We start from the raw sequence: 55,765 nt of genomic DNA, 5'->3' as shown, positions 1-55,765 counted from the left end.
ACCGAGACATGGACCGCGCATTCGATCTCGCGGCTGGCGCAGCTGCCGCATTGCGTCGCGCAAACGGCACGGGCCTCGGCCAGGATAGCCCGAACCTCGCGCGCGCAACGGCCGCAATCCGGGCTGCAGCCCAGGCAATCATAGACCTCGCCGGCCGTCCGGGGGCCGCTGCCGTCAGCAGCGACGGTCCCCTTGATCTGGCCGCAGGACAGGACGTTGCAGGAGCAGACGATCACGCGTGGTGGCCCACCACCCGCTTGCTCTCGATTTCCTCGCCATCGGCGCTGCGCAGGCGGACGATGACCTCGACCGAGGAGATCACCATGCCTTCCGGCGCGTCCGGCAGGCCGGCCACCTGGATCATCGAGCCCGGGATATCGGTGACGGTCTCGTCGTCCTCGTTGTAGAAATGATGGTGCTCGGACACGTTGGTGTCGAAGAAGGTCTTCGGACCGGAGACCGAGACCTGGCGCAGCAGGCCGGCTTCCGAGAACTGGCGCAGCGTGTTGTAGACGGTCGCGAGCGAAAGCGGCTCGCGCGCCCGCAGCGCTTCCTCATAGAGCATCTCGGCGCTGACATGCCGGTCGCCCTTGGCGAAGAGCAGCCAGCCCAGCGCCATGCGCTGGCGCGTCGGCCTCAGGCCCGCCGTCCGCAGCCGCGCCTTCACGGCGCTGATCGGGCAGCTCGTCGGGTTTTTCTGCGGCCACGGGATATGATCGGCCGCCACAGGCCTGTGATCGTGATCCTTGCTCGCCAGAACGCTCATCGTAACGCCTTCCACTACGCCGGTCGCCGGCCATGCAGTTTAGAAATCATCTAAACTACTGATATTACTATCATATTTGGCAAAGCATCGGCCGAATGTCAATCAGCACGCCTGCGACATCGGGCAGCGCCCGCAGCACATCGACGTGATCGCCCCGGGCCTGATGCGCGGTGAGCGCATGAGGGCAAAGGCAGCTCCGGCGAAAGCCGCAGCGGATCGCAGGGCCGGTCTAGTGCCCGCCGCCTCCGGCGCCCGCAACAGGCTTCGGCGGCTTGCTCAGGAACAGCGACATCAGGACGAGGCTCCCGAAGATCGCAGTCAGCCCGAGAAAGACGTCGCCGAAGGCCATGACCAGCGCCTGCTTGTGGACGCGCTGGTTGATCAGGGCCAGCGCCATGGTCTGCGCGGCGTCGCCGTAGTCGATGAAGCGCTGCGCGGTATTGGCGATCGCTTCCTCCGCCACCCCACGCCCGGCGACCACCATTTCGTGCAGCCGGGTGATGTGCAGGTCGGTGCGGGTATTCAGCATGGTGTTGATGACCGCGAGCCCGACCGCGCCGCCGAGGTTCCGGGTGAGATTGTAGAGCCCGGATGCATTCTTGAGCTGCTGCGGGGGCAGCGAGCCCAGCGCGACGTTGTTGATCGGCACCATGCACAGCATCAACGAGCAGCCGCGCAGGATCTGCGGCACCAGGAGCTCGTAGAAATCCCAGTCCGACGTGATGAAGGACGCCCACCAGGTGCCGACCGCGAAGCCGCCGAAGCCGATCATCATCATGATGCGCGGGTCGAGCTTGGCGGAAAGCCGCCCGGCGATCGGCGCCGTGAAGAACATGGCGAGGCCGGTGACGAACATGGTCTCGCCGATCATCAGCGCATCATAGCCGCGGATGCGTCCGAGATAGACCGGGTAGAGATAGGTCAGCCCGTAGAGGCCGATGCCCATGGTGAAGGAGAACAGCGAGCCGAACGCAAAGTTGCGGTTTCGGAAGGCGTAGAGATCGACCAGTGGGTCGTCCCGCGTCAGCGCCCGCCAGAAGAACAGCACCGCGCCTGTGACCATGACGATCGAGAAGAACACGATCTCGTGGCTCTGGAACCAGTCGAGCCGCGTCCCCTCCTCCAGCACATATTCGAGGCTGCCGAGAAAGGCGGCCATGGCGGCGAGCCCCAGCCAGTCGAAGCGCTTGATCAGGCTGTGATCGGGCTTGTCGAAATCGATCAGCGTCCAGGCTGCGATCGTCACGCCGATGCCGGGCACAACATTGACCAGGAAGAGCCAATGCCAGGAGAAGGCATGGCTGAGATAGCCGCCGACCGTCGGGCCGATCGTCGGCGCCAAGGTCGCGACGAGCCCGATCAGCGGCGAGATGATCGGCCGCTTCGACGGCGGGAAGATGGTGAAGGCGGCGGCGAAGACGCCGGGAATCATGCCGCCGCCGATGAAGCCCTGCACCGCCCGCCACAGGATCATCTCGTTGATCGAGGTGGCCTGGGCGCAGAGCACGCTGGCGATGGTGAAACCCGCCGCCGCGATCGAGAAGAACACCCGCGTCGACAGCGCCCGGCTGAGATAGCCGGAGAGCGGGATCATGATCACCTCGGCGATCAGATAGGCGGTCTGGACCCAGGCGACCTCGTCGGACGAGGCGGACAGGCCGGCCTGGATCTCCGCCAGCGAGGCCGAGACGATCTGGATGTCGAGGATCGCCATGAACATGCCGAAGACCATCGCCATGAAGGCGAAGATCCGGCGCAGCGGAATGGCATCCGAAGCCGGCGGCGCTCCCGCCGGCGCAGTCAGGGTCGCGGTGGCCATGTCGGCCTACCTTTCCTCGGGGTTGTCTTCCCGTGCGCGCTGCATCAGCGCTGGGCGGCCGGCCGCGGATCGATCGAGACCACGACCGACATGCCGGGCCGCAGCACATGCTTCGCGGTCGAGTCCTTGTCGAGCGCGATGCGCACCGGCACGCGCTGCACGATCTTGGTGAAGTTGCCGGTCGCGTTGTCGGGCGGCAGCAGCGTGAAGACCGAGCCCGTGCCACCGGCGATGCCGCTGACCGTGCCGTGGAAGATCTGCCCCGGCAGCGCATCGACGGTGATGCTCGCCTTGTCGCCGGTCTTGAGCGGCCCGACCTGGGTCTCCTTGAAATTGGCGTCGACATAGACCTGGTCGAGCGGGACGATCGACATCAGGCGCTTGCCGGCCCCGACGAGGTCGCCGATCTGGACATTGGTATTGGCGACGACGCCGTCGATCGGCGCGGCGATCTTCATGAAGGAAAGATCGCGCTCGGCCTTCTGCTCGGCGACCTTCAGCTCGTCGATCTGGCGGGCGGCCTCGATGCGCTGTGCTTCCAGAACCTTGATGTTCGCCTGCGCCTGCAGGACACCGGCCTTGGCGCTCGCAAGCGCGGCGACGGCTTGATCACGACCTGCCGTCGCGGCATCGAGCGTCGCCTGCGAGCCGTAGGACTTGGCGGCGAGACTGCTGGCGCGTTCGAAATCGGCGGCCGTGCGCGTCACCGCCGCCTCGGCCGAATTCTGCTGCGCCTGCGCCTGCGTCTGGGCGGCGCGCGCCGCTTCGACCTGGCTGTCGATGCGCGCCAGCGTCGCCTGCGCCGTTGCGGTCTTGGCGCGCGCACTGTCGAGCGCGATCCGCCAGTCGCCCTCATCGAGCGCGACGAGCGGCTGCCCGGCCTTGACCTCCTGATTCTGCTGCACGGAGACGGAGGCGATATTGGCGGAAAGCTTGGCCGAGACCGTCGCCATCTCCGCACCGACATAGGCGTCATCGGTCGAGACGATGAAGCGGCCATTGCGCCACCAGTCGATGCCGTACCAGAGCCCGGCTCCCACGACGGCCGCAGCCACGACGAGCAATGCGCCGCGCTTCAACGGGTTCTTTCCGGATTTTGCCTTGCCGTCGGCGGGTTCGGCCGGCGTGCTCTTCGCCTGCGCCTCGCGGGCGGTGGCGGGCTCGGCCGGCTGGGCGGTCTCAGCTGTGGCGTCGACCAGCTTCAGCCGGTCGCGGCGGTGTTCGGTAGCGGTTTCAGCAGACATTGGGCGTCCTGCATGTCAATTCGAACCAATCGGTTCGATTGCGCTTGAAATAGCGCGGGCTATGATGCATATCAAGTCAAATCGAACCAATCGGTTCGATTCTTTTTTGCAGCATGCGCGGAGCGCCCCTTCCGCCAGGGAATGATGACCAAGACCTCCGAAGCCATCGTTAAGACCGTCGCGCGCAATCACCGCGTCGCCGGCGCCGACCCTGACAAGCGGCGGCAGATTCTCGACGGGGCTCACCAGGTCTTCATCGCCCGCGGCTTCGACGCGGCCAGCATGAGCGACATCGCCGCCGCCGCGAACGTCTCGAAAAGCACGCTCTATGTCTATTTCGAGGACAAGGAGCATCTCTTCGTGGCGTTGATCGAGCGCGAGCGCGAAGCGCAGAAGCGCGGCGCCTTCGAAGCCCTCGCCGAGGATTCCGATCCGGTCCGGGCGCTCGGTAATTTCGGCCAGTGTCTCGTGCGCATGATCAATTGTGAATTCGCGGTCAGCGCCCATCGCGTCGTCATCGGCGTCGCCGAGCGGATGCCCGATCTCGGCCGCGGCTTTTACGAGAACGGTCCGATGCAGGGCGCCAAGCTGATCGCGACCTATCTCGACCGGATGGTGGCCGAGGGCAGGCTCGCGATCGAGGACACCAATCTCGCCGCCGTGCAGTTCATCGATCTCTGCCAGTCGACCCTGACCCGCCCGCGCCTGTTCAATGCCGTCCGCACGCCCCCGAGCGAGGACGAGATCCGCCGCGTCGTCGGCGAGGCGATCGCGATGTTCATGGCGCGCTATGGCGCAAAGCAGCGAGGCTGACGCCGACGCCCTCAGCCCGCGACCTGCCGGGCGCGGATGCGCTCGCGATGGGCGGTATAGAGCCCCGACGCCGCGATGATCGCAGCGCCGACATAGGTCCAGAGATCCGGGATCGCTGCGAAAACCAGATAGCCGAAGATCGAAGCCCAGAGCAGTTGCGAATAGGCGAAGGGTGCCAGCAGCGAAGCATCCGCATAGCGGAAGGCCTGGATCAGGAAGATATGCCCGATCGTCGAGATGCCGCCGACGAAGACGCCGATCAGGATCGCGTTGAGATCGAGCGCCTGCCAGCTGAACGGCACAGCCAACGACAGCAGGATGAAGCCGATCGTGGCGGAATAGGCCAGCGTCACCACCGGCGTCTCGGTGCGGCTCATCATCCGGGTCACGATCAGCGAAAACGCCCAGAAGAACGACGAGCCGAGAACGAAGAACGACGCGCCGTGAAAGCCGTCACCGCCGGGACGCACCACGACGATCACGCCGACCAGCCCGACGATCGTGGCGAGCCAGCGTCGCCAGCCGACGATTTCGCCCAGGATGGGAATCGACAGCGCCGTCACGAAGAGTGGCGAGACAAAGGAGGTGGCGGTCGCGTCCGCCATCGGCAGGTCGTGCAGCCCGGCCACGAACAGGATCGAGGAGATCGTCACGCCCAGAGCCCGCAGCACCTGCAGGCCGGGCCGGCGTGTGCTCATCCGGCGGAAGCCGCCGGTGAAGCAGACGGTGACGAGCATGATCGCGGCAAAGGTGCCGTAGCGCATCCAGGTGATCTGGAGCGCGGGCAAGCTGATCGCGAGATATTTGGAGGCGATGTCGCCGCTGCACATGAAAATCGACGAGAGCAGCACAAGCGCGATGCCGCGCGCGGAATTGTCGATGCGCAGCGGCTTGCCTTCCTGCGGAGGCATGACCGGCGGTTCTGGAAGGGGGGCGTTGGGCAAGGGCTGGGTTCGCACGCAGGGTTGCCCAAGCCTTACCCTGTTTGCCTTGCATAGCCACCACGCAAAGACGGTCGCCCGCCCATGCGCGTGGACATTGCCGGTGACCCTGCCCGGGTTTCGGACAGGGTCGGGCAGCGCTTCTGTTTTCAGGCAGCCTGCTTGCGCGGCTGGATCAGCTTGCGGTTGACCAGAACCTCGGCGATCTGCACCGCGTTCAGCGCGGCGCCCTTGCGCAGGTTGTCGGAGACGCACCAGAAGGCGAGGCCGTTCTCGACGGTCGCGTCCTCGCGGATGCGCGAGATATAGGTCGCGTCCTCGCCGGCCGCCTCATGCGGAGTGATGTAGCCGCCCGGCTCGTGCTTATCGATCACCAGGATGCCCGGAGCGGTACGCAGCACCTCGCGCGCCTCGTCGGCGGTGATCGGCTTCTCGCACTCGATGTTGACGCTCTCGGAATGGCCGATGAAGACCGGCACGCGCACGCAGGTCGCGGTCAGCTTGATCTTCTTGTCGAGGATCTTCTTGGTCTCGACCACCATCTTCCACTCTTCCTTGGTGAAGCCGTCCTCCATGAAGACGTCGATATGCGGGATGAGGTTGAAGGAGATGCGCTTCGGGAACTTCTTGGTGGTGACCTCGCCGGCCGAGAACACGGCGCGGGTCTGGTTGAAGAGCTCATCCATGCCCTCCTTGCCGGCGCCGGAAACCGATTGATAGGTCGAGACGACGACGCGCTTGATGCCGAACTTGTCGTGCAGCGGCTTCAGCGCGACGACGAGCTGCGCGGTCGAGCAGTTCGGGTTGGCGATGATGTTCATCTTGGTGAAGCCGGCGGCGGCGGCGGCGTTCACCTCCGGCACGATCAGCGGCACATCCGGGTGCATGCGGAAGGCTGAGGAATTGTCGATGACGACGGCGCCCTGCGCGCCGATCTTCGGCGACCAGGCCTTCGAGACATCGCCGCCCGCCGACATCAGGCAGATATCGGTGTCGGAGAAGTCGTAATGCTCCAGCGCCCGACACTTCAGCGTCCTGTCGCCGAACGAAACCTCGGTGCCGACCGAGCGCGAGGAGGCAAGCGCCACGACCTCGCCGACGGGGAAGGCACGCTCGGCGAGAATGTCCAGCATCTCGCGGCCTACATTGCCGGTTGCGCCGACCACTGCGACCTTGAAGCTCATGATGTGATCCTTTGCGGATAAGACGGTTCGGGTCTCCCTTTGGGGGCCGCCCCGCGCCGGTTTCGGGCGGGTTCGGCGATCTCTCCCCGCCGGGGGGAGATGGACCCGGAACCGAGGCGAAGCGTCAGCGCGACGGACCGGTTTTCCCGGTCGTCGTTTTGGTCGTGAGTTTCGTCGTCGTCGGACGGACAGTCACAGAGCCAATCCCGAAGGGCTGAAAACTTCGCAAGGCGGCGCAACCTTGCACCGCGCCCTGTCAGAACACCCGCGGCGACGAAAAGTCAATCTCCCCCGTGCGGGGAGCTCCGCTCCGCCCGTTAACCCTGCCCGTTGACCTCTTGTTCACGCTGCCGGCCGATCGCCCCTTTTCGGTAACCCGACGGCGACTCTCGGCGTCCAGCCTGCCCGCCAGACTGAGGATTGCGTGGCCATAGCGCCCTGCGGGAGTAACCGGTTGCATTTGCGTTCGGACGAATTGATGTCACGGCTTCAGCCCCTGCTGCGGCAGCTCCGGCCCGGGTTGTCCCGCGCCGGCACGCTGTCTCGCGCTGCATGGGCGCGGGCTGCGAAGGTCGACCTCGTCCCGCTTCTCATTACGTCTGCCGATCGCATCGAAGCCGGTTTCCGTGCCGTCTGCCGCCTGGGCAGCCGCCTCGCGCCGCGCCGCGGCTTCGGCCTGCCGGGCGCTCTCGCCTGGCGCATCGCGGCGGCACTCGGCGGCATCAGCCTGACGGCCGCGCTCGTCACAGGCCTCTCGGCAAACGGTGAGGGCCCTCCCCAGCTCGCCAGCCTGACCTCGCCGGTGGCAGCCGCCACGACCCGGAATGCAGCTCTCGGCAGCAAACCGCTGCACGCAGCAACGGAAGCCGACTGGCTCGCGATCTCCCGCCCGATCGCGATCTTCAATCTCGAAGCCCCTGAACTCGGGCGAGAGCCGCCCGCGATCGAAGCGCGCCGCAGCCGCGACGGTGGCCAGCGCGAGGACCTGCTGAGCTTCGGCAGCTTCGCCGGGGCCGGATCGCATCTCTCGCTGCGCCTGAAGACGGGAGACGGCATCGTCGCCAGCCCCGGCTCCTTCACGATCGCGCTCGTTCACGCCGCGGCGCTCCGCAGCCTCGCCGTCGAGCGCAGCAGTGCGCCTGCCACGATCGAGACCCGCTTTGGCGCGCTCGAAACCGCAGATGTCGTTCTCGGCGACGGCACCGAGAGCCGCACCTGCCTCGCCTTCCGAACGGTCGGATCCGAGGCTCCCTTCACGATGAGCGGCTGGTGGTGCGCCGGTTCCAGGCCCAGCGACCGCCGCCAGCTCGCCTGCCTGATCGACCGCCTCGACCTCGCCAATGCCGGCGCCGAGCCCGAACTGCGCGCGGCCTTCGCCCGCAGCGAGCTTCAGCGCCAGGCGGGTTGCGCTCCCCAGCGGCTGTCGGCGACCGGGCGAAAGCTTTCCTGGCTCGATCCGAACGGCACGCTGCCGGCCTTGCGGATGAAGACCACGACCGGAGAAGCGGCAAAGCCCGCGGCTGAACCTCGCCCGCGTCGCGCCAAAAAGCCCCGGCGTTCCCGCTAACAAAGTTGTTAACGACGCGGTGCTAGTCTTTGCGCCGGATTTGCGATGCTTACATCGAGTGGATCAGCCCACTCCCGGAGATTGCCGTCATGATGTCGTTCAAGCGCGTTGCCGCCCTCCTCGCCGTCGCTGTCACGGCCTCTACCGTGATGGCGAGCATCGCCGAAGCGCAGAACCGCCGCGGCCCGCTGCGCGTCACCGTGCAGAAGCGCAGCTATCTCGACGCGGGCAACGTCGTGCCGGTCGGCTCGATGAACCGCTATGCCAGCCAGCACATGTCGGCCTCACCGATCTATGTGAACACCGGCGACCTCTACGGCGAGGGCACCCTGCCTGGCCGCGTCGGCGCGGGCTCGAACCCGTTCGCGAATACATTCGCGACGCCGCGTTTCTGATACGCGTTTTTTTGAACGGCATCAGTCATCCCGTGCACGCGCGGGATGACACATTTCATTCAGTCGCGCCCTACTCCGGCAACACCTTGAGATAGCGGACCGGCCGCCCGGGCGCCGCCGCATTGGCCGCATGAACGATCGCGTTCGCGTCGATGCCGAAATGGCGGTAGAGATCAGCCACCGTGCCGGTCTGGCCGAAATGCTCGACGCCGAGTGCCTTCTGCTTGTGGCCATGGACGCTGCCGAGCCAGGCCAGCGTCGCCGGATGCCCGTCCAGCACCGAGACGATGCCGCAATCGCGCTGGAGATCGCCGAGCAATCGCTCGACATGGCTCGTCGCCGCGTGATTGCCGCGCTGGCGCGCCCGCTCGGCCGCCTGCCAGCCGGCATTGAGCCGGTCCGCCGAAGTGATCGCCAGCAGGCCGACATCACGCCGGTCCTCGGAAAGCAACCCCACCGCCTCGATCGCCTCCGGCGCGACGGCGCCGGTATAGGCAATCACGACGGAAGCGTTCGGCCCCGGCTTCCTGAGCCAATAGGCGCCGTCGATGATGGCGCGCTCCAGCTCCGGCGTCATCGCGCGGCTCGGCTGCTCGACCTGCCGGGTCGAGAGACGCAGATAGACCGAACCGCCGGTCTCGTCGCGCAGCCAGGTGCGCTCGTCGGGATCGCCCTCGCCGTCGCGCTGCATGTAGTCGAAGGACCAGCACATCATCACGGCAAGCTCGTCGACGAAGGCCGGCTCGAACGAGCAGAGCCCGTCCTGGCTCATGCCGATGAGCGGCGTCGCGATCGATTGATGCGCCCCGCCCTCCGGCGCCAGCGTCACGCCGGACGGAGTCGCCACCACCATGAAGCGCGCATCCTGGTAGCAGGCATAATTCAGCGCATCGAGCCCGCGCGAGATGAAGGGATCGTAGAGCGTGCCGATCGGGATCAGGCGTTCGCCGAAGATCGAATGCGACAGCCCGAGCGCCGAGAGGTTGATGAACAGGTTCATCTCGGCAATGCCGAGCTCGACATGCTGGCCCTTCGGCGAGAATTCCCATTTCTGCATCGAGGGGATGCGCTCGTCCTTGAAGGTGTCGGCCATCGACGCCTTGGCGAAAAGCCCGCGCCGGTTCACCCACGGCCCGAGATTGGTCGAGACCGTGACGTCCGGGGCCGTGGTGACGATCCGGTCGGCCAGCGGTCCGCCGGTCTTGGCGAGGTCGTCCAACACCTTGCCGAAGCCCATCTGGGTGGACATCGACGGCTGGATACCGGCCTCCAGCTTCGCCGGAACCGGCAATTTGGGGGCCGAAAAACGCCGCCGCCCCTGCGAGAAGAACGGCACTTTGTCGAGGAAGGCGCGGACCTCCCCCCCGGGCAGATCAAGTCCCTCGAACAGGTCCCATTCATGGCCGGGGCGGACGCCGTTCGCCTTGCGGAAGCCGTCGAGCTGCTCCTTGGTCATCAGCCCGGCATGGTTGTCCTTGTGCCCGGCGATCGGCAGCCCGAAGCCCTTGACGGTATAGGCGAGGAAGCAGACCGGCCGGTCGTGATCGATCGCCTCGAAGGCTTCGAGGATCGACGGCAGGTCGTGACCGCCGAGATTGCACATCAGCTTCGAGAGCTCGGCATCGGAGCGCTTCTCGATCAGCCGGGTCACCGGCCCCTGGTCGCCGAGATCGTCCATCAGGCGCTTGCGCCAGGCCGCACCGCCCTGGAAGGTCAAAGCCGAATAGAGCTGGTTGGGGCAGGAATCGATCCAGGCCTTCAGCCGCTCGCCGCCCTTTTCCTTGAAGGCCGCCTGCTGCAGCGAGCCGTATTTCAGCGTCACGACATCCCAGCCGAAATTGCGGAACATCTGCTCGAAACGGTCGTAGAGCCCCTCGCGAATGACGGCGTCGAGCGACTGGCGGTTATAGTCGATGATCCACCAGGTATTGCGCAGACCGTGTTTCCAGCCCTCCATCAGGGCCTCGAAGATATTGCCCTCGTCGAGTTCGGCATCGCCAATCAGCGAGACCATGCGGCCTTCGGGACGGTCCTTCGCCCAGCCATGCGCCTTCACGTAATCCTGCGTCAGCGAGGAGAACAGCGTCTGCGCGACGCCCAAGCCCACCGAGCCGGTCGAGAAATCGACGTCGTCGATATCCTTGGTGCGCGAGGGATAGCTCTGCGCGCCCTTGTAGCCGCGGAAATTCTCGAGCTTCTCGCGGGTCTGCAGGCCCATCAGATAATTGATGGCGTGGAAGATCGGCGAGGCATGCGGCTTCACCGCGACGCGATCCTGCGGCTTCAGCGCGGCCATGTAGAGCGCCGTCATGATCGTCGCGAGCGAGGCCGAGGAGGCCTGGTGCCCACCAACCTTCATCCCGTCATCGTTCTGGCGGATATGGTTGGCGTTGTGGATCGTCCACGAGGCCAGCCAGAGGATCTTCTTTTCCAGCTCGGCGAGAAACGGCAGGCGCGGATCTGTTGTCATGGATTTCGGCTCGAACTCCCCAGTGCAACCGATCATGCACGGAAGCACTGGCAGAACGAGCCAAATTTCTGTGTCGCCACGGGAGGATTTGGTGATTTCCGCTACGGCGCCGCAGAAAGGCGCCGGAAATCACCAATCATGCGCCTGGTCCGATTGCCGGCTACTTGTCGATCTGCGCGATGCGATCCAGTGCCGCGCCGAAGCCGCCCAGCGACACATTGAACGAGACCGGCTCGTTGTTCGAGAGGTTCAGCGCCGCGACCGTCAGCGCCTTGCCGGCCTTCATCGCGTCGGTCGCGACGGTCGGGAACGAGATCGGCAGCAGGCAGCCCTGCGCCAGGCAGGTCGAGAAACGCAGGCCCTGGCCGAGATCCTTGTCGTCGAGCCGCAGCACCGCGCCGTTCTCCAGCTTCATCCCGAACGGGAACAGGATCGTGCCCTCGGCGCGACCGTCCTTTGGCGCGCGCAATTCGATGGCGAAGACGCGCTGGCCGGTCTGACTGTTGCCCTGCGATTGCAGGAGCACGCAGAGCCGCTGCCCGTTGGCGATCCGGCAGTCGACGGTCCAGTCGCCATAGGTCTCGTTGATCGCGCTGGCGCCGTTCGGCAGCGTCGCTGCGCCAGCGGCCGGCTGGCTGACGCTCGGGGCGGCCGGAGCTTGCGCGACAGGTTGGGTCGGCTTCGCGGCGGGCTTGGGAGTCGGCTTGGAGGCCGGACGCGGCGCAGGCCTTTGCGGGGCAGCAGCGGCTGGCCGCTCCGCCGGTTCTTCCTGCGCCCACAGGGCAGACGAGGCGAAGGAACCGACCGCGAGAACCGCAGCGACCGAGGCGATCCTGAGTGAATGATGTTTCATGTCAGCACTGTCATATGAAGATGTCGCTCGCCCTATCGCAGAAACCTCTTCCGAGAGAAAGCACGAAAACGAACTAACCGGCGAATATGCGGACCAGAGCTTCAAATTTGAAAGAAGGATCACAATTGAATGATTTCAATCTGCAAGTATTCGCCCCTGCACAATCTTTTCGGGACAACCCGCTTCGTCCGCCCGCGCCGGCTCTTCGGGCCCCCGGCATCCGCACGCCCCTGCCCCCAACGCAGGTGAACCCCGCCGCCAGGCCGCTTGTGAGCCCTCCGCGCACCATGCCAGAAACTGGCACGGAATCGGGCCGAACGGCCCGCGCAGAAGGAGCCTTCCCATGAGCAACAGCAAGGATGTCTGGCGTCGGATCGACGACAAGGCCCCGGCTTATTTCGGGCTCTCCGACCGGATCTGGCACATGCCGGAGCTGAACTATCAGGAGGTCCGCTCGGCCGCCGAGCACGGCGCCATGCTGGAGAGCGAGGGCTTCCGCGTGACGACCGGCGTCGCAGGCCTGCCGACCGCGGTCGTCGGCGAAGCAGGCGAAGGCGGCCCGGTCATCGCGATCATGGGCGAGTTCGATGCCTTGCCGGGCCTGAGCCAGGAGGCCGGCAACGCGACCGAGACCCCGGTCGAGACCGGCGGCAATGGCCATGGCTGCGGTCACAACATGCTGGGCTCGGCCTCCCTGCTCGCCGCCGCCGCGGTGAAGGATTATCTCGCCGCCAACGGCCTCAAGGGCCGCGTGCGCTATTACGGCTGCCCGGCGGAAGAAGGCGGCTCGGCCAAGGGCTTCATGGTGCGCGCCGGCGCCTTCGACGATGTCGATATCGCCTTGTGCTGGCACCCGGCCTCGTTCAACGGCGTCAACCGCGCCTTCTCGCTGGCCTGCGTCGAGATCGAGTTCACCTTCTCGGGCCGCGCCTCGCATGCCGCCGCGGCGCCGCATCTCGGCCGCTCGGCGCTCGATGCGGTCGAGCTGATGCATATCGGCGTCAACTACATGCGCGAGCACATGCCCTCGACCGCGCGCGTGCACTACGCGATCATCAATGCCGGCGGCATCGCGCCGAACGTCGTGCAGGCCACGGCGACGACGCGCCAGCTCATCCGCGCCGCCACCCTGGCCGAGATGTGGGAACTCGTAGCCCGCGTGAAGAAGATCGCCGAGGGCGCCGCCCTGATGAGCGAGACCACGGTCGCGATCAAGCAGCTCTCGGGCGATGCCAACCTCGTCGGCAACCGCCCGCTGGAAGAGACGATGCAGGCGAACCTGCTGGCGCTGGGCGGCCCCGGCTTCGACGCCGTCGACCATGCCTTCGCTGCCAAATTCCAGAAGACGCTGAGCCCGCAGGACATCGCCGCCGCCTATGGCCGCCTCGACCTGAAGCCGAAGGACGGCGAGGCGCTGAGCGACGAGATCTATCCGCTCGGCGCCGGCAACGACACCTCCGTCGGCTCGACCGACGTCGGCACGGTGAGCTGGGTCGTCCCGACGGTGCAGTGCCGCACCGCCTGCTACGCCATCGGCACACCCGGCCATTCCTGGCAGCTCGTCGCGCAGGGTCTCGCTCCTGCCGCGCACAAGGGCCTCGCGCTCGCGGCCAAGGCCATGGCCGGCGTCGCCACGGACGTGCTGAACGACCCTGCCCTGCTCAAGGCGGCGAAGGACGAGTTCTCGGCCTTCCGCGCCAAAAACCCCTTCGCCAACCCGATCACAGATGATGTCGAGCCGCCGCTCGACATGGCCGCGCACTAAGCCGAACGCGCGTCATCCCGGACCCAGCGAAGCGGAAATCCGGGATCCATCGTAGAGCGCGGCGCCCTTCGATGGATCCCGGGTCAAACCCGGGATGACGGCTTGTTTCCGTGAAAATCTACGCGCGCTAGCCGCCCTGCGGCCCGGACAGCTCGACGCGGATCGTCGGGCGCGTCGCCTTGAATTCGATGACGGCGGCCGAGGTGAGATCCGAAACCGAATCGGATGCGTTCGACATCAATCGCAGGATGATTCGACCGAGCCGGTCGCGGGCCTCGCTTTCCAGCTCGGCATCGAGCCTGCTGTCATGCCCGATCGCGGCCCAGGCCCTGGCCTGGACGGCTTCTGCGACGAGCAATTCCTGGGAGTTCAGGACACCGGGAAAGCGGAAATTCGAGCTAGGCATGGGCGATTCAAACATGGCTGGGCAACGGATATAGGACGGCAGCGGTTCCCGGCAAGGCAGGGCTAAGATCCGGAGTCGGGTTGGCCGCCCTCTCCGCTTTGGAATGTCCTCGTGACGAGTGCGCTACGGAGCCGGCTCCTTCGGTCGCGTAAACAATCAGTCCAAATTGGACAGATTGTCTAAATTTACCTTGACCTGCCTCTCGCCCGCCTTCACAGATGCCGTGAAAGCCCAGCCGCTCTGGCGGCAGTCGATAGGCCCCAAGGCGGGAGGCGCGCGTGAAGTTCGACATTTTCCAGATGGAGCGGAACCAGACGCTCTTCGAGAACGACGTCGAGATCAACCTGACCGAAAGCGGCGTCCATCCCTGGTCGATCGAGGACATCCTGGGCGAAGAGGCCACGCGCGACCTGCTGAAGCAGCCCCTCGGCTATGGCTGGACCGATGGCCGGCCGGACCTGCGCGCCAACATCGCCTCCTGGTATCCCGGTGCGACCGCGGAGAACGTGCTCGTCACCAACGGCTCCTCCGAGGCGACGATGATCGCGCTGATGGCGCTGTTCGAGCCCGGCGACGCGCTGGTCTTCGCCCTGCCGAACTTCATGCAGATCGACGGGCTCGGCCGTGCGCTCGGCTTCGACATCCGCCGCCTGGAACTCTCTGGCGAGACCGACTGGCAGATCGATCCTGCCGACCTCGCGAAGGCCGCCGCTGGCGCCAAAGCGATCGCCGTGACCAACCCGGCCAATCCCACCGGCAGCGTCCTCTCGGCCGCCAGCCGCGCCGCCCTCGTCGAGGCCGCGAAGCGCAACGACGCCTGGCTGATGGTCGACGAGATCTATCGCGGCGGCGAGATCGACGGCGGCGAGACCGAGACGCTCTGGGGCAGCTATCCCAAGGTCGTCGTCACCTCGAGCCTGTCGAAATCCTTCGCCTGCCCTGGCCTGCGCCTCGGCTGGATCGTCGCGCCCGCCGAGGTCGTGGCATCAGCCGCCGAGCGGCAGGACTACACCACGATCGGCAGCGGCATCCTCAGCCAGATCCTAGCCGAAGAGGTAATGCGCCCGGAAACGCGCGGCCGCCTGCTCGCCCGTGGCCGCGATTTGCTGCGCAGCAATGCCGATCTCGTCGCGCAATGGATGGCGCAGCATAACGACTGGTCGTGGCGACGCCCGCAGGCCGGCGGCATGGCCTTCCTGCGCTATCCGCTCGACATATCGTCGGAGGTCTTCTCGCAGAAGTTGCGCGAGGAGGAGAGCGTCTTCGTCGTCGCCGGCAGCTGGTTCGGCATCGAGAACCACATCCGCATCGGCATCGGCGTCCCGACCGAAGTGCTGCGGGACGGGCTGGCACGGATGGATAGGTTTCTGGCAAGGCACAAGGGCTGAAGCGCGCCCCGAAGGGCGGCGCTACGCGTCGCCCTGGCGCCCAATCCCGTCCAGCACCACTCGCGCGATCGCAATGTCCTGCACTGCGATCCCCGTGAGGTCGGCGATGGTGATGTCGTCGTCCGAGCGACGCGCCGGCGCATCCCCGGCCAGAACCGCTCCCAGCTCGACGCAGTCGCCGGCGTCGATCAGCCCGACCTTGGCAGCGGCGGCGAACTCGCCATGGTCGAGGCTCTGCTCCAGCGAATCCGCGATCCGCGTATCGGCGAGCGCCACCAGTGCACTGTCCAGCTCCTGCTTGCCCGGCGCATCGGCCCCGAGCGCGGTGATATGCGTGCCCGGCTTGATCCAGTCGTCGCGGATGATCGGCTGGACCGCCGGTGTCACCGTGATCAGCGCATCGGACCGCGCGCAGAGCCCTTCCAGCTCCGCCACAGGTTCGATAGCAATCCCCTCCCCTTCGAGATCGCGCCGCAGCGCCTCCAGCTTCTCCGGCGAGCGTGCCCAGCATGCGAACACCGGCTCGCGCTCGCGCAGCAGATGCGCAGCGGCCCGGATCTGGAACCGCGCCTGGGTGCCGGCGCCGACGATCCCGATCCGGCGCGCGTCGGCCCGCATCCCGGCCCGCGTCGCGATGGCGCCGGCCAGCGCCGTCCTGAGATCGGTCAGCCAGCCCTCGTCGCGCAGCATCGCGACGACAGCGCCGGTCTCGGCCGAAAGCGCGATCATCATGCCGCTCGTCGTCGGCAGACCCTTGGCGGGATTGTCATAGAACCCCGTCGCGATCTTCACGACGAAGATCGGATCACCCGCGATATGGCCGAACTTGATATGGCAATCGCCATTATGCGTAGGGAAGCCGAGATAACCGACCGGCGGCATCTGCACCTGCCCGGCCGCAGCCGCCTTGAACCCCTCCTCCAGCGCAACGAAAGCCCGGTCGAGATCGATGGCGGCCTCGATCTCCGCACGCGACAGGTCAAGCATCCGGGGTCTCGTTGGCCTGGTTGAGGTAGTTGTAGACGGTCGCGCGGGCGAGCCCGAGGATGCGCGAGATATAGGCGGCAGCATTGCGGCCACCGAAGGCGCCGTTGGCGGCGAGGTCCGCCACCAGCTCACGCTTCTCGGCGCGGCTGAGGCTGGTGACAGTGAGCCCGCGACTCTGCGTCCATTGCTGCACGAACTCGTTGATGCGCTCGTGCCAGTCTTCCTTGAACAGGGCCTGCGGCTTCTCGACGCCGGCCGGCACCGTCGCCAGCGCAGACAGCGTCTGCATCAGCGCGTGAAACTGCGAAACATCGACATTGATGCAGAGCACGCCGATCGCCTTGGCTCCAGCCGAGAGCACGATGCTGATCGATTTCAGCCGCCGCCCGTCCCAGTTCACCTTCTCATAGGGGCCGATGATCGTCTCGTTCGGATCGAAGCCGATCTCGTCGAGCAGGGAGGGCTCACCGAGCACGCGCTGCGAGAAATTGCCGGCGATATGCACGACGCTCTGCGAGCCGAGATCGTGCAACACGACCTCGGCATGCGGCCGGAACAGCAGCGCCACCGCATCGCAGACCGGCAGGTAGGGAGCGAGTTCCGGCGTCATGCGAGAGCCTCTAGCGCGGCTGCGACTTGAGATAGTCGCTCAGGCGCTCAAGCCCGGCGGAGAGGTGATCGCCCGGCGCGCCGATCCCGATGCGGATATAGCCGTCCATCCCGTAGACATCGCCCGGTAGCAGCATGATCCCGCGCTCCTCGCGCAAACGGTGCACGAGCTCGGTCGAGTTCATCGAGTGGCTGTACCTGATGAAGGCCATGCCGCCGGCCTTGGGCGGCACGAAGGAGAAGAACTCCTCATTCGCCTTCACCCAGTTCGTCAGCAGCGCGAGGTTTTCCCGCAGGATCGTCTTGCTCCGCTGCAGGATTTCAGCGCGCTTCGCCGGCTGGATAACGATGCGAGCAATATGCTCGCTCAGCGCGCTCGTGGTGATCGAGGTGTAGTCCTTGTTCTGCCAGGCCGTGTAGATGTCCTTGGCCGGACCGACCAGCCAGCCGATGCGCAGGCCGGGCAGCGCCATCGCCTTGGAGAGACCGCTGGTGATGATCGCCTTCTCGTAGAGATCGGCGAAGCTGGGCGGCTCGTCGGTTTCGAGCTCCGCGCCCTTGTAGACCTCGTCGGCATGGAGATAGCAGCCCTGCGCCCGGGCGATCTCGACCAGCGCATCCATCGTCTCGCGCGAGAGCAGGCTGCCGGTCGGGTTGTTCGGGTTGCAGATCGTCATCAGCTTGGTGCGCGGCGTGATCGCCTGGCGGACCTCGTCGAGATCGGGCGTCCAGCCCAGTTCCTCGCGCAGCTTCACTTCCTTGACGGTGGCGCCGATCGCCCGCGCCCAGCCCCAGATCTGCAGGTAGTTCGGGACGAAGACGACGATCTCGTCGCCCGGCTCGATCAGCGACATCACCATCAGGAAATTGGCTTCGGCCGAGCCGTTGGTGACGATCACCTCGTCCGAGGTCCGGTTGCGGTAGAGCTTGGCGATGTCCTCGCGCAGTTCGACCGCACCATTGGTCCAGCCATAGCCGAGCTCGACTTCCATCAGCTTCGCGCGCTGCTCGGCGCTCAGCAATTCGTTCAGCGAATAGGGATGGACGCCGCTATCGGAGAGATTGAACTCGACAGTGTTCTCGTAGAGCGACTGGATCCGCTCCAGTGTGAATTCTTCGATCTTCATGCTGCCCATCCCGCGCCGGCCGATCCGCCGCATCTCCCGCGAGTATGATGGGCATGATTTAGACGTCAAGGTCGATTTTGGAATTTACAGTCCAAATCTCGATTGCTATCCCTTTTGACGACCACGTCGCAGCCGCTCCCGGAGAGCCCATCATGTCCGACCAGAACCCCGGTGCCAACAAGATGTGGGGCGGCCGCTTCACCACAGCGCCGGCCGACGTGATGCGCAAGATCAATCCCTCGATCGGCTTCGACTACCGTCTTTACCGGCAGGATATCGCAGCGTCCAAGACCCATGCCGCGATGCTCGCCCGCCAGGGCATCATCGCTGGCGCCGACAACGAGCGCATCCAGGCCGGGCTCGACCAGATCCGCGGCGAGATCGACCGCGGCGAGCTGCAATTCAGCATCGACCTCGAGGACATCCACATGAACGTGGAATCGCGCCTCAAGGAGATCATCGGCGAACCGGCCGGACGCCTCCACACCGCCCGCAGCCGCAACGACCAGGCCGTCACCGACGTCCGCCTCTGGATGCGCGACGCCATCGATGCCCTCGATGGCGCCATCCGCGACATGCAACAGGCTCTGATCGAGCGCGCCAGCGAGCATGCCGAGACGATCATGCCGGGCTTCACCCATATGCAGGTCGCTCAGCCCGTGACCTTCGGCCACCATCTGATGGCCTATGTCGAGATGTTCGGCCGCGACCGCGAGCGGCTGGCCGGCGCCCGCCAGCGCACCAATGTCTCGCCGCTTGGCGCCGCCGCGCTCGCCGGCACCGCCTTCCCGATCGACCGGCAGTTCACGGCGGCCGAGCTCGGCTTCGCCCGGCCGACCGAGAACTCGATGGATTCGGTCGGTGCGCGCGACCATATCTGCGAACTGCTGTTCTGCTGCTCGATGCTGGCCGTGCATCTCTCGCGCCTCAACGAGGAGATCACGCTCTGGTGCAGCGACGGCTTCCGCTTCATCGCGCTGTCGGACGCCTTTACCACCGGCTCCTCGATCATGCCGCAGAAGCGCAACCCCGACGCGGCCGAGCTGGTGCGCGGCAAGACCGGCCGCGTCGTCGGCTCGCTCACCGCCATGCTGGTGATGCTCAAGGGCCTGCCGATGACCTTCATGAAGGACATGCAGGAGGACAAGGAGCCGATGTTCGACGCTCTGGAGACGGTCGAGCTCTGCGTCGCCGCCACCACCGGCATGATCCGCGACCTCACCGTGCGCCCCGAGGGCATGCGCGCCTTCCTCGACCGCGGCTTCCCGACTGCGACCGATCTCGCCGACTGGCTGGTGCGCGAGGCCGGCATCCCCTTCCGCGACGCCCATCACATCACCGCCCGCATCGTCGCATTGGCTGAGGCGAAGGGCTGCACCCTGCAGGCGCTCGATCTCGACGCGATGCGCTCGGTCGATCCGCGCATCAGCGAAGCGGTCTTCGAGGTGCTGGCGCCGGAGCACTCCGTCCGTAGCCGCCGCAGCTATGGCGGCACGGCTCCCGATACCGTCCGCGAGGCGATCGCGCGGGCGAAGCAGCGCTGGCTGACCGGCAAGCTGACCTAGGACTGATCGTCACCCTCGCTGCACGCAACCCGGCAGCCGCCGTCCCGCAAACTTTGCGGGAGCAAAGCGGCCGCCTTTCTGGCTATGGATGACGGCGCCGGTCGATTCGACCGGGCCTGAGGAAACGAACGTGGAGCCGCGCAGCTCCGCGGCGGGGGAGAGATGATGGAACACGTCTGGTTGCGTGGGGTGGCCGAGCAGTTCGGCATCGCTGGCGGGCTGCGCCAGCTCGGCGGCGAATACGATCTCAACTTCCGCGGCCGGACCAGCGAGGGCGACGTCATCGTCAAGGCGATGCGCCCGCAGGGCGAGCCCGCCCTCGTCGATCAGCAATGCGCCGCAATCAGTCATGCCCTCGCGGCCGATCCGACGCTGCCGCTGCCCCGCCTCCTACCTGCCGAAGGCAACCGGTTCTGGCAGAATGTTGCCGATTCCAAGGGCCAGCAGCGCATGGTCTGGGTCCAACGCGCCTTCACCGGCATTCCGATGGGCGAAGCCGGGCCGCAGCCGCCGGCTGTCCTCGCCGAACTCGGTGCGCTGACCGCGCGGCTCGACCTCGCGCTACGCGATTTCAAGGTCACGGCGGCGCCGGATGCCGCAAAATGGGACCTGACCGAGGCCGGCTGGATCAAACCGCATCTCGATGTTCTCGAAGGCGCGCGCCGCACGCTCATCGTGGAGATCGTCGCCGGCTTCGAGGCCCTCAAGCCCGCGCTCGACAAGCTGCCGCGCCAGACCATCCATAACGACCTCAACGACTTCAACATCCTCGTCCAGCCGCGCCTGGGAGAGCCCGCCCGGATCAGCGGCCTGATCGATTTCGGCGACATGACCCTTGGTCCGCGCGTCTGCGAGATCGCCATCGCCGCGGCTTACGCCATCCTCGATCACGAGACGCCGGAAGCGGCGCTGGCAGCCTTCGTCGCCGGCTATCATGGCGTGTCGCCGCTCAACGCCGAGGAGATCGGCCTGATCTGGCCGCTCATCCGGATGCGGCTCGCGGTCAGCGTCGTGAACTCGACGATCGAGGCCAAGGGCCGCCCGAACGACCCCTATGTCACGATCTCGCAGGCCCCCGCATGGCGGCTTCTGGAAAACCTCGCCATCGACGGCGACTTGATGGGCGCGCGCCTGCGCAATGCCTGCGGCCTGCCCGTCACCGATGCCGCCGGCCGCATTGCGAGCTGGATCGCCGCACAGCGCGGCAGCTTCGCCCCGGTGCTCGGCCGTGCACTCGACGGCCTGCCGGTGGGTTCGCTCGGCATCGCCGAGGCGACAATCCCGCAGAACCCGTTCGAACTGCGCGCCGACGAGGCCCGTAATCTCGGCACCGGGCTCGGCATCACCCAGGAATGGTGGCTCGGCCAGTATGGCGAGCCACGCCTAGTCTATACCGACAAGGCCTTCCGCAAGGGCCGCTGGCTCGCCTCCAACCGCCGCACCATCCATATGGCGGTCGATGTCTTCGGGCCGGCCGGCGAACCGGTCCGGGCGCCTCTCGCCGGCAAGGTTGCGCTTGCAGAGAACCGCAAAGGCCATCTCGACTATGGCGGCGTCGTCATCCTCGAACACCGCACGCCCGCGGGTGACATCTTCCACACCCTCTACGGCCATCTCGCCGCCGATGGCGCGGCCAAGCTGAAGCCAGGTCAGGAGATTGCGGCGGGAGAGGCTTTCGCCAAGCTCGGTCCGGCCGAGGAGAATGGCGGCTGGGAGCCGCATCTGCACTTCCAGCTTGCGCTGACGCTGGACGGCATGGGCCATGACTGGCCGGGCGTCGCCGATCCCGACGACTGGGCGCTCTGGCAGGCGATTTGCCCGAACCCCGCCGCCCTGCTCAACCTGCCCGACGATGTCGTCGCCTATCAGGCGATCGACGAGGCCGCGCTACTGGCCGAGCGCAAGGCCCGCTTCGGCGCCAATCTGAAGCTCAGCTACAAGAAGCCGGTCACCTTCCTGCGCGGCTGGCGCCACCATCTCTTCGACGCGATGGGCCGGCCCTATCTCGACGCCTATAACAACGTGCCGCATGTCGGCCACGCCCATCCGCGCATCCGCAAGGTGGCGATGGACCAGCTCGCGCGGATGAACTCGAACACGCGCTATCTGCACCCCGCGCCGATGGCTTTGGCCGAGCGGCTGACCGCCAAGCTGCCCAAGGAGCTGGAGGTCTGCTTCTTCGTCAATTCCGGTTCGGAAGCGAACGAACTGGCCCTGCGTCTCGCCCGCGCGGCAAGCGGCGGCTACGACATCGTCACGCCCGATCACGGCTATCACGGCAATACCACCGGCGCGATCGACATCTCCGCCTACAAGTTCAACAAGCCGAACATGGGTGGCCGCAAGCCCTGGGTGCAGCTTGTCGACGTCGCCGACGATTATCGCGGCCGCTTCCGCCGCGACGACGCCGACCGGGCCCTCCACTACGCCCAGCAGGTCGACGGCGCGCTCGCGGCCATCGCGGAACGTGGCGGCAAGGTCGCCGGCTTCATCGCCGAGACCTTCCCGAGCGTCGGCGGCCAGATCATCCCGCCACCCGGCTATCTCGCAGCCGTCTACGAGCGCATCCGCGCCGCCGGCGGCATCTGCATCGCCGACGAGGTCCAGACCGGACTCGGGCGCCTTGGCGATTATTATTTCGGCTTCGAGCAGCAGAATGTGCGCCCGGATATCGTCGTGCTCGGCAAGCCGCTCGGGAACGGCCACCCGATCGGCGCGCTCATCACCACCCGCGCCATCGCCGAGCGCTTCGCCGAAGGCCCGGAATATTTCTCGACCTTCGGCGGCTCGAACCTGTCCTGCCGCATCGCCGCTGAAGTGCTCGACATCGTCGAGGGGGAAGGTCTCTCGGCCAATGCCAAGGCAATGGGCGACAAGCTGCTCGCCGGCATGCGCGCGCTGATGGATGACTATCCTTGCGTCGGCGACGTGCGCGGCATCGGCCTCTTCCTCGGCCTGGAACTGGTCACGGACCGCGAGACGCTTGAGCCCGCAACCGATGCGGCCGCCCATGTCATGAACCGCCTGCGCGACATGCGCATCCTCGTCGGGCGCGAGGGACCGGCCGACAACATCCTGAAGATCCGCCCGCCGCTGACGGTCGGTGCCGACGATGTCGAGATGATCCTCGACAGGCTCAGGATCTGCCTGCGCGAGGTCGAGGCCGCGCGATAACCTGCCACCGCCCCAAGCTCCTGTGCAGCGAAAGCGCGCCGTGCTCTCAGCCGGCTCGGCGCGCTTCGAGGATCAGGCGCAGCAGGCGGCCGAAGGCGAAGCGGCTCACCTCCGTGCCCTTGATGTCGGTGTTGACGCGGTGGACGATGACGAGGTCCAGCGACGGAATGACAAGGCAGTTCTGCCCGCCGACGCCCTGAGCGCTGTAGCTGCCCGCGGGCAGCACGACGCCCGGAAAGCCCGCGCCGGAACGCTCGGTCCACCACATATAGCCATAGCCGCCACGCGGCCCGGCATCGGAGAGCGGCAGCACGCTGGTCGCGACCCAGTTGGCCGGCACGATCTGCTCGTTCTGCCAACGGCCCTGCCGCAGGAACATCAGGCCGAAGCGGGCGAGATCGCGCGTCGACATCCGGAACGGATAGGCGGGATGAACGGAGCAATCGTCCGGCTCCAGCCAGCCGTCGCGCCGCTCGCCATCGAGGCGGAAATCCTCCATGCCGAGCGGGCGGCCGATCCGCGCCAGGAAATCGTCATGGATGCCGGCACCGGTCAGCGCCGTGAAGATCGTACCGAGCGCGTTGAAATCCCAGTTGTTGTACAGCCAGAAGGTGCCGGGCGGCTGCGAATGGCGCTGCGGCTTGATCGACTTCATCCAGGGCGATTCATAGCCGGCCGGATGGAAGATGCCGGAGCGCGCCGTCAGCAGATCATAGATCGTCGCCGACTTCTCGAGGTCGCTGAGGCCCTCCTTGTCGTCGATGCCGAGATCGGCGAGCGTGCGCGACAGGTCGATCCGGCCGGCTTCCTCATGAATGCCGATCAGCGCGCTGAGGAAGCTCTTGCGGACGGAATGGCACTGGTAGCGATGAGCGAGGTCGCCACGGCTCGCCACCACGCGCCCGCCCTGCACGATCATCACTGTCGCCGTCGAAATGGTGTCGGCGAAGCGCCAGGCGTGGTCGAGCCCTTCGCGCGACCAGCCCGCCGTCTCCGGTGCGACGCTCTCCCAGCCATTCACCGGCCAATGCTCCGCGCGCAAGGCTTCGCTCGTCATCACTGCTTCATCCATCATCTGATCCTCCGTAACCCGGCCGCTCACGCGATCGGGCGATAACCGACGCTCGCTTCGAGGAATTCACGCGTATAGGGCTGATGCGCCCGGCCGGCCCTGACATCCTCGGCGCTCATCTCTTCGAGGATGCGGCCCTCGCTCATCATCGCGACCCTCTCGCAGAGATGCGTCACGACCGCGAGGTCGTGGCTCACCATCAGATAGGTCAGGTCGCGGTCGCGGCGGAGCTGCTTCAGCAGATTGAGGATTTCCGCCTGCACGGAGACGTCCAGCGCCGAGGTCGGCTCGTCCAGCAGCAGCAGCTCAGGCTCGATGATGAGCGCACGCGCGATCGCGACGCGCTGACGCTGCCCCCCCGAGAGCTCATGCGGGAAGCGGTAGCGGAAGGACGGTCCGAGGCCGACGGCGGTCAGGATTTCGTCGATGCGCTCCTGCGGCCGGTCGAAACCATGAATCTTCAGCGGCTCGGCCAGGACGTTCTGCACCATCTTCCGCGGATGCAGCGAGGAATAGGGGTCCTGGAACACCATCTGCACGCGGCGGAAGAAGGCCTTGTCGCGCTTATGCGGCACCTCCCGATCCTGGAAGCTGATCGAGCCGCCATACTCGCTGTTCAGTCCGGCGAGAGCGCGCAGCACGGTCGACTTGCCGCAGCCGGATTCACCGATCAGGCCGAAGGCCTCGCCATGTCCGAGCGTGAAGGAGACGTCGTCCACCGCCTTCAGCGCCGAGGCGCCACGGCCGAAGACAACCGAGAGATGGCTGACCGCGAGCGCAGCCGGGCGGTTCGCCGCCAGGGTCGGATCCGTCGCGCTCATGGCCGGCTCCCGCTCTGCAGCGTCGGTCCATCGAGCCAGGCCGGGTCGCGGCTCGGCACCTGCAGCATGTCGGCCTGCCGGTCGAGCCGCGGCAGGCTGTCGAGCAAGGCGCGTGTATAGGGGTGCCGTGCATTGTGCAGTTCGCGCGCCGGGATATCCTCCATGATCCGGCCCGCATACATCACCAGCACGCGGTCGCAGAAATCCGCCACGAGATTGAGGTCGTGACTGATGAAGATCAGCCCGGCGCCGCGCCGCGTCACCAGCTCGTCGAGGATGCTCAGCACCTGCCGCCGGATGGTGACGTCGAGCGCCGAGGTCGGCTCGTCCGCGATGATCAGGTCGGGCTCCGGGATCAGCATCATCGCGATCATGATGCGCTGGCCCATGCCGCCCGAGACCTCGTGCGGATAGAGCCTGAAGACACGCGCGGGGTCGCGGATCTTCACGGCCTCCAGCATGGCGAGCGCTTTGGCTTCCGCCTCCTTGCCTCCGACCTTGTGGTGCAGGCGATAGGCCTCGGTAATCTGCTCGCCGACCCGCATCAGCGGATTGAGCGAGAATTTCGGATCCTGCAGGATCATCGAGATGCGGTTGCCGCGGATGGTCCGCATCTGGCGCTCGCTGGCGGCCATGAGGTCGATCCCGTCGAAGGAGAGCTTCTTGGCGGAGATCGTCGCCGCCTTCGGCGTCAGCTTGAGGATCGTGCGTCCGGTCAGCGACTTGCCCGAGCCGGATTCACCGACGATGCCGACCTTCTCGCGGCCGACGCTGAAGGAGATGCCGCGCACCGCCTGCACCGAGCGATGCGCGCCCTTGAAGATGACGGAAAGATCCTCGACCTCGAGCAGCGGCTTATCCATGGCGCGGGTCCAGGATGTCGCGCAGGCCGTCGCCGAACAGGTTGAAGGCCAGGCTGGTGATCAGGATGGCAAGGCCGGGAATGCCGGCGATCCAGCCATTGGTCAGGATGAACTCGCGGCCGGATGCCAGCATCGCACCCCATTCCGGGCTCGGCGGCTGCGCGCCGAGGCCAAGGAAGCCGAGGCCGGCCGCGGTCAGGATGATCGACGCCATGCTCAGCGTGATGCGCACCACGACGGAGGGAATGCACATCGGCACGACATGGCCGAGGATGATCCGGAGTGGCGACGCGCCCTGCAGCCGGACCGCCGCGATATAGTCGGACTTGCGGATCGACAGCGTCTCGGCCCGCGCCAGCCGCGCGATCGGCGGCCAGGCGGCAAGCGCGATCGCAATGATCGCATGGTCGATGCTGGGTCCCAGAGCCGCGACGAAGGCGAGCGCCAGCACCAGACTCGGGAAGGCCAGGAAGATGTCGACGATACGCATCAGAACGGTGTCGACCCAACCTCCGAGATAGCCCGAGGTGGTGCCGACGATCAGCCCGAGCGGCGCCGCGATCACCGCCGTCAGCATGGCGATGTAGAGCGTGATCCGCGCGCCGAAGACCAGCCGGCTGAAGATGTCACGGCCAAGCTCGTCGGTGCCGAACCAATGCGCGGCCGAAGGCCGCTGCAGGCGCTGCGTCAGATCCTGCGCATAGATGTCATGCGTCGCGACCAGCGGGGCGAACAGCGCCGTGAGCGCGATCAGGACGATGATGGCGAGGCCGAACAGGGCGGCAGGGTTGGCGCGCAGGCGCCACCATTTCAGCGACAATTGCTGCATCCGCGCCTGGAAGGGCGAGGCCGGGACGGGCGCCGCGAGCCAGGCCCGGAGGCCTCGCCCGTTGGCCTGGTCGATGGGTTGTGGTGCCATGGCCATGCCTCAGCGGGTCCGCGGGTCGAAGACCCGGTAAAGCAGGTCGCATAACAGGTTGAGCGTGACGAAGATGACGCCGACCAGCAGCGTGCAGCCGACGACCGCGTTCATGTCGCCGGCGAGAAGCGCGTTGGTCAGGTAGCGGCCGAAGCCCGGCCAGGCGAAGACCGTCTCGGTCAGGACCGCGCCTTCAAGCAGAAAGGCGTAGGACAGTGCCACCACCGTCACCACCTGCACGGCGATGTTGCGGAAGGCGTGACCCCAGACCGTGCGCGCCCAGGACAGGCCTTTCACCCGCGCCGTCACGACATATTCCTGCCCGAGCTGCTCCATCATGAAGCTGCGCGTCATGCGGCTGATATAGGCGAGCGAGCTGAAGGCCAGGATCGAGGCCGGCAGGATGATGTGCGAGACGGCGTTGCCGAACATCTCCCAGTTGCCGGCGAGCAGGCTGTCGATCAGCAGGAAGCCGGTGACGGGTTCGAGGTCGAACTCGTAAGCGAAATCGATGCGGCCGGGACCACCGACCCAACCCAGCGTCGCGTAGAACAGCACGAGCCCCATCAGGCCGAGCCAGAAATTCGGCGCGGAATAGCCGATCAGGCCGACGACCCGGACAATCTGGTCGACAAGGGAGCCGCGATACATCGCCGAGAGCACGCCAAGCGGGATGCCCAGGCTGGTGCCGATCACGATCGCCACGCTGGCGAGCTCGATCGTCGCCGGGAAGACGCGGGCGATATCCGCCATCACCGGCTTGCCCGTGGTCAGAGCCATCCCGAAATCGAGATGCAGCACGCCCCAGAGATAGCGGCCGAACTGGACGTAGAGCGGCTGGTCGAGGCCGAGCTGCTTGTACATCGCCTGATAGGCTTCCTGGGTCACGTTGTCGCCGAGCACGGCGACGACGGGATCGAGCGGCAGCAGGCGGCCAATGAAGAAGGTCAGCGCCGCCAGCCCGAGCAGGGTGACGGCGAAGGAGACGAGCGTTCGGCCGGAGGCCTTGAGCCAGGACGGAAGAATGGTCCGTCCTGGATCGGAGCTCAGGCCGGGCGCCGCAGCGGCGGTCCGGGACATCGCGATGGCCTTACTTGGCCGTACGCTCGTAATAGGTTCGGAAGCCGTTCCAGGTCCACGACTTCAGGTCCTTTCGCACGCCGGCGACGCTGTTCATCTGGAACATGAAGGCCATCGGCCCCTTGGCCATCACCTCTTTCTGGATCGTCGCATAGAGCGCATCGCGCTTGGCCGGATCGGGCTCGAGCAGGGCCGCGTCGATCTGCTTGTTGAGTTCAAGGTCCTGATAGGCGGAACGCCAGCTCGGATATTGGGTCTGCTTGGCTTCGAGCCGGTTGTCGGGGTTGAAGACGAGGCGCGAGGCGTTGCCATGGGCATCCGGCACGCCGGTCTGCCAGGCCAGCATCGCCGACTGGTATTCACGCCCGCGGACCTTGCTGAAGAGCTGGGCATTGGCCATGCGCTCCAGCGAGAGCTTGACCCCGACCTTGGCGGCGTTCTGCTGGACGCTCTGGGCGATGGGGTTCGCATGCGGCAGCGTGCCGAACAGCACGCTCGCCTCGAAGCCGTTGGGATAGCCGGCCTCGGTCAGCAATTGCTTGGCCTTGTCGAGATCGAGCTTGAAGGGCTGCCCCTCCTTCTCGTCGAGGGCGCCGACCGCGCCGAGCTGGGCGAAGCTGGCGCGCGGCACGCCGAGATAGGTCATCACCGTCTTGCCGAGGCCCTCATAGTCGATCAGGTAGCGCATCGCGAGGCGCACCTTCTCCTTGGAGAACGGACCGTCCGCGACGTTGAAGCCCCAGTAGAACAATTGCGGCCTGAGGACCTTGATGATCGAGACGTCCTTTGAGCCTTCGAGGTCCTTCAGGTCTTCCGGCGTCAGGTCGCGCGCCACGTCGACATCGCCCTGGCTGAGCAGCAGGCGCTGGGTGCCGGGCTCGGCGACATGGCGGATCAGGATACGCTTGAGACCGGGCGCCGTGCCCCAGTACCCCTCGTTCGCCTCCAGCACGATCGATTCGCCGGCATTCCAGCGTGTCAGCTTGTAGGGACCGACGCAGGCCGTGCGCGTCGCCAGGTACTTGTTGCCGAGATCGGTGCCCTGCTGGTTCGCCATCAGGGTCTTCTTGTCCATCACCATGGAGACCCGGTTGGCGGCGATCGCCTGCAGCACCAGCGTCGTCGGATAGGGCTTGTCCAGCTTGAGCGTGAGCGTGTCGTTACCCGCGACGATGGTCTGCTCGACATTGTCCTTGGTGAAGCCGTACTCGGTCAGCGTCGCGGCATTGCCGAAGTTGAGCTTGACGACGCGGTGCATCGACCAGGCGACATCCTCGGCCGTGACCGGATTGCCGGAGGGGAACTTCGCGCCCTTGCGCAGGTGGAAGGTGATCTCCTTGCGGTCCGGCGAGACATCCCAGCGCTCGGCGAAGCCCGGCACGACCTTGCGCTCGTCGGCCGGGTCGAAATCGACCAGCGTATCGCAGGTGTTCTGCAGGATCTCGTTGGTGACGACCTCGCCGACCTGGGCGGGATCGAAGGTGCTGATCGCGTCGACGTTCCAGGCCATCACGAGCGCGTTCTTCGGCGTCGCGGCGACGGCCGCTCCCGCGCCGGCGCAGAGGGCGGCGGCCGCAGCAGCCGAGAGGAGCTTGCGCCCGTCAAGGCGGCGCCTCGTTCCGGTCTCGTCGTTTCGGTCGGCCATGATCTCGATCCCGCTCTTTGGTTGTTGTTCGATTGGACGCGTCGTCGGCGGAAGCAGCATTGGTGCCGCCCACGCGCTTCCGGCTCAGGCGGCCACCGGCCGCGGCTTGATCGGCGGCTTCACCTCCGCCGGGATCGGGCAGACATAAGGCGTCTGCGTCACCCGTTCCTGATGGTCCTTCCTGGCGCGCGCCAGCAGCGTCTCGTCGCTGATCACATCGATCGCCGTCGCCGCCATGATCTTGGCGGCATGGACCATGCCCTTGTGGGCGGCCGGCGCCTTGCCCTGTGCCGTGATCTGCCAGGAATGACCGGGTGTGCCGATCGCATGGGTCGCGACCCTAGCCTGGATGGTCGGCACCTTCCAGCTGACATCGGCGACATCGGTCGAGCCGATCATCGGCACGCCGCGCGTGCCCTGCGGCACGACGAAATCGCAAAGTGGCGTGTTCTCGCGCGGCGCGATGCCGGTCTTGCGATAGTCGTTGAGGATATCCGCCGGGCCGAGCGTCGCCTGGATCTTGGCCGCATAGGCCTTGTCGGCGGCATCGAAGGGCACGGGGCCGAGCCGGTCGATGTTCTTGAACATCGCATCTTCCAGCGGCGTGTTGCCGAGCATGTTGGAGACCGCGCTCATGATCGAGATCGAGACCGTGGTCTCGGTCATCAGCGCCGCGCCCTCGGCGATCTTCTTCACGCGCTCGTTGAGCTCCAGCATGCCAGCGAGGTCGCGCGCCCGGATGGCGTAGCGCACCTTGGCCGAAGCCTGGACGACGTTCGGCGCGATGCCGCCGGCATCGAGATAGGCATAGTGGATGCGCGCATCGGACGGCGCATGCTCGCGCATGTAGTTGACGCCGACATTCATGAGTTCCACCGCATCGAGCGCCGAGCGGCCGAGATGCGGCGCGGCCGCCGCATGCGAGGCGCGGCCGGTGAACTGGAAATCCATCCGGGTATTGGCGAGCGACAAGGCATCGTCGACCTTGGTCATCGAGGCCGGGTGCCAGGAAATCGCGACGTCGACATCGTCGAAGGCGCCGGCCCGCACCATGAAGGCCTTGGCCGCGCCGCCCTCTTCCGCCGGGCAGCCGAAATAACGCACCCGCCCCGGTCGGCCGGTTTTGGCCAGCCAGTCCTTCACCGCGGTCGCAGCCAGCAGCGCAGCCGAGCCCAGCATGTTGTGACCGCAGCCATGGCCGTGGCCGCCGGCCTCGACCGGCTTCGGCTCGGCGATATTAGCCTCCTGGCTCAGGCCGGGCAGCGCGTCGTATTCGCCGAGGATGGCGATGACCGGGCCGCCCTCGCCCGCCTCGCCCATCACGGCGGTCGGGATGCCCGCGACGTTCTCGGTGATGCGGAAACCCTGCTCCTTCAGCATCGCGATATGCTCGCCGACCGAGCGGTACTCAGTATAGGCGATCTCGGGCATGCCCCAGACGCGGTCGCTCAGCGCCTCGAAGGACTGCCGCTTCGCATCGACGAGCTGCCAGATGATCTCGGAATTCTGCATGGTTTGCGTCCTTTCAGATGCCGGGGCGCTCAAAGATGCTCTCGCAGGAAACGGGCCACGCCGCCGAAGACGGTGCGCCGGTTCTCGATCCGGGCGAAGCCATGGCCCTCATGCGGGATGCGCACATACTCGACCGGGCGGCCGAGGCCGCGCAGCACCGAATAGACCATCTCGCTCTCGCCCGGCGGCACGCGAGGGTCGTCGAACCCTTGCGCCATGAAGAGGGGCACCCGGATCTGGTCGATTTTGTGGATCGGCGAGAAGCGGATCAGGTTCTCGCGGTCGGCGACGGGATCGCCATATTCCACCGCGCGCAGATAGCGCCGCCACGGCCCGGTCGTCTCCAGCAGCGTCAGGAAATTGGCGATGCCGTAGAACTCGATCCCGACCTTCCACAATTCCGGCTGCTCGGTCAGCGCCGCCAGCACCATGAAGCCGCCATAGGAGCGGCCATAGACGGCGACGCGGTCATCGTTCACATCGGATTGCTCGCGCAGCCAGAGCCTGACCGCCTTGAGGTCGGCGGCGCTGTCCATGCGCAGATGCTTGTCGTCGAGATGGTGGTAGCTGCGGCCATAACCGGTCGAGCCACGCACGTTCGGCGCGATCACCATGATGCCCTGGCTCAGGAAGAACTGCAGGTCGGCCCGGAAGACCGGAGTCCACTGCGCTTCCGGCCCACCATGCACGACGACGACGGCCGGATAACCACCCTCCGGCGCCTTGCCGCGCGGCCGGTAGACGAAGAACGGGACTTCGAGCCCGTCGAAGCTCTTGGTGCTCGCGACCGTCGGTTCGACGAAGCTCGCCGGGTCAAGCCCCGCCTTCGAGGCGTCGGTCAGGCGCTTCACCTGCTTCGAGGCGATGTCGAAACGCCAGATATCCGGCGACGAGGTCGAGCCGTCGAGCGGGAAGACGAGCCCGGAACCATCCGGCAGCCAGGCGACGGACCCGACCGAGCCGGCAGGGAAGCCCTCGACCTCGAACTCCGCCCCGCCGGCGATCTCGCGCACGAAGATGCGGTTCCAGCCGCGATCATTCGCGACATAGGCGAGGCGGTTCTGGTCCGGCGCCAGCGCCACCGCCTCGATATCCTGCCCGTCGCGCTCGATGATCCAGTTCAGCGTGCCGTCAGTCGCCGAGCGGAAGCCGACGCTGAGAAACTCGCGGCCCTGGTCGGTGATCGTGAAGAAGCCGCTGCCATCCTTCTTCATCCGGTTGGCGGCATAGCGGGCGCGCCCCTCATGCGGCAGCAAGGCCTCGCGCGCGCCGCTTTCGAGATCGAGCCGGAACAGATCCTGGTCATTCATCGCATGGGTCGCATCGGCGACCAGCAGCGAGCGTCCATCCGGGAAGAACGCGACCGCCTCGCGATAGCCGCTGCCCTCGAACACGCGCCGCGCCGCCCGCGTCGCCATGTCCATCACATAGATGTCCATATGCTCGCGGTCGCGTGCGTTCGAGGCGAAGGCGATGCGCTGCCCGTCCGGTGCCCAGCAGCCCCAGACATGCACCACGGTCGGATCGTCGGTCAGCGGCTGCGGCACGCCCGAGGCACCCGGCACAAGCCAGAGCTGATGGCGCTCGTCGCCGCCGCAATCCATGGTGAAGAGCAGGTCGCGGCTCTTCGGGTTGAAGGCGATCGCACCGACCGGCTCCGGCATGTCGGTCAGGCGCCAGGGCGCCCCGCCGGCGAGCGGCCGAAGCCAGATCTGATGCGTGCCGCTCTCGTCGCTGAGATAGGCGAGGAGCTCGCCATCCGGCGCGACCGCCGGGCTCTTGGCGCTGCGGATTTCGAGATAGGGCTCGATGCCCAGGCGGATCTGGCTGGCGGCTTCGTACATGATGGTTCCTTCAGGCCGCGAGGGCCAGCATCGAATCGCGTAGGCGATCGGTCGCATCGCGCAGCGCCAGCGACAGGGCCGGCGCGCTCGGCGTCGCCGCGTGGTTAGCTTCGGTGACGATGGTGAAGCGGGCTTCGGGCCAGGCCGTCTTCAGGCGCCAGGCCGTGCACATCGGCGTCACGATGTCGTAGCGGCCCTGCACGATCTCGGCCGGCAGATGCCGGATGCGCGAGACGTCGCGCAGCAACTGGCCGGGGTCGAGGAAGGCGCCGTTGACGCAGTAATGCGTAAAGATGCGGGCGAGCGCGAGCGCGGCATCCGGCTCGGTCAGGGCCGCGACATGCTCGGCATCGGGCAGGAAGGTCTGGGTCTTCCCCGAGAAGGTGCGCAAGGCGACCGCAGCAGCGAGTTGTTGCTCGCGGTCAGGCCCGGTCAGCCGACGGTAATAGGCGCCGAGCAGATCGCCCCGTTCAGCTTCCGGCACGAAACTGGCGAAGACCTCCCAATGGTCCGGGAAGATCGTGCGCGAGCCGTGGAACCACCAGTCGATCTCGGCGCGCTCGGCCATGAAGATGCCGTGCAGGCGGAAGCCGAGGCAGCGCTCGGGATGGGCCTGGCCATAGGCGAGGCCGAGGCAACTGCCCCAGGAACCGCCGGTGACGAGCCAGCGCTCGATGCCGAGATGCTCCCGAATCCGTTCGAGATCGGCGATCAGCGCCTGCGTGGTATTGCCCGCGAGCTCCGCCAGAGGGCTGGAGCGCCCCGCCCCGCGCTGGTCGAAGGTCACGATCCGGAAGGCGGACGGGTCGAAGGTCTTGCGCTGCGCCGGCTTGGTGCCACCGCCGGGTCCGCCATGCAGGAACACCACGGGGATGCCATCGGGATTGCCGCTGAGATCGACATGGAGTTCATGTCCGTCACCAACCGGCAGGCGCAAGGACCGATAGGGCTCAACCGCCTCGTAGAGGGTGCTGTAATCGTCTGGCACGTCGGGCTCCGTCGAACCGGAGCGCCGCAACGCTCCCCTGATCCGGCGAGGATGGCACGCGCGAACAGCCGCTGGCCAATGCATTCGAAGCGCATTGTTTATGATGTCGCGGAATAGACCGGCCCCTGTTCCACTCCGCTGAACGCCGCCCCGATTCTTCCCGGCGTTTCGCATCCCATCGCGACAAGCCGCACGCTGTCCATCGGCTCGTGCAAAGACGATGCGACAGGTAGAGTACCCGGCCCTTCCGCCATTTGGAGGATTGCTTGCACAGCCCGGCGCCTTCCATTTCCCGTCTCGACCTCCCCGGCTTCGCCGGCGCGCTCCTGCTCGGCCCCTGTCCCGGCCGGCGGCAAGAGACGTCGGATGACGCCGCATCGCAGACTGCCCTGGCGGAGGATCTGTCGCGTCTGGCGGGATTGGGCGCAACCGGCCTGCTCAGCCTCGTCGAAGCACAGGAATTTCCGGGTGGCATCGTCGGCTTCGCCGCCGCTGTCCGGGCAGCCGGGCTGGAATGGGCTCATCTCGCCATCCCCGATTACGGCGTGCCGGATGCGACCTTCATGGCAGGCTGGCGCGAGCTCGACCTGCCGCGCCGCCTGCGCGAAGGCGAGAGCTGGGCGATCCATTGCCGCGCCGGCCTCGGCCGCACCGGCACCATCGCCGCGCTGCTGCTGGTCGAAAACGGGGCCGACGCAGCCGACGCGATCGCGCAGATCCGCCGCGGGCATGATGCGGCCTCCGTCGAGACCGAGGCTCAGGAAAAGTTCCTGATCGCGCAGGAACAGGGCGCGCTCCGGCCTCCCATCGCCCGAAGCGCGCCCTGAACCCGCACCCCGTCACGGAGCCGAGACGGTGATGCGGCCCCTCATGTTGGGGTGGAAGCGGCAGTAATACTCCATCGCTTCGGCCTTCTGGAGCGTCAGCCGGCCGGTCTTCTTCGCGGGGATCATCACCTCCATCCCGCCCTTCACCGTGGCGGTATGGGCGAGGATGTCCCGGTTGACCCATTCAACGGTGTCGCCGACCTTCGCACTGACCTCCGCCGGGGTGAAGACCAGCTTGTCAACGATCACCTGAATGGTCTCCGCCCGCGCCGGGACGGCAGCAGCCGCCAGTATCACGGCCGCGACCGCCGGCAGATATCGCGCCACGCCCATGGCAGTGCTCTATTGCAGCTCGGCGGCGACATGCACCGCATGCTGCTCATGGCCCTGGAAGATCTTCAGGCCGGTTTCGAGCAGGCCCTTGAGCTCGGCATTGCTCGCCGACGGGATCAGCAGGGTCTGCAAAGCCCCATTCACCTGTTGGTGGAAGGCGACCTCGTTGGCGACATAGGCCTTGTCGAAGGCCTTGCCGCGCAACTTGGCGAGCGATGCCTTGGTCTTGCCGGCAGCATCGGAGAGGGAACGGCTGGTCGCATTGTCCTCCGGCTTGACCTTCAGCTTGGCGACAAGGGCGAGCGCCTGCTTGTTGACGGCCTCGTGGTCGCGCAGCATGTCCTTGGCGAAGGACACGACCACCTTGTTCCGCGATTTCACGATGGCCTGCTTGGCCGCTGCGACGTCGATCGCGCCCGCCGTATAGGCGATATGGGCGATCTGCGGGTCGGTCGGCTTGTCGGCAGCCTGCGCTGCGGTCGCCACTCCCAGCAATGCGAGAGCAAGCGCGAAGCTATACGTGCGAACAGACATGAATCCTCCTTCTCCGGGCCGCAAGAGCGAGCCCGAACCGTTTGTTTCATCGACCCTTATTGGATGCCGGCGCGGCCAAAACGTTCCCAGAATTTCAGGTGGGAATACCAAGTCTTTGCATCACGGCAGCGGTCAGGCGTTCGCAGCGCCGGCCCGCGAAGGGGAAGGCATCGAGCAGCACCGGGCCGATCTGCTGTTCCAGCTCCTTGCGCACCAAAAGCCGCGCCCGGTACAGCCGGGTCTTGACCGTCTCCGCCCGGATATCGAGGAGTTCCGCGGTTTCCTCGACGCTGCGCCCCTCGATCACTCGCGCCATGAACACGCCGCGATAGACGTCGGGGAGGTTGTCGGTCGCGCGTTCGACCAGTTGCAGGATCTGCCGCTGCGCCATCATTCGCTCCGGATCGTCGCCGCTGCTGCTGCCGGGAAAGGGGATGATCTGCGCGGGAACGCCCGGGTCCTCGGCGCGCAATGCCTTGTCCGCCCGCTTCTTCCGGCGCAGGCGGCCCAGCGCCTCGTTGAGGGTGATGCGCGACAACCAGGTCGAAAGCGTCGCCTCGCCACGGAAGCTGTCGAGGTGGCTGAAGGCCCGGACATAGGCCTCCTGCACCACATCCTCGGCCTCGCTGTCATTGCGGATCACCGCCCGCGCGATGCGATAGAGCGCCTGGTTATGCGTCGTCATGATCGTGCGGAAGGCCTGAGGATCGCCCGTGCTCGCACGACGGGCGAGATCGAGATCATCAGCCGAGGCGGAACCGGCATCGCGTGCGACCGTCGGAATGGATGGCATGATCTGTCCTCCTCGCCGCATCGGATGGCGCAGACCGTAAAAGGTTCCCGATGACCGATAGCGTGGCAAGCCGGCACGCTGTCGTTTGCAGCGGCGGCAAACCTGCTTAGGCTGCCACCCGAACGACAGACCGACCGTCACGAAGGATAAAAAGCCGTGCCGATGCCGACCCGACCGACCTCCCTGGGCGAAACACGATCGCCGAGGCCGTGATGGAGGATCGCGTCAACGCCTTCGTGCCCGGCCCGCGCATCCGCATCCCCGGCCGGGAAGGCGGGCCGCTCGCCGGACTGACCTTCGCCGTCAAGGACCTGTTCGACGTCGCGGGTACACCGACCGGCGGCGGCAACCATGACTGGGCCAAAGCCAATCCCGTCCCGGAGTGCCATGCCTGGGCGGTGCAGACCCTGCTCGATGCCGGCGCCGAGTTCGTCGGCAAGACCATCACCGACGAGGTCTCGCTCGGCATCCTCGGCGAGAACGCCTTCGACGGCACGCCGCTGAACACCGCCGCGCCTGACCGCGTGCCGGGCGGCTCCTCCTCCGGCTCGGCCGCGGCCGTCGCCGCCGGGCTCTGCGACACCGCATTGGGTACCGATACCGGCGGCTCGATGCGCGTGCCCGGCAGCTTCTGCGGGCTCTACAGCATCCGCCCGACCCATGGCCGGCTCGACCTGACCGGGCTGATGCCGCAGGCTCCGAGCTCGGACACAGCCGGCTGGTTCACGCGCGACGCTGCGACCTTCGCCCGCATCGGCACGGTGCTGCTCGGCGAGGCACCCGGCCCGCTACCGACCAAATTGCTGGTCGCCGTCGACGCCTTCGGCTTCGCCGACCTCGAAGTCGCAGCCGCACTGCAACCGATGGTCGCGCGGCTCGCTCGCGTGCTCGGCACCGCGCCGCACGACGAGATCATGGCGCCGCAGGGCCTGTCCGTCTGGGCGCGGGCACAGCGCAGCCTGCAGCCGGTCGAGGCCTGGCAGACCTTCCGCCCCTGGATCGAGCGGGACAATCCGCGCATGGCCTTCAGCGTCGCGGCCGGCCTGATCGCAGGCTCGCAGGTCCCGGTCGCCGAGCAGAACTGGGCCGCGCTGATGCGCGAAGAAGCCCGCGCAAGACTGCGCTACCTGCTGCCATCGGGCACGATCCTGTGCCTGCCGACCACGCCCTTCCCCGCGCCCTTGCGCGGCCTGCCGATGCCGGCACTCAGGCCGATGCGCGACCGCATTACCAGCCTCTGCGCGCAAGGAGGGCTGACCGGTCACCCACAGGTCAACCTGCCCGGCGCCCTTGTCGACGGCGCGCCCGTCGGCTTGTCCATCATCGGCGGACGCGGCACGGATGCCAGCCTCATCGCCGTCGCACAGGCCATGGAGGCCGCATCATCATGACCGACCTGACCCCGAACATCCCTGAAGTCGTGGCCGAGATCAGCGCCCGGTTCGAGGCCTACGAGCAGGCGCTGATCGACAAGAATGTCGACGTGCTGGACGCCGCCTTCTGGAACAGCCCCTACACGATCCGCTACGCGTTGCACGAGAACGGCTATGGCTTTCAGGAGATCCATGGCCACCGCGTCGCCCGTCCGCCGGGGCCGGGCATCAAGGAGAAACGGATTCGGCTGGAGATCCTGACGCTGGGCCGCGACATCGCCACCGTGAACCTCGAGTTCAAGGTGCGCGGGCGCGACGTCATCGGCCGGCAGAGCCAGAGCTGGGTGCGCTTTCCCGAACTGGGCTGGAAGGTGGTCTCAGCCCATGTCTCGACGATGGAGGGGCCGCGCCTCTGGTAGGCGCGGACCCGAAAACTCAACGCTTGCGGACGAACTCCGTCCGCAGCACGAGGCCCTTGATCGTGTCGTGGCGGCAGTCGATTTCCTCGACATTCTCCGTCAGGCGGATCGAACGGATCACCGTGCCCTGCTTCAGGGTCTGGTTGGCGCCCTTCACCTTGAGGTCCTTGACCAGAACGACGGAATCGCCGTCGGCCAGCACATTGCCGGCGGCATCGCGCACCACCGGAGCGGCGGCAGCAGCGGCCGCCTGCTTCACTTCCGAGGCCGGGCGCCATTCCCCGGTCGCTTCGTCATAGATGTAATCGTCGTCGGACATGTCTTTCCCGTCTTGCGTCCGGGCACTCGCCATCGGCCCGGTCAGGCGGGGTTACACGATGCCCGGCGACTTCTCCAAATCGGCGGCTAGACAGTGCCCAGCGGCTTCTCGGTCATCTCGGCCGCAATCGCCTCATCGATCGGCGTCTCGTAGGTCATCAGCATATAGCCGAGCACCGAATAGAAGCCGACCGTCGCGATCAGGTCGAACACCGCCTCGCGCCCGACCGCCGCGGCAAGCTCGGCTTCGAGGGAGAGCGACAGGCGCCTGTCGTCGAAGAGCGCATCGACCGCCCGGACGATCAGCCCGTCCTCACCTTCAGGGCTCCCGCGCAAAGCAGCGATGCGGGCATCGCTCATTCCCAGCACCCGCGCCCGGCTGACATGATGCGCCCATTCATAAGGCGAGCCCATGCGGTGCGCCGCGCGCAGGATCACGACTTCCGAGCGCACCGGCCCGAGCGCGCTGTCCTTGACGATGTGCTGCCGCAAGGGGCCCCAGGCCTTCAGCAGGGCCGGGTGATGCGCCATCGTCCGGTAGACATTGAGCGCGCCGGCAAAGCCGGTCTTCATCTCGGCGATCGCTTCGGGCCAGTCGGCATCGCTGATCGGCGGGCAGGGAGAAATCGTCATCGGAGGTCTCGTGAGGATCAGGGCGTGAGATATTTGGCGTAGAGAGCAGGCGCCCGGTCGGCCCAGATGCCCGTGAAGCTGCGATAGCGCGCGACCTCGGCGAGGTCGATCTCGACCCGCAGCACGTCCTCGCGATCATGGCCGAGCGCGCCAAGCACGCGGCCATCCGGTGCCACCGCGCAGGAGCGGCCGAAGAAGCGCTGCCCGCCGCGGCTGCCGCTGCGGTTGCAGCTCAGGAAGAAGACGCCGTTCTCGGTCGCCCGCGTGTAAGCGCGGTGGATAAAGAGGCCCTCGTCCGTCACCGGCGCAGTCTCCGCCCCGAAGGAGGCCCAGACCGAGGTCACGATGCTCGCGCCCTGAAGCGCAAGGATGCGGGTGATCTCGGGGAAGCGGATATCGTAGCAGACCTGCATGCCGAGCCGTGTCCCGAAGACAGGATAGGTGTCGATGCTGTCGCCGCCGCTGAAAAACAGCTTCTCGTTCTGCCACTGGTGGATCTTGGTGTAGTCGCCGACCACACCCTCCGGCCCGATCAGCAGCGAGGCATTGCGCATCACCCCGGCACGTAAGGCATCGCGCAGGCCGAGCCCGATGACGAGATGCACGCGATGCCTCGCGGCGAGCGCAACGAGCGCCTTGACCTCGTCGCCATCCGGCGCAGCGCAGGCCTCGTAGAGCGCAGCCCCGAAATGCGGGACATCGCTGACGACAGCGCCGCCCGGCACCAGCGGCTCGACATAGCCCGTGTTCGCCAGCTCCGGGAACAGGATGAGCTGGACGCCCTTTGCCGCCTCCGCTGCAACGAAGTCGTGAATGCGCCGGAAATTCTCGGCCGGCGCCAGGGACTGGACGTCCATCTGGACGAGGCTGGCGGAAATCATGTTGTAGCTCCGGCGATGCGGCGCCCGGCCGCGAAATCCCAGTCCCGCCCCGGTGCGGCGCTGATCAGGGCACGGGTATACTCGTGACGCGGCTGGCCCAGAACCTCGGCGGCCGGCCCCATCTCGACGACGCTGCCACGCTGCATCACCATCACCTCGTCGCAGATCTGCGCGGCCACACGCAAATCATGGGTGATGAACAGCACGGCGAGATTGCGCCGCTCCTGGATCTCGGCCAGCAGCGCCAGCACCTGCGCCTGCACGGAGACGTCGAGCGCCGAGACCGCCTCGTCCGCGACGATCACCTCCGGCTCCATCATCAGGGCGCGCGCGATGGCGATGCGCTGGCGCTGGCCGCCGGAGAACTGGTGCGGGAAGCGTTCGAGGCTGGTGCTGGGCAGGCCGACCACCTCCATCAATTCGCCCGCACGCTTCAGGGCGGTCTCGCGGTTCTCGCCGAGATTGAGCGGTCCCTCGATCAGGCTCTCGCCGATGCGCAGGCGCGGGTTGAGCGAGCGGTTCGGGTCCTGGAACACCATCTGCACGCGCCGGCGCGCCGGGGCCAGCGCCTGCTGGCCTTGCAGGTTGGCGATGTCTTGTCCGTTGACGCGGATCTCGCCGCCCGTCGGGTGTTCCAGCCGCATCAGGCAGCGCGCCACCGTCGATTTGCCCGAACCGCTTTCGCCGACGATGCCGAGCGTGCGCCCCCGCGCCAGCTCGAAGCTGACATCCTTCACCGCCCGCACGCTGCGGCTCTCGCGCCCCATCAGCTTCCCCAGCAGCGAGCCGAAGCTGAAGGTCTTCTCGAGATTGTTGATCTCCAGCACCGTTTCACCGCCAGACGAAGCGCGCGGCGCGCGCGGCGTCAGCGACGGCACGGATTGCAGCAGATCGCGCGTGTAGTCCTCGCGCGGCTGGCTCAGCACCTGCTCGACCGGGCCGGTCTCGACGATCTCGCCGCGGCGCATCACGCAGACCCGGTCGGCGATGTCGACGACCACGCCCATGTCATGGGTGATGAACAGGACGGCGGTGTTCTGCTCCTCCTGCAATTCGCGGATCAGGCTGAGGATCTGCTTCTGCGTGGTGACGTCGAGCGCCGTCGTCGGCTCGTCGGCGATCAGCAGTTTCGGCTTCAAGGCGAGCGCCATCGCAATCATCACGCGCTGGCGCTGCCCGCCGGAGAGTTGATGCGGATAGCTGTCATAGATCCGCTGGGGATCGGGCAGATGCACCGCCTCGAAGGCAGCGATTGCGGCCTCGCGACGCTCCTTTGGACGCATCTTCGTGTGCGCCCAGTAGACCTCGTCCATCTGCAGGCCGATCGTCAGAACCGGGTTCAGCGCCGTCATCGGCTCCTGGAAGATCATCGCCATCTCGGCGCCGCGCAGCGCCTTGGTCCGGGCCGGCGTCGCGGTGAGAATATCCTCGCCATTGAGCCTGACAGTCCCGGCGGTCGCGCGCAATTCGTCGCGCGGCAGCAGGTCCATCGCGACCAGCGAGGTCACGGACTTGCCGGAGCCGGATTCGCCGACGAGGCAGAGCGTCTCGCCGGGATGGATGTCGAAGCTGATGCCCTTCAGGATATCGCTGGGCTGGCGCCCCCGCGTCGCGACCTTGAGGTCGCGGACTGAGAGGACGGGCTGGGTCGCGGCGGTCGCCATCACGGAGCCCTCCCCTGCATCTTCGGATCGAGCCGGTCGCGCAGCGCGTCGCCGAGCAGGTTGATCGAAAGAATGCAGAGCGACAGCACGATCGCCGGCCAGAACACCAGCCAGGGATTGATCGCGAAATAGAGCCGCCCCTCGGCCATGATGTTGCCCCAGCTCGGAACCTCCGTGCCGATGCCGACACCGAGGAAGGAGAGCGCCGCCTCGGTCAGGATGGCGGAGGCGTACATATAGGTGCCCTGCACGATCAGCGGCGCGATCGTGGTGGGCAGCAGATGCTTGCGGATCAGCTTGCCCGGGCGGGTGCCAAGCAGCACGGCGGCGTCGACATAGGTCTCCTCGCGCGCCGCGATGACCCGCGCCCGGACGAGGCGCACCACCTGCGGGATTGCCGGGATCATGATCGCGATGATCACGGTGAGAAGCCCGCCGCGGACCAGCGCGACGATGGCGATCGCGAGTAGGATGCCGGGAATGGCCATCAGCCCGTCCATCATCCGCATCAGCACGCCGTCGATGCTGCGATACCAGCCGGCGATCAGGCCGAGCGGCAGCCCGATCACGATGGCGCCGATCGCGACGCCGGCGCCGACCAGCAGCGAGACCCGCGCGCCATAGACCACGCGCGAATAGAGGTCGCGGCCGAACGAGTCCGTGCCCAGCCAATAGATGTCCGAGGCCGGCTTCAGCCGCATCGCGGCGTTGAGCCTGGTAGGCTCGAAATTTGCGAGCAGCGGCGCGAACACCGCCATCACGATCACGGCGACGAGGACGATGACGGCGAGCGCCGTGGTCCAGTGCGGCGGATTGTCGAGCAGGCGGCGGCGCGGCAGCGCGCCCTGCGCGGGATTCGACGAAGCGCTCATTGGTAGCGGATCCTCGGGTCGGTCAGGGCATAGGAGAGGTCAATCAGCAGGTTGATCAGCACATAGGTGCCGGCCGTCAGCAGGATGATCGCCTGGATCAGCGGATAGTCGCGGGCGAGCACGCCATCGACCACGAGCCGCCCGAGACCGGGGATGTTGAACACGGTCTCGGTGACGACGACGCCGGAGACCATCATGGCGAAGCCGGTGCCGACCACGGTCAGGATCGGGATCGCGGCGTTGCGCAGCGCGTGGCGGAACAGCACGATCCGCTCGCCCAGCCCCTTGGCGCGGGCGGTGCGGACATAGTCCTCGCGCAGCACCTCCAGCATCGAGGCGCGCGTCATCCGCGAGACCAGCGCGATATAGAAGAAGGAAAGCGCCAGCCCTGGCATCAGGATGCGGTGGAAGAACGGGCCGAAGCCATCGGCCAGCGCCTTGTAGCCCTGCACCGGGAACCATTTCAGGTTGACCGCGAAGACCGCGATCAGCACGTAGCCGATCACGAAGATCGGCACGGAAAAGCCGACGACCGAGAGCGCCATCACGAAGCGGTCGACCATGCCGCCATGACGCCAGGCGGCGAGCACGCCGAGCGGCAGCGAGATCACCACCGTGAAGATCATCGCCATGATCGCGAGCGCCAGCGTCGGGCCGATGCGCTGGCCGATCATCTCCAGCACCGGGCGCTGCGAGATCAGCGAGGAGCCGAAATCGCCTTGCGTCATATTGGCGATCCACGCGACGAACTGGCCGGCGATCGGCTTGTCGAGACCGAGATTCTCGCGGATGGCCGCAAGCTGGGCGGGCGTCGCCTGGTCGCCGGCGATGGCCTGGGCCGGATCGCCCGGCGTCAAGCGCAGCAGCAGGAAGACGAACAGCGCCACGAAGAACATGACGGGGATCGCCATCATGAGCCTGCGCAGGAAATAGGAAGCCATGAAGCTCTCCACGCGCCTGGGCATCCGCCCGATGGACGATGCCGGAAACCGGGCCGGTCAGGCCGGGCGGCGGATCGCCGCCGCCCGGCGCTTCGGCGTTACTTGGTGACGCCCCAGAACAGGGTGATCGGGCCGGGCTGGAGATTCTTCAGCTTGGCATTCCAGGCCGCGACGGACTGGAACTCGCCGGCATTGAAGTAGAAGCCCTCGTCGAAGGCGATCTGCTGGATCTCCCGGGCGATCTTCTTCTGCTCATCAAGGGACGTTGCGGCGTTATAGGCGGTGCGCAATTCCTCGACACGGGCGCTTTTCGGCCAGCCCGCCCAGGCGGTATCCGAGCCCGAGCCGTCGAGCAGCGCATGCACGGTCGGGTTCCAGATGCCGGACACACCCCAATAGGTGAAGAAGAAGTTCCAGCCGCCCTGCGCCACCGGCTGCCAGCCGTTCTTGCGCGACTGCAGCGTGGCCCAGTCCATCGAGGCGACATCGACCTTGAAGCCGGCCTCGCGCAGACGCTCGGCCGCGACGATCGGCTGGGTCGAGAGGATCGTCAGGTCGGTCGGCTGCATCATCAGCACCGGGGTGCCGTCATAGCCGGAGGCCTTGAGCAGTTCCTTGGCCTTGGCCATGCGCTCCTTGGCGCTGCCCTTCAGGTATTCGGAGCCGGCATCGGAGGCGAGCGGCACGTCGCAGCCATAGACCGAGGCGCAGAGCTTGTAATACTGGCTGTCGCCGATCGCGGTCTGCATCAGCTGGTCCTGATCCAGCGCGTACATCGCGGCCTGGCGGACCTTCGGATTGTCGAAGGGCGGCAGGCGATGGTTGAAGCGACCGGTGACCTGGCTGCCCAGCGCGTTGATCGCGCCGGTCTTGATCTCGTCATTGGCCTTCAGCAGCGGCAGCAGGTCGATCGTCACCTGCTCGATCAGGTCGACATCGCCGGATTGCAGCGCATTGATCGAGGTCTGCATGTCCGGCATCGCCTTCCACACGACCTTGTCGACATTGATCACCTTGCCGCCGGCGGTCCAGCTCATCGGCTCGGAGCGCGGCTTGTAGTCCTTGTTCTTGACGTAGACGGCCTGGTCGCCCGGCCGGTACTGCTCCGCGACGAAGCGGAACGGGCCGGAGCCGATCATCTCGGTGACCTGCTTGCCCGCCGGCGTCTCGGCGAGGCGCTTCGGCATCATGAAGGGCGGCACCGGCGAAGGCTTGGCCAGCAGATCCAGCACCTGCCCGAAGGGCTTCGCCAGCTTGATCACCAGCACCTTGTCGGAGGTCGCCTCGATCGAGGCGACATGCGCCATCATGGTGCGGGCGGCGCCGTCATTCTCGCCCCAGCGCTTCAGCGAGGCCACGCAATCGGCGGCCGTGACCGGCGTGCCGTCATGCCATTTCAGCCCGTCGCGCAGCGTCAGCGTATAGGTCAGCTTGTCGGCCGAGACGGCGTAGTCGGCCATCTGCGGCTGCGGATTGTATTTGGCGTCCATGCCGAGCAGCGTGTCGAACACCATGAAGCCATGGGTGCGCACGATCTGGGCGGTGCTCAGGATCGGGTCGAGCGTCCTGAGCGGCGCCTGCATCACGACATTGAGCGTCGTCTCGGCCAGGGCCGGCATGGCAGAGAGGGAGCCCGCGAGCAGCGCGGCAGCCCCGAAAGTCTTGAACCGAAAACTCATTGTCATCCCCTTGTTTTTGGTTGCTTGGGTTGGTGGGCGTCGTCAGGCGGGAGCCTCGCTCCACGGATAGGCCCTGGCCGCATAGAGCTGGCGGTACGGGATAAGCCGCACATCGGCGGGGCCGAGATCGGGCGTGTCGACCACGAGAATCCGGTCGGCCATCGGCTCGTAATAGTCGCGAAAATGCGTCTTCGAGCGCAGCAGGATGACGTCGTAATCCTCCGGCTTCTCGCCGAAGATGAAGAACGGATCGCCATCGACCGCGAAGGCGAAATGCGAGACCACGGAGACCCGGATCGCACCGATCTGGATGAGCGCCGTCAGTCCGAGATCGACGAAGCTGCCGCGCTGGTAGCGCCCGGAGACGTTGAAGGATTTCGGCCCCGACCAGAGCACCCGCGCCACGGCCTCGACCGGCCCGCCGGTCTCCGGCGCGGTCTTGCCGGCAAGCGCGACCGTGATATCGGCGCCCTCGCCTGCCGCGTGGGCCTGAGCGGCCGTCTCGGGATCGAGCAGGAACGGCACGTTGACCCGCCCGACATCCCGCTTGAGCAGCGCCCGCAGCAGATGGGTCGAGTCGTTCATCCGGTCGGCATGCTCGAGCAACACGATCGGCCGGCCCGTCGCCGGCTTCCGCGCGACATCGGCCAGCGCCTCTTCGACGCTCAGGATCGGAATCGCATTGGCGATGGCTTTCCGCGCCGCGCGCAACCGGTCCGAAAAGGCCTGTGCCTTGGCTTCTGCCGCGTCCTGCCCGTCCCAGTCGAGGCAGATCACCGACATGCCGGTGTTGGCGCTGTCGGCATAGGAGAAACCGGCCATGACCGAGATGTCGCAATCGCCGGCCTGCTCGGCAGCGCGCGCCTCGGCGATGATCGAGGCCAGCGGCTCCAGCGCCGTCGCCGACATGATCGAGGGAATGACGACATCGGGCCGCGCCACCGCGAGGCCGGGCCGGCGCCCCTCGCGCAATAGCCTGAGCAACGCACGCGCCGCGCGCTCGCCGGTCTCGCCCATGTCGATATGCGGGGAGTGGCGATAGGCGACGGCAATATCGGCGCCGCGCAAGGTCTCGCGATCGATATTGCCGTGATAGTCGAGTGCGACCGCGATCGGCAGCGCCGGGAAAGCTGCGCGCACGGTATCGATGACATGACGCTCGACATCAGCGTAACCCGCCGCCCAGCAGGCGCCGTGCAGGAACAGGATGACGCCGTCGAGCGGCTCGCTGCGGGCGAGCCCGGAGATGATCTCGCTGGTGTAATGCGCGACTGCCGCGTCCGCCGTCGGCCCGAGCGCACCGAGCAGCGTGTGGAACAGCGGCACGAACTCCGCCCCTTCCGCCTCGCAGATCTTCAGGCAGCCGCCGGGCACTGTATTGGTGCCGCGGAACCGCTCCGTCAGCTTCGCGCCCCGTACGCAGACGCGCTCGAACTCCGCCAGCTCCACGATCTGCGGAACGGCCGTGACCGATTCGAGATTGAAGCCGGCGAAGGCGATGCGTGCTGCCATGGCGACCGTCAGCTCCTGACCGCCGCGTCGATCGCGCCGCCGATGCGCTCGACGATCTGGTCGATCTCTTCCGGACGGATGATGTAGGGCGGTGCCAGCAGGACATGGTCGCCGATCCGGCCGTCGATGGTGCCGCCCATCGGGTAGCAGAGCAGGCCGCGCGCCATCGCCTCCTTCTTGATCCGGGCATGCATCTTCAGCGCCGGGTCGAAGGGCGTCTTCGTCTCCTTGTCGGCGACGATCTCGATACCGCGGAACAGGCCGCGTCCACGGATATCGCCGACATGAGCATGCTGGCCGAGCCGCGCGTCGAGCCCGGCCTGGAGGCGCTCGCCCATCAGGCGGACATTCGCCAGCATCTCCGGCTGCGAGATCAGTTCGACAACCTTGAGCGCCGCCGCCGCAGCCATCGGATGGCAGATATAGGTGTGGCCGTGCTGGAACAGGCCGGAGCCCTCGGCGAAGGCGCGGTAGATCCTGTCGGAGAGCAGCACCGCGCCGATCGGCTGATAGCCACCGCCGAGCCCCTTGGCGATGGTGACGAGGTCGGGCGAGATGCCCTCCTGCTCACAGGCGAACATCGTGCCGGTGCGGCCCATGCCGCACATCACCTCGTCGAGGATCAGCAGCACGCCGTATTTGTCGCAGATGCTGCGGATGCGGGTGAAGTAATCCGCGACCGGGCCAACGGCGCCGAGCGTCGCGCCGACCACTGGCTCGGCGATGAAGGCGATGACCTCGTCCGCGCCGAGCTCCAGGATCTTGGCCTCCAGCTCGTCTGCCAACCGGGCTGCATAGGCTTCCGGCGTCTCGCCGTCCCTCTGGTCGCGATAGGCGTAGCAGGGCGAGACATGGTGGGTCTCGGGCAGGATCGGCTGGAACTGCGCCCGCCGCCAGGCATTGCCGCCGGCCGCCAGCGCTCCCAGCGTGTTGCCGTGATAGCTCTGCCGGCGCGCGATGAAATGCCGGCGCTGCGGCTGGCCGATCTCGACGAAATACTGCCGCGCCATCTTCATCGCGGCCTCGACGGCCTCCGAGCCGCCGGAGACGAGATAGACGTAGTCGAGCCCCTCCGGCGCCAGGCCGACCAGCCGCTCGGCCAGCTCCTCGGCGACATCGGTGGTGAAGAAGGAGGTGTGCGCGTAGGCGATCCGGTCCATCTGCGCGCGCATCGCGGCCATGACCTCGGGATGGCCGTGGCCGAGGCAGGAAACGGCTGCGCCACCCGAGCCGTCGATATAGCTGCGACCATCGTTGTCGGTGATGAAGATGCCCTGCCCCGCAGCGGCTTGCGGCAGGCGGCCGCCGATCGAGCGATGGAGAATCCTGGTCATCTCGGCATTCCCGGACTGGCGCGGACAGAGCGCCGCGGCGCGCAGCCTCATGACATGCTCAATGAAGGAATGCAACATTTGTTTTATATGATACAAATAAGATACGATTGAGTCTTAAACTGTTTCAGCGAAACGCGCTGTTGCAACGCCCTCAAGCCTGAGGGAAAGCCGAGAAACCGTTTGAAATCCGTCCGCCGCGCGGGAATGGTCGCGATCGGACAGAGAAGGGCGCGATTCAAATGTTGCAGGCCGATCCCTTGCGCGAGCGCATCGTCAGCCTCTTCGAGGGCATGTCCCCGCAATTGCGGCAGGCGGCGCGCTACATCATCGAACACCCGCAGGAGGTGGCGCTGGTCTCGATGCGCGAACTCGCGCGCAATGCCGGCGTGCAGCCCTCGACGATGACGCGGCTCGCCAAGTTCCTCGGGCTTGCCGGCTATGACGATATCCGCGCCCATCATGCCGAGGCGATCCGCTTCCGCGTCGATGGCTTCGCGGCGCGCGCGATGCAGAACGACGACAGCGAGCAGGACATGGCGGCCGCGCAATTGTCGCGCCGCATGCTGCAGGGCCTCGCCGCCCAGATCGCGCGCCTGACGGAGCCGGCCTCGCTGGAGCGCCTCGCCACTGCCGCCGATCGCCTCGCACAGGCCCGCCGGATCTACGTGCTCGGCCTGCGTTCATGCCATTCGGTGGCCTGGCATTTCCATTACGTGATGACCCTGCTCGGCGAGAAGACTGTCCATCTCGACGGCCCGGCCGATACGGTCGGCGACGGGCTGATCCGGGCCGGGGCGGAAGACGTCCTGCTCGCCATCTCGATCAACCCTTATGCTCTGCACAGCCTCGAACTGGCGCAGCTCGCGCGGGAGAAGGGCCTCGGCGTCATCGCGATCACCGATAGCGAGGTTTCGCCGCTGGTCGGCATCGCCGATCTGGCGATTCTCTGCTCGACCGAGAGCCAGAGCTTCTTCCATACGCTGGCGCCGGCGCTCGCGATCTCCGAGGTGCTCTGCGGCCTGCTCGCCAACAAGGACCGCACGGCGGCGCTCGCCGCCCTCCAGCGCGCCGACCGTCACCTGCTCTCGCTCAACACCTATGCGACGGCGATCCCGCGCCGCCGTATCTGAACGCCCTGTCGCCGCCCGCTTCAGGGCCGCTCCCGCCGGGCGACACCGGCACGGCACATTTATCCCGACGGCTGCGGCATGCAGGCCCTATGATCCGACAGGCCAAAGCCGTCATCGACGTTGAGAAACCGGCACAGGCCGGTCTGGAAGAAGGAGACGCCTCGTGACTGATACCCTCTTGATCCGGAATGTCCGCCCGGCCGGCGGCGCGTCGACGGATGTGCTGGTCCGTGACGGGCGCATCGCCGCGATCGGCGCCGGCGCGACCGGGTGCGACGCGAGTTTCGATGCCGGCGGCCGCCTGATGATTCCCGGTCTGGTCGAGGCGCATACCCATCTCGACAAGAGCTTCTGGGGCATGGGCTGGCACAAGCACACCGCCGGCCCCGCCTTGATCGACAAGATCGAGACCGAGCGCCGCAACCGCCGCGAATTCGGCATCGACGCCGACCGCCAGTCTGGCCGGCTCGTCGCCCAGATGGTCAAGCTGGGCACCACCCATATCCGCAGCCATGTCGACATCGACACCGAGACCGGCATCGCCGGCATCGAGGGCGTCATGGCCATGCGCGAGCGGCTCAAGGATGTGATCGACGTCGAGATCGTCGCCTTCGCGCAGTCCGGCCTGCTGATCCGGCCCGGTACGCTGGAACTGGTCGACCGGGCGATGGCGCTCGGCGCCGAAATCGTCGGCGGTCTCGATCCCTGCGCGGTCGACCGCGATCCGAAGGGCCATCTCGACGCGATCTTCGGCCTCGCCGAGAAATACGGCCGCCCGCTCGACATCCATCTGCACGAGCGAGGCGAGATGGGCGCCTTCTCGATGGACCTCATCCTCGAGCGAGTGCGCGCAATGGGCATGCAGGGCAAGGTTGCGATCAGCCATGCCTTCTGCCTGGGCATGCCCGATATCGACCATGCCCGCCGGCTGATCGACGATCTCGCGAAGGAGCGCATCGCGCTGGTCACCACCGCGCCGGCGAGTTCACCGGCCCCCGCGGTCATGGCCTGCCTCAAGGCCGGAATCGTCATCGCCGGCGGCTCGGACGGCGTGCGCGACAGCTGGAACCCCTATGGCATGGGCGACATGCTGGAGCGCGCGACGCTGGTCGGCCTGCGCAACAATTTCCGCCGTGACGAGGAGATGGAGCTGGCGCTCGACGTCTGCACCTATCAGGGCGCCAAGGTGATGGGCATCGAGAACTACGGTCTTGAGGTCGGCTGCACCGCCGATTTCGTGATCCTGCCCGGCGAGACCATCTGCGAAGCGATCGTCGAGCGCCCGGCCGACCGCACGGTCGTCAAGCGCGGCAAGATCGTCGCCCGCCACGGCGAGCTGACCCGGCCGATCGCCTGACGAATCGATCCGGGTCACAAGCGACGGCGCGGGGCCTCAAGCCTCGCGCCCGAGCAGCTTGAGCGACTGCGCCTTGTGCCGGCGATAGAGCGGATTGCCGGGGTCGGAGGCGATCGCGATCTCGATCGCCGCGATCGCCTCCTCGTGCCGGCCGAGCGAGCGCAGGCTGTTGCCCTTGTGAAAGGCGAAATCGTAGCGGCCGGGATCGCGCGCGAGCAGCTCGTCCATCACGGCGACGGCGGCCTCGTGGCGACCGAGTTCCCGCAGATAATTCGACTTGTGATAGCGCAGGAACGGGGCTTCGGGCTTCTTCGCCACGCCCGCATCGAAGGCCGCCAGCGCGGCTTCCGGCTGCCTCATCGCCCGATAGGCATAGGCGATGTAGAAATGGAACTCGACCTCGTCAGGGCTCGAGGCCAGCACCGTCTCGAAGGTGCGGATCGCCTCTTCGTGGCGCCCGAGCTCATGGAGATAATAGCCCTTGTAATAGGTGAGATCGGCATCGGCAGGATGCTGCGCCAGCGCGGCTGCGATGATGGCCAGCGCCTCCTCGTAGCGCTCCGCCTTCTCGGCCTGTTTCGCCTGCCGGATCACGGCCGCGCCCGGGCCGGCCGCGGCGCCCTCGCCCCTGAAGATCGCCAGCACGCGCTCCTGACCGAGGGCCTGCGCATGCTCCAGCGAGGACTTGCCGTCCCGATCCCTGAGATGCGGGTCGGCGCCCGCCCCGACCAGCGCTTCGACCACGTCGCCATAGAGCCGGCCGCCATCGCCGAGGATCACGGTTTCCAGCAGCGCCGACCAGCCGAGATCATTGGCGCGGTCCACCGGGATGCCGGCTGCCAGGCACACCCGGACCGCGCGCAGAAACCCCTTCTCGCTCGACGGCAGCAGCGGCGTGCCGCCGAAGCGATTGACGCTATGCGGATCGGCGCCCGAGGCGATGGTCAGCTTCAGGATCTCGTTGAAGCCGTTCGCCCCGGCGCAGAGATAGGGCGAGAGCATGGTGATGTCGCGGGCATTGACGTCGCTGCCGGCCGCGATCAGGCGCCGCGCCAGCGGCAGGTCGTTCTTCTGGGTCGCCGCCATCAGCGCCGTCCGGCCGGTCGCGTCCATGACGTCCACCCTGGCACCTTCCGCGAGGAGGCGCTCGACGGCGGCCATGTCGCCCTTGTCGGCGGCGGCGATCAGGGACGGAGTGACGGAAGGGGCGTTCATCGGTCTTCCCTATCCCCGCAGGCGCGCCCGCACCAGTCTCGTCGAGACGCTGCGGGTCCATAGCGCCTGCAATGGCAATGCGCTCGAAACCGCGCGACGCCGCGAACTCTCCGAAAACGGCCCGCTGCCGGCGCGATAAGATCAGGGCGAACGCAGCACCGGCCTCGCGATGCCGGGGAAATGCCGACGGTCCAGATCGACCTCGATATCCCTGAAGATGGAGGATGCGGCGGAGGCCACGGGACGCAGTGAATTCCTTCCCCGAGCCTGCGAAAACTTGGAACACCCTGCGATTGACCCGACCCGAAAACCCCGGGATGCTCGAAGCCATCGGAGCGATCCGATCGCGGGATTTGTCGGAGCAGCTTGCGCCGCGTCAACAACGCTAAAAGCACCACGCGATGTCGTGGGCTCCTGAGATGGAGACACGCGCGTGGTCTATGCTCTGATCGTCAACGGCCTGCTGCGGCTATCCGCCTTCCTGCGCTGGACGCGTACCGGATAAGACGCCCCCGGCTCCATCGGCCACTCCCAGGCAGCGGATCCCGCGCAGGAGCCTCAAACTCAGGGCTCGGGAATCGCCTTGCCTCGGCGCGACCGGCCTGTTAAACGTTTTTCTGTAAAACGTTTAACAGGCTTCTCGATGGACAATCCGCGCGTCACGATCCGGGATGTCGCCGCCCGCGCGGGCGTGTCGATCGCGACGGTCTCGAACGTGTTCAGCGGCAACAAGCCGGTGAACGCGGATTTGCGGGCGCGCGTGCTCAAGGCCGCCGACGAGCTGGCCTATCAGGTCGACCGGGCGGCCTCGCAACTGCGCTCGGGCCAGGCTCGTGTCGTCGGCGTCCTCGTGCCCGATCTCGACGACGTCTTCTTCACCTCGCTGGTCTCGCAACTCGAGGTGCTCGCCGAGAGGGACGGTTACGACATCCTCGTCGCCAGCTCCCGCGACGATCTCGGGCTGGAGCAGTCGCGGCTGCGCACCTTGCTCGCCTGGCGCCCATCCGGACTGATCGCGGTGCCCTGCTCCGATGCAATTCCCGGGGCGCTGCGCCACGAGATCGGCCGTCTGCCGATCGTCTTCGCCGACCGCGTGCCGCCCGAGGGCTCGGTCGTCGACACCGTGGCGGTCGACAATCGCGAGGCAGGCGAAATCGCGGCCCGGCATCTCCTTGCCAAGGGCCATCGCGACATCCTCGTCGCCGCCTCCAGCCTCGCCATCTCGCCGATCCGCGAGCGCGTCCGCGGCGCCTGCGAGCTGATCCGCAGCACGCTCGACCGCGAGCCCACCGTGATCGAGCTGGGCTCGAATGCCGATCGCGGCGCCGCAACCTTCCTGCACTGGCTCGAACGGCACCCGCAGCCGAGCGCCGTCATCGCACTGACCAACGTCACGACGCTGAGCACGCTCTCGGCGCTGGCCCGGATGCGGATCGACATTCCCGACCCCGTCTCGGTCGTCGGCTTCGACGACTACCCCTGGATGAGCGCCCGCAAGACCGGCCTGACCGCGATCCGCCAGCCGATTGCCGAGATCGCGGAAGCCGCCTGGAGCCGCCTGCGGGCCCGCATGGCCGGAGACCAGGCGCCGCCCACGCATTCCGTGCTGCAGGCCGGTCTGCAGGCCCGCGATTCCGTGCGCGATCTCGCCGCCGGGCCAGAGCGCGGCAACAGCCACGATCCCGATCCGCATCCGAACCTGGAAGGAGCGGCCGCCTCACCCAAGGCAGTGCACTGACGAAGACCGCCTAAGGACGCCGAGCGTCCGGGCCACCGGGCCGACAGAGCCCGGAGCAGAAGAAGTCCTGGAGGAAAAAGTGCAGCTTCAACGAACGGCACGACTATTGCCGCTGCTTGCGCCGGTGCATCTGCTCATCCTGAGCGTGATCGTGCTGCCGTCGCTCTACGTCGTCTGGCTAAGCCTGAACACGTCGAGCTTCGGCCAGGCGCCGAGCTTCGTCGGCCTGCAGAACTACTGGCGCGTCCTGACTGATCCGGCCTTCCACAGCGCGCTCTGGAACACCGTCGTCCTCGTCGTCGTGGCCGTGCATCTGGAGCTCGCCGTTGGTCTCGGCATAGCCCTGCTCTTCGCCAGCGGCCTGCCGTTCCGGCGCTTCCTGCTCGTCGCCGTGCTCGCGCCCTATGCGGTCAGCGAGGTCACGGCGGTGGTGATGTGGCGCTTCCTGTTCGATCCCGATGCCGGGCCGATCACGTTGGCCTTGCGGGCGCTCCACCTGCCGACGCTCGACTGGTCCTTCGAGCCCTCGCACGCGATGACCCTGATCGGCCTTTTGACGATCTGGCTGCACCTGCCCTTCACCTTCGTCATCGTCTATGCGGCCCGCCTCGCCATTCCCGCCGAGCTCTACGAAGCCTCCCGGATCGACGGCGCGACACGCTGGCAGGCCTTCCGGCAGGTGACGCTGCCGCTGCTCGCCCCGGCGATGCTGATCGCCCTGCTCTTCCGCTACATCTTCGCCTTCCGCCTGTTCTCGGAAGCCTGGCTCCTGACCAAGGGCGGGCCGGCCCGCTCGACCGAAGTGGTGGCGATCTACCTCTATCAGGAGGCCTTCAGCTTCAACGCCTTCGGCCCAGCCGCGGCGACCGCCTGGATCATGGTACTGGCCTCGCTGCTGCTCGCCGGCGCCTATGTTGTCCTGCTCAAGCGCGGAGGCGTCGCCCATGCGCACTGAGCGGCTCCTGATCGGACTGGGCAAGGCGATCGCCGTCGCGGCGATCCTGTTCTGGTCGCTGTTCCCGATCCTGTTCATCGCGATGTCCTCGCTGAAGCCCGGCCAGGACATTTTCGCGGTGCCGCCGAAATGGCTGTTCACCCCGACTTTCAAGCACTACGCCGAGCTCTGGCGCTCCTGGGGCGTGTTCTTCGAGGGGCTGCTCAACAGCCTGCTGATCACGGTCGGCGCGACGCTGCTCGCCATCGTCGCCAGCGCCTGCGCCGGTTATGTCTATTCGCGCAATTCCGGACGCTGGCTCGGTGCGAGCCTGCTCGGACTCATCATCGTCAGGCTGATCCCGCCGATCGTGGTGACGCTGCCGCTCTTCCCGATCGTGAACTGGCTCGGGCTCAGCGACACCCATCTCGTCCTGATCCTGCTCTACGCGACCTTCTTCGTCTCGCTCGGCACGGTGCTGATGCGCACCTTCATGGACCAGATCCCGCGCGAGCTCGACGAAGCCGCCGCGATGGATGGTGCGAGCCGCATGACCATCCTGCGCAAGGTCATCGCGCCGCTGGCGATGCCCGGCGTGCTCGCGGTCGCGGTCTTCGTCATCGTCTTCTCGTGGAACGAGTTCCTCTTCGCCTTCATCTTCACCGCGACCAAGGCGAAGACCGCCCCGCTCGTCATCTCCGAGATGATCGGCTCCATCGATGGGGTCGACTGGGGCATCCTGTTCGCCGCCGCGACGGTGCAGCTCGTGCCCGTCCTGCTCTTCGTCGTCTTCATGAACCGCTACCTCGTGGCCGGCCTCACCGCCGGTTCGACGAAGGGGTAGCCAACCACAAGGAAAAGAGGGAGGAAGAACATGTCGAACACTGAAGCCAAGCTCACCCGCCGCGCCTTTGTTGCTGGTTCCGCCGGTGTCGCCGCCACGCTCGCAGTCGCCCCGGCCTTCGCCGCCGGCAAGACGCTGAACGTGCTCAGCCACAAGGTCCACCAGACCGTGCTCGGCAGCGGTGACGGCGACCTGATGGCCGGCTGGCGCAAGGCCAACGATGCCGAGGTCGCCTTCACCACCTTCGATTCCAACCCGTTGCAGGACCGGCTCTTCCGCGAGGCCAGCCTGAAGGAGACCGAATACGGCGTCGGCTATCTCATCGATAACCGGCCGACCTCGCAGATCGCCGCCCTCTTCGAGCCGCTCGGCCCCTATCAGGACAAGGACGCGATCGAGGATTTCGGCGATATCGCGCCCGGCCTCGTCCAGGGCATGACGGTCGATGGAAAGCTGATCGGCATCCCCGTCCGCCACGCGACGCAAGGTCTGTTCTACAACGAGGCGCTGCTGGAGGAGGCCGGCATCTCCGCTCCGCCGGCGACACTGGAAGAGCTGATCGAGCAGGCGAAGAAGACCACCTTCACCTCCAAGGCCGGCACGCCGGTCACCGGCAT

50 protein-coding genes and 1 pseudogene (2 of these 51 only partly in view) are annotated in these 55,765 nt (G+C 66.7%); 16 read left to right on the top strand and 35 right to left on the bottom strand.

All coding sequences use genetic code 11. From position 1 onward, the window contains the following. From ASE61_RS21930 to ASE61_RS21915, 4 genes are all read right to left on the bottom strand, one after another. Positions 1-236, bottom strand: the 5' portion of a protein-coding gene (locus tag ASE61_RS21930; protein ID WP_061970554.1) for a bacterioferritin-associated ferredoxin. Its footprint begins 52 nt before the window's first position; 236 of the gene's 288 nt are visible here — the first part of the coding sequence; the start codon lies at positions 234-236; its stop codon lies off the left edge, out of view. Next, a complete protein-coding gene (irrA, locus tag ASE61_RS21925) occupies positions 233-766 on the bottom strand; it encodes an iron response transcriptional regulator IrrA (RefSeq protein WP_061970552.1) in 534 nt (177 codons plus the stop codon). Before irrA ends, ASE61_RS21930 begins: the two co-directional genes overlap by 4 nt. Before the next feature lie 229 nt (positions 767-995). Next, on the bottom strand, positions 996-2,585 hold the full coding sequence (locus ASE61_RS21920) for a DHA2 family efflux MFS transporter permease subunit (protein ID WP_061970550.1): 1,590 nt from the start codon (positions 2,583-2,585) through the stop codon (positions 996-998). A 44-nt stretch (positions 2,586-2,629) separates the two neighbouring features. After that, positions 2,630-3,829 carry an HlyD family secretion protein gene (locus ASE61_RS21915; RefSeq protein WP_061970548.1) on the bottom strand — a complete coding sequence of 400 codons (1,200 nt, stop codon included), beginning with the start codon at positions 3,827-3,829 and terminating at the stop codon, positions 2,630-2,632. Positions 3,830-3,973: 144 nt separating this feature from the next. On the opposite strand from ASE61_RS21915, the gene ASE61_RS21910 reads away from it, so the two are divergent. Beyond that, the gene (locus ASE61_RS21910; RefSeq protein ID WP_061970732.1) at positions 3,974-4,642 is read left to right on the top strand and encodes a TetR/AcrR family transcriptional regulator; all 669 of its coding nucleotides are present in this window, start codon (positions 3,974-3,976) and stop codon (positions 4,640-4,642) included. An 11-nt stretch (positions 4,643-4,653) separates the two neighbouring features. Here ASE61_RS21910 and ASE61_RS21905 read toward each other — a convergent pair whose 3' ends face one another. Then, the gene (locus ASE61_RS21905; protein WP_061970546.1) at positions 4,654-5,553 is read right to left on the bottom strand and encodes a DMT family transporter; all 900 of its coding nucleotides are present in this window, start codon (positions 5,551-5,553) and stop codon (positions 4,654-4,656) included. A 179-nt stretch (positions 5,554-5,732) separates the two neighbouring features. After that, positions 5,733-6,767, bottom strand: coding sequence for an aspartate-semialdehyde dehydrogenase (locus tag ASE61_RS21900; RefSeq protein WP_061970545.1), 1,035 nt, complete (start codon positions 6,765-6,767; stop codon positions 5,733-5,735). Positions 6,768-7,245: 478 nt separating this feature from the next. Here ASE61_RS21900 and ASE61_RS21895 point away from each other — a divergent pair, with 478 nt between their 5' ends. Beyond that, positions 7,246-8,334, top strand: a complete 1,089-nt coding sequence (locus ASE61_RS21895) for a hypothetical protein (RefSeq protein ID WP_061970543.1) — start codon at positions 7,246-7,248, stop codon at positions 8,332-8,334. 89 nt (positions 8,335-8,423) lie between these two features. After that, positions 8,424-8,729 (top strand): hypothetical protein, encoded by a 306-nt coding sequence (locus ASE61_RS21890; protein ID WP_061970542.1) that lies wholly within the window; start codon positions 8,424-8,426, stop codon positions 8,727-8,729. 70 nt (positions 8,730-8,799) lie between these two features. Here the strand turns inward: ASE61_RS21890 and ASE61_RS21885 are convergent, their stop codons facing one another. Beyond that, the gene (locus ASE61_RS21885; RefSeq protein ID WP_061970540.1) at positions 8,800-11,199 is read right to left on the bottom strand and encodes a transketolase-like TK C-terminal-containing protein; all 2,400 of its coding nucleotides are present in this window, start codon (positions 11,197-11,199) and stop codon (positions 8,800-8,802) included. Between the two features lie 160 nt (positions 11,200-11,359). Then, positions 11,360-12,052 (bottom strand): invasion associated locus B family protein, encoded by a 693-nt coding sequence (locus ASE61_RS21880; protein WP_061970539.1) that lies wholly within the window; start codon positions 12,050-12,052, stop codon positions 11,360-11,362. Between the two features lie 343 nt (positions 12,053-12,395). Between ASE61_RS21880 and ASE61_RS21875 the strand changes: the two genes are divergently transcribed. Continuing rightward, on the top strand, positions 12,396-13,817 hold the full coding sequence (locus ASE61_RS21875) for a M20 family metallopeptidase (protein ID WP_061970537.1): 1,422 nt from the start codon (positions 12,396-12,398) through the stop codon (positions 13,815-13,817). 127 nt (positions 13,818-13,944) lie between these two features. On the opposite strand, the gene ASE61_RS21870 is transcribed toward ASE61_RS21875, so the two are convergent. Further along, positions 13,945-14,223, bottom strand: coding sequence for a hypothetical protein (locus tag ASE61_RS21870; RefSeq protein ID WP_061970536.1), 279 nt, complete (start codon positions 14,221-14,223; stop codon positions 13,945-13,947). A gap of 278 nt (positions 14,224-14,501) precedes the next feature. Between ASE61_RS21870 and ASE61_RS21865 the strand changes: the two genes are divergently transcribed. Then, a complete protein-coding gene (locus ASE61_RS21865) occupies positions 14,502-15,611 on the top strand; it encodes an aminotransferase class I/II-fold pyridoxal phosphate-dependent enzyme (protein ID WP_061970534.1) in 1,110 nt (369 codons plus the stop codon). Between the two features lie 21 nt (positions 15,612-15,632). On the opposite strand, the gene ASE61_RS21860 is transcribed toward ASE61_RS21865, so the two are convergent. Genes ASE61_RS21860 through ASE61_RS21850 form a run of 3 tightly spaced genes read right to left on the bottom strand, consistent with a single transcriptional unit; the run spans position 15,633 to position 18,334 of the window. Next, positions 15,633-16,598, bottom strand: a complete 966-nt coding sequence (locus tag ASE61_RS21860) for a hypothetical protein (RefSeq protein WP_061970533.1) — start codon at positions 16,596-16,598, stop codon at positions 15,633-15,635. Continuing rightward, the gene (locus ASE61_RS21855) at positions 16,591-17,208 is read right to left on the bottom strand and encodes a transcriptional regulator (protein WP_061970531.1); all 618 of its coding nucleotides are present in this window, start codon (positions 17,206-17,208) and stop codon (positions 16,591-16,593) included. The genes ASE61_RS21860 and ASE61_RS21855 overlap by 8 nt, the downstream gene beginning before the upstream one ends. 10 nt (positions 17,209-17,218) lie before the next feature. Further along, on the bottom strand, positions 17,219-18,334 hold the full coding sequence (locus ASE61_RS21850) for an aminotransferase class I/II-fold pyridoxal phosphate-dependent enzyme (protein WP_061970730.1): 1,116 nt from the start codon (positions 18,332-18,334) through the stop codon (positions 17,219-17,221). Between the two features lie 152 nt (positions 18,335-18,486). Here ASE61_RS21850 and argH point away from each other — a divergent pair, with 152 nt between their 5' ends. Beyond that, on the top strand, positions 18,487-19,899 hold the full coding sequence (gene argH, locus ASE61_RS21845; protein ID WP_061970529.1) for an argininosuccinate lyase: 1,413 nt from the start codon (positions 18,487-18,489) through the stop codon (positions 19,897-19,899). A gap of 165 nt (positions 19,900-20,064) precedes the next feature. Continuing rightward, entirely contained in the window at positions 20,065-23,073 is a 3,009-nt protein-coding gene (locus ASE61_RS21840; protein ID WP_061970528.1) for an aminotransferase class III-fold pyridoxal phosphate-dependent enzyme, read from the top strand. 46 nt (positions 23,074-23,119) lie between these two features. Here the strand turns inward: ASE61_RS21840 and ASE61_RS21835 are convergent, their stop codons facing one another. The 10 genes and pseudogenes from ASE61_RS21835 to pip all read right to left on the bottom strand — a co-directional run bounded on the left by ASE61_RS21835 (position 23,120) and on the right by pip (position 33,817). After that, entirely contained in the window at positions 23,120-24,148 is a 1,029-nt protein-coding gene (locus ASE61_RS21835) for a serine hydrolase domain-containing protein (RefSeq protein ID WP_244492976.1), read from the bottom strand. A 23-nt stretch (positions 24,149-24,171) separates the two neighbouring features. Then, entirely contained in the window at positions 24,172-24,966 is a 795-nt protein-coding gene (locus ASE61_RS21830) for an ABC transporter ATP-binding protein (RefSeq protein ID WP_061970526.1), read from the bottom strand. Continuing rightward, positions 24,963-25,130 (bottom strand): hypothetical protein, encoded by a 168-nt coding sequence (locus ASE61_RS27620; RefSeq protein ID WP_413813549.1) that lies wholly within the window; start codon positions 25,128-25,130, stop codon positions 24,963-24,965. The genes ASE61_RS21830 and ASE61_RS27620 overlap by 4 nt, the downstream gene beginning before the upstream one ends. Positions 25,131-25,292: 162 nt before the next feature. Continuing rightward, positions 25,293-25,751 (bottom strand): annotated as a pseudogene (locus ASE61_RS27615) (ATP-binding cassette domain-containing protein); the annotation flags it as partial. Positions 25,752-25,821: 70 nt separating this feature from the next. Beyond that, complete coding sequence (locus ASE61_RS21820; RefSeq protein WP_061970522.1) at positions 25,822-26,748, bottom strand: ABC transporter permease; 927 nt, start codon at positions 26,746-26,748, stop codon at positions 25,822-25,824. A gap of 9 nt (positions 26,749-26,757) precedes the next feature. Further along, the gene (locus ASE61_RS21815) at positions 26,758-27,828 is read right to left on the bottom strand and encodes an ABC transporter permease (protein ID WP_082617625.1); all 1,071 of its coding nucleotides are present in this window, start codon (positions 27,826-27,828) and stop codon (positions 26,758-26,760) included. Positions 27,829-27,838: 10 nt separating this feature from the next. Then, entirely contained in the window at positions 27,839-29,473 is a 1,635-nt protein-coding gene (locus ASE61_RS21810) for an ABC transporter substrate-binding protein (protein ID WP_061970725.1), read from the bottom strand. Positions 29,474-29,557: 84 nt separating this feature from the next. Beyond that, positions 29,558-30,985, bottom strand: a complete 1,428-nt coding sequence (locus tag ASE61_RS21805; RefSeq protein ID WP_061970521.1) for a M20 family metallopeptidase — start codon at positions 30,983-30,985, stop codon at positions 29,558-29,560. A gap of 29 nt (positions 30,986-31,014) precedes the next feature. Next, complete coding sequence (locus ASE61_RS21800; protein WP_061970519.1) at positions 31,015-32,829, bottom strand: S9 family peptidase; 1,815 nt, start codon at positions 32,827-32,829, stop codon at positions 31,015-31,017. Positions 32,830-32,839: 10 nt separating this feature from the next. Then, positions 32,840-33,817, bottom strand: a complete 978-nt coding sequence (gene pip / locus ASE61_RS21795) for a prolyl aminopeptidase (RefSeq protein ID WP_061970723.1) — start codon at positions 33,815-33,817, stop codon at positions 32,840-32,842. Between the two features lie 266 nt (positions 33,818-34,083). Between pip and ASE61_RS21790 the strand changes: the two genes are divergently transcribed. Further along, entirely contained in the window at positions 34,084-34,644 is a 561-nt protein-coding gene (locus ASE61_RS21790) for a hypothetical protein (RefSeq protein ID WP_061970518.1), read from the top strand. Positions 34,645-34,656: 12 nt separating this feature from the next. Here ASE61_RS21790 and ASE61_RS21785 read toward each other — a convergent pair whose 3' ends face one another. The 3 genes from ASE61_RS21785 to ASE61_RS21775 all read right to left on the bottom strand — a co-directional run bounded on the left by ASE61_RS21785 (position 34,657) and on the right by ASE61_RS21775 (position 36,304). Continuing rightward, a complete protein-coding gene (locus ASE61_RS21785) occupies positions 34,657-34,977 on the bottom strand; it encodes a cupredoxin family copper-binding protein (protein ID WP_061970516.1) in 321 nt (106 codons plus the stop codon). Between the two features lie 9 nt (positions 34,978-34,986). Beyond that, complete coding sequence (locus ASE61_RS21780; protein ID WP_061970515.1) at positions 34,987-35,511, bottom strand: DUF4142 domain-containing protein; 525 nt, start codon at positions 35,509-35,511, stop codon at positions 34,987-34,989. Positions 35,512-35,605: 94 nt separating this feature from the next. Continuing rightward, positions 35,606-36,304 (bottom strand): RNA polymerase sigma factor, encoded by a 699-nt coding sequence (locus ASE61_RS21775; protein ID WP_061970513.1) that lies wholly within the window; start codon positions 36,302-36,304, stop codon positions 35,606-35,608. Positions 36,305-36,516: 212 nt separating this feature from the next. Here ASE61_RS21775 and ASE61_RS21770 point away from each other — a divergent pair, with 212 nt between their 5' ends. Both ASE61_RS21770 and ASE61_RS21765 read left to right on the top strand, forming a co-directional pair. Then, on the top strand, positions 36,517-37,695 hold the full coding sequence (locus tag ASE61_RS21770; protein ID WP_061970511.1) for an amidase: 1,179 nt from the start codon (positions 36,517-36,519) through the stop codon (positions 37,693-37,695). Next, on the top strand, positions 37,692-38,096 hold the full coding sequence (locus ASE61_RS21765) for an AtzH-like domain-containing protein (RefSeq protein WP_061970510.1): 405 nt from the start codon (positions 37,692-37,694) through the stop codon (positions 38,094-38,096). The genes ASE61_RS21770 and ASE61_RS21765 overlap by 4 nt, the downstream gene beginning before the upstream one ends. Before the next feature lie 16 nt (positions 38,097-38,112). Here the strand turns inward: ASE61_RS21765 and ASE61_RS21760 are convergent, their stop codons facing one another. The 9 genes from ASE61_RS21760 to ASE61_RS21720 all read right to left on the bottom strand — a co-directional run bounded on the left by ASE61_RS21760 (position 38,113) and on the right by ASE61_RS21720 (position 47,930). After that, a complete protein-coding gene (locus ASE61_RS21760; RefSeq protein WP_061970508.1) occupies positions 38,113-38,415 on the bottom strand; it encodes an alkylphosphonate utilization protein in 303 nt (100 codons plus the stop codon). 86 nt (positions 38,416-38,501) lie between these two features. Then, positions 38,502-39,047, bottom strand: a complete 546-nt coding sequence (locus tag ASE61_RS21755) for a carboxymuconolactone decarboxylase family protein (protein WP_061970507.1) — start codon at positions 39,045-39,047, stop codon at positions 38,502-38,504. A gap of 17 nt (positions 39,048-39,064) precedes the next feature. After that, positions 39,065-39,928: a carbon-nitrogen hydrolase family protein gene (locus tag ASE61_RS21750; protein ID WP_061970505.1), complete on the bottom strand. Its 864-nt coding sequence runs from the start codon at positions 39,926-39,928 to the stop codon at positions 39,065-39,067. Then, entirely contained in the window at positions 39,925-41,592 is a 1,668-nt protein-coding gene (locus tag ASE61_RS21745; protein WP_061970504.1) for an ABC transporter ATP-binding protein, read from the bottom strand. The genes ASE61_RS21750 and ASE61_RS21745 overlap by 4 nt, the downstream gene beginning before the upstream one ends. Continuing rightward, positions 41,592-42,464, bottom strand: a complete 873-nt coding sequence (locus ASE61_RS21740; protein ID WP_061970502.1) for an ABC transporter permease — start codon at positions 42,462-42,464, stop codon at positions 41,592-41,594. Before ASE61_RS21740 ends, ASE61_RS21745 begins: the two co-directional genes overlap by 1 nt. Continuing rightward, positions 42,461-43,405: an ABC transporter permease gene (locus ASE61_RS21735; RefSeq protein ID WP_061970501.1), complete on the bottom strand. Its 945-nt coding sequence runs from the start codon at positions 43,403-43,405 to the stop codon at positions 42,461-42,463. The genes ASE61_RS21740 and ASE61_RS21735 overlap by 4 nt, the downstream gene beginning before the upstream one ends. A 98-nt stretch (positions 43,406-43,503) precedes the next feature. Beyond that, positions 43,504-45,084: an ABC transporter substrate-binding protein gene (locus ASE61_RS21730; protein WP_061970499.1), complete on the bottom strand. Its 1,581-nt coding sequence runs from the start codon at positions 45,082-45,084 to the stop codon at positions 43,504-43,506. 42 nt (positions 45,085-45,126) lie between these two features. Then, positions 45,127-46,596, bottom strand: a complete 1,470-nt coding sequence (locus ASE61_RS21725) for a M81 family metallopeptidase (protein WP_061970498.1) — start codon at positions 46,594-46,596, stop codon at positions 45,127-45,129. Between the two features lie 8 nt (positions 46,597-46,604). After that, complete coding sequence (locus ASE61_RS21720; protein WP_061970720.1) at positions 46,605-47,930, bottom strand: aspartate aminotransferase family protein; 1,326 nt, start codon at positions 47,928-47,930, stop codon at positions 46,605-46,607. Positions 47,931-48,169: 239 nt separating this feature from the next. Here ASE61_RS21720 and ASE61_RS21715 point away from each other — a divergent pair, with 239 nt between their 5' ends. Next, positions 48,170-49,060, top strand: coding sequence for a MurR/RpiR family transcriptional regulator (locus tag ASE61_RS21715; RefSeq protein ID WP_061970496.1), 891 nt, complete (start codon positions 48,170-48,172; stop codon positions 49,058-49,060). A gap of 163 nt (positions 49,061-49,223) precedes the next feature. Then, positions 49,224-50,417 (top strand): amidohydrolase family protein, encoded by a 1,194-nt coding sequence (locus ASE61_RS21710; protein ID WP_061970495.1) that lies wholly within the window; start codon positions 49,224-49,226, stop codon positions 50,415-50,417. Positions 50,418-50,453: 36 nt separating this feature from the next. Here the strand turns inward: ASE61_RS21710 and ASE61_RS21705 are convergent, their stop codons facing one another. Then, positions 50,454-51,632 (bottom strand): tetratricopeptide repeat protein, encoded by a 1,179-nt coding sequence (locus ASE61_RS21705; protein WP_061970493.1) that lies wholly within the window; start codon positions 51,630-51,632, stop codon positions 50,454-50,456. Between the two features lie 643 nt (positions 51,633-52,275). Between ASE61_RS21705 and ASE61_RS21700 the strand changes: the two genes are divergently transcribed. The 4 genes from ASE61_RS21700 to ASE61_RS21685 all read left to right on the top strand — a co-directional run. Continuing rightward, positions 52,276-53,370: a LacI family DNA-binding transcriptional regulator gene (locus ASE61_RS21700; protein WP_061970492.1), complete on the top strand. Its 1,095-nt coding sequence runs from the start codon at positions 52,276-52,278 to the stop codon at positions 53,368-53,370. Positions 53,371-53,449: 79 nt separating this feature from the next. Continuing rightward, complete coding sequence (locus ASE61_RS21695; RefSeq protein ID WP_061970490.1) at positions 53,450-54,325, top strand: carbohydrate ABC transporter permease; 876 nt, start codon at positions 53,450-53,452, stop codon at positions 54,323-54,325. Continuing rightward, positions 54,315-55,148, top strand: a complete 834-nt coding sequence (locus ASE61_RS21690) for a carbohydrate ABC transporter permease (RefSeq protein WP_061970489.1) — start codon at positions 54,315-54,317, stop codon at positions 55,146-55,148. Before ASE61_RS21695 ends, ASE61_RS21690 begins: the two co-directional genes overlap by 11 nt. A gap of 30 nt (positions 55,149-55,178) precedes the next feature. Next, positions 55,179-55,765: the 5' end (the start) of an ABC transporter substrate-binding protein gene (locus ASE61_RS21685; RefSeq protein WP_061970487.1), read on the top strand. It continues 706 nt past the right edge of the window; 587 of the gene's 1,293 nt are visible here — the first part of the coding sequence; its start codon is at positions 55,179-55,181; its stop codon lies off the right edge, out of view.

The organism is Allobosea sp. Root670 (assembly GCF_001429415.1).
GTDB classification, from domain to species: Bacteria; Pseudomonadota; Alphaproteobacteria; order Rhizobiales; family Beijerinckiaceae; genus Allobosea; species Allobosea robiniae.
Note: the sequence above shows the minus strand (reverse complement) of the source record. Positions and strands in the feature narration are given on the sequence as shown.

What these genes read in the sequence shown, in the direction of transcription:
- ASE61_RS21820 (WP_061970522.1), bottom strand. Translation starts at nt 26,748, where the DNA reads ATGGCACCACAACCCATCGACCAGGCCAACGGGCGAGGCCTCCGGGCC.
- ASE61_RS21725 (WP_061970498.1), bottom strand. Translation starts at nt 46,596, where the DNA reads ATGGCAGCACGCATCGCCTTCGCCGGCTTCAATCTCGAATCGGTCACG.
- ASE61_RS21815 (WP_082617625.1), bottom strand. Translation starts at nt 27,828, where the DNA reads ATGTCCCGGACCGCCGCTGCGGCGCCCGGCCTGAGCTCCGATCCAGGA.
- ASE61_RS21800 (WP_061970519.1), bottom strand. Translation starts at nt 32,829, where the DNA reads ATGTACGAAGCCGCCAGCCAGATCCGCCTGGGCATCGAGCCCTATCTC.
- ASE61_RS21740 (WP_061970502.1), bottom strand. Translation starts at nt 42,464, where the DNA reads ATGAGCGCTTCGTCGAATCCCGCGCAGGGCGCGCTGCCGCGCCGCCGC.
- ASE61_RS21850 (WP_061970730.1), bottom strand. Translation starts at nt 18,334, where the DNA reads ATGAAGATCGAAGAATTCACACTGGAGCGGATCCAGTCGCTCTACGAG.
- ASE61_RS21870 (WP_061970536.1), bottom strand. Translation starts at nt 14,223, where the DNA reads ATGCCTAGCTCGAATTTCCGCTTTCCCGGTGTCCTGAACTCCCAGGAA.
- ASE61_RS27620 (WP_413813549.1), bottom strand. Translation starts at nt 25,130, where the DNA reads ATGGAGGATATCCCGGCGCGCGAACTGCACAATGCACGGCACCCCTAT.
- ASE61_RS21920 (WP_061970550.1), bottom strand. Translation starts at nt 2,585, where the DNA reads ATGGCCACCGCGACCCTGACTGCGCCGGCGGGAGCGCCGCCGGCTTCG.
- ASE61_RS21895 (WP_061970543.1), top strand. Translation starts at nt 7,246, where the DNA reads ATGTCACGGCTTCAGCCCCTGCTGCGGCAGCTCCGGCCCGGGTTGTCC.
- ASE61_RS21875 (WP_061970537.1), top strand. Translation starts at nt 12,396, where the DNA reads ATGAGCAACAGCAAGGATGTCTGGCGTCGGATCGACGACAAGGCCCCG.
- argH (WP_061970529.1), top strand. Translation starts at nt 18,487, where the DNA reads ATGTCCGACCAGAACCCCGGTGCCAACAAGATGTGGGGCGGCCGCTTC.
- irrA (WP_061970552.1), bottom strand. Translation starts at nt 766, where the DNA reads ATGAGCGTTCTGGCGAGCAAGGATCACGATCACAGGCCTGTGGCGGCC.
- ASE61_RS21885 (WP_061970540.1), bottom strand. Translation starts at nt 11,199, where the DNA reads ATGACAACAGATCCGCGCCTGCCGTTTCTCGCCGAGCTGGAAAAGAAG.
- ASE61_RS21840 (WP_061970528.1), top strand. Translation starts at nt 20,065, where the DNA reads ATGGAACACGTCTGGTTGCGTGGGGTGGCCGAGCAGTTCGGCATCGCT.
- ASE61_RS21760 (WP_061970508.1), bottom strand. Translation starts at nt 38,415, where the DNA reads ATGTCCGACGACGATTACATCTATGACGAAGCGACCGGGGAATGGCGC.
- ASE61_RS21715 (WP_061970496.1), top strand. Translation starts at nt 48,170, where the DNA reads ATGTTGCAGGCCGATCCCTTGCGCGAGCGCATCGTCAGCCTCTTCGAG.
- ASE61_RS21735 (WP_061970501.1), bottom strand. Translation starts at nt 43,405, where the DNA reads ATGGCTTCCTATTTCCTGCGCAGGCTCATGATGGCGATCCCCGTCATG.
- ASE61_RS21730 (WP_061970499.1), bottom strand. Translation starts at nt 45,084, where the DNA reads ATGAGTTTTCGGTTCAAGACTTTCGGGGCTGCCGCGCTGCTCGCGGGC.
- ASE61_RS21700 (WP_061970492.1), top strand. Translation starts at nt 52,276, where the DNA reads ATGGACAATCCGCGCGTCACGATCCGGGATGTCGCCGCCCGCGCGGGC.
- ASE61_RS21900 (WP_061970545.1), bottom strand. Translation starts at nt 6,767, where the DNA reads ATGAGCTTCAAGGTCGCAGTGGTCGGCGCAACCGGCAATGTAGGCCGC.
- ASE61_RS21705 (WP_061970493.1), bottom strand. Translation starts at nt 51,632, where the DNA reads ATGAACGCCCCTTCCGTCACTCCGTCCCTGATCGCCGCCGCCGACAAG.
- ASE61_RS21905 (WP_061970546.1), bottom strand. Translation starts at nt 5,553, where the DNA reads ATGCCTCCGCAGGAAGGCAAGCCGCTGCGCATCGACAATTCCGCGCGC.
- ASE61_RS21775 (WP_061970513.1), bottom strand. Translation starts at nt 36,304, where the DNA reads ATGCCATCCATTCCGACGGTCGCACGCGATGCCGGTTCCGCCTCGGCT.
- ASE61_RS21745 (WP_061970504.1), bottom strand. Translation starts at nt 41,592, where the DNA reads ATGGCGACCGCCGCGACCCAGCCCGTCCTCTCAGTCCGCGACCTCAAG.
- ASE61_RS21770 (WP_061970511.1), top strand. Translation starts at nt 36,517, where the DNA reads ATGGAGGATCGCGTCAACGCCTTCGTGCCCGGCCCGCGCATCCGCATC.
- ASE61_RS21830 (WP_061970526.1), bottom strand. Translation starts at nt 24,966, where the DNA reads ATGAGCGCGACGGATCCGACCCTGGCGGCGAACCGCCCGGCTGCGCTC.
- ASE61_RS21810 (WP_061970725.1), bottom strand. Translation starts at nt 29,473, where the DNA reads ATGGCCGACCGAAACGACGAGACCGGAACGAGGCGCCGCCTTGACGGG.
- ASE61_RS21690 (WP_061970489.1), top strand. Translation starts at nt 54,315, where the DNA reads ATGCGCACTGAGCGGCTCCTGATCGGACTGGGCAAGGCGATCGCCGTC.
- ASE61_RS21890 (WP_061970542.1), top strand. Translation starts at nt 8,424, where the DNA reads ATGATGTCGTTCAAGCGCGTTGCCGCCCTCCTCGCCGTCGCTGTCACG.
- ASE61_RS21765 (WP_061970510.1), top strand. Translation starts at nt 37,692, where the DNA reads ATGACCGACCTGACCCCGAACATCCCTGAAGTCGTGGCCGAGATCAGC.
- ASE61_RS21780 (WP_061970515.1), bottom strand. Translation starts at nt 35,511, where the DNA reads ATGTCTGTTCGCACGTATAGCTTCGCGCTTGCTCTCGCATTGCTGGGA.
- ASE61_RS21835 (WP_244492976.1), bottom strand. Translation starts at nt 24,148, where the DNA reads ATGATGGATGAAGCAGTGATGACGAGCGAAGCCTTGCGCGCGGAGCAT.
- ASE61_RS21910 (WP_061970732.1), top strand. Translation starts at nt 3,974, where the DNA reads ATGACCAAGACCTCCGAAGCCATCGTTAAGACCGTCGCGCGCAATCAC.
- ASE61_RS21915 (WP_061970548.1), bottom strand. Translation starts at nt 3,829, where the DNA reads ATGTCTGCTGAAACCGCTACCGAACACCGCCGCGACCGGCTGAAGCTG.
- ASE61_RS21855 (WP_061970531.1), bottom strand. Translation starts at nt 17,208, where the DNA reads ATGACGCCGGAACTCGCTCCCTACCTGCCGGTCTGCGATGCGGTGGCG.
- ASE61_RS21805 (WP_061970521.1), bottom strand. Translation starts at nt 30,985, where the DNA reads ATGCAGAATTCCGAGATCATCTGGCAGCTCGTCGATGCGAAGCGGCAG.
- ASE61_RS21750 (WP_061970505.1), bottom strand. Translation starts at nt 39,928, where the DNA reads ATGATTTCCGCCAGCCTCGTCCAGATGGACGTCCAGTCCCTGGCGCCG.
- ASE61_RS21785 (WP_061970516.1), bottom strand. Translation starts at nt 34,977, where the DNA reads ATGGGCGTGGCGCGATATCTGCCGGCGGTCGCGGCCGTGATACTGGCG.
- ASE61_RS21755 (WP_061970507.1), bottom strand. Translation starts at nt 39,047, where the DNA reads ATGACGATTTCTCCCTGCCCGCCGATCAGCGATGCCGACTGGCCCGAA.
- ASE61_RS21720 (WP_061970720.1), bottom strand. Translation starts at nt 47,930, where the DNA reads ATGACCAGGATTCTCCATCGCTCGATCGGCGGCCGCCTGCCGCAAGCC.
- ASE61_RS21880 (WP_061970539.1), bottom strand. Translation starts at nt 12,052, where the DNA reads ATGAAACATCATTCACTCAGGATCGCCTCGGTCGCTGCGGTTCTCGCG.
- ASE61_RS21860 (WP_061970533.1), bottom strand. Translation starts at nt 16,598, where the DNA reads ATGCTTGACCTGTCGCGTGCGGAGATCGAGGCCGCCATCGATCTCGAC.